Annotated in this window: 40 protein-coding genes and 1 pseudogene (1 of these 41 cut by a window edge); 24 read left to right on the forward strand and 17 right to left on the reverse strand. The window is 68.7% G+C overall.

The window, feature by feature from the left end; translation table 11 throughout:
- The 4 genes in view from HW130_RS18700 to HW130_RS18715 are tightly spaced (at most 37 nt apart) and all read left to right on the forward strand, a layout consistent with a single transcriptional unit that may run on beyond the window.
- On the forward strand, positions 1-257 hold the 3' portion of the coding sequence (locus HW130_RS18700) for a hypothetical protein (protein ID WP_177150754.1). It extends 73 nt beyond the left edge of the window; the window shows 257 of its 330 coding nt (coding positions 74-330); its start codon lies off the left edge, out of view; its stop codon occupies positions 255-257.
- Positions 254-637, forward strand: a complete 384-nt coding sequence (locus HW130_RS18705; RefSeq protein ID WP_177150755.1) for a hypothetical protein — start codon at positions 254-256, stop codon at positions 635-637. Before HW130_RS18700 ends, HW130_RS18705 begins: the two co-directional genes overlap by 4 nt.
- Entirely contained in the window at positions 634-996 is a 363-nt protein-coding gene (locus HW130_RS18710) for a hypothetical protein (RefSeq protein WP_177150756.1), read from the forward strand. Before HW130_RS18705 ends, HW130_RS18710 begins: the two co-directional genes overlap by 4 nt.
- A 37-nt stretch (positions 997-1,033) precedes the next feature.
- On the forward strand, positions 1,034-1,306 hold the full coding sequence (locus tag HW130_RS18715; RefSeq protein ID WP_177150757.1) for a hypothetical protein: 273 nt from the start codon (positions 1,034-1,036) through the stop codon (positions 1,304-1,306).
- Positions 1,307-1,327: 21 nt separating this feature from the next.
- On the opposite strand, the gene HW130_RS18720 is transcribed toward HW130_RS18715, so the two are convergent.
- Complete coding sequence (locus HW130_RS18720; RefSeq protein ID WP_177150758.1) at positions 1,328-2,269, reverse strand: SUMF1/EgtB/PvdO family nonheme iron enzyme; 942 nt, start codon at positions 2,267-2,269, stop codon at positions 1,328-1,330.
- Between the two features lie 63 nt (positions 2,270-2,332).
- Complete coding sequence (locus HW130_RS18725) at positions 2,333-3,106, reverse strand: aminotransferase class IV family protein (RefSeq protein ID WP_177150759.1); 774 nt, start codon at positions 3,104-3,106, stop codon at positions 2,333-2,335.
- A 243-nt stretch (positions 3,107-3,349) separates the two neighbouring features.
- On the opposite strand from HW130_RS18725, the gene HW130_RS18730 reads away from it, so the two are divergent.
- The 6 genes and pseudogenes from HW130_RS18730 (at position 3,350) to HW130_RS18755 (ending at position 9,508) form a co-directional block, all read left to right on the forward strand.
- Positions 3,350-4,600, forward strand: a complete 1,251-nt coding sequence (locus HW130_RS18730) for a methionine adenosyltransferase (RefSeq protein ID WP_177150760.1) — start codon at positions 3,350-3,352, stop codon at positions 4,598-4,600.
- Positions 4,600-5,523, forward strand: coding sequence for an aminoglycoside phosphotransferase family protein (locus HW130_RS18735; protein WP_177150761.1), 924 nt, complete (start codon positions 4,600-4,602; stop codon positions 5,521-5,523). Before HW130_RS18730 ends, HW130_RS18735 begins: the two co-directional genes overlap by 1 nt.
- Positions 5,520-6,002: pseudogene (locus HW130_RS18740) on the forward strand (histidine phosphatase family protein); the annotation flags it as partial. The gene HW130_RS18735 and the pseudogene HW130_RS18740, both read left to right, overlap by 4 nt.
- Positions 6,003-6,222: 220 nt before the next feature.
- Positions 6,223-7,515 (forward strand): serine--tRNA ligase, encoded by a 1,293-nt coding sequence (gene serS, locus HW130_RS18745; protein ID WP_177150763.1) that lies wholly within the window; start codon positions 6,223-6,225, stop codon positions 7,513-7,515.
- Positions 7,515-8,531 (forward strand): glycosyltransferase, encoded by a 1,017-nt coding sequence (locus HW130_RS36750; RefSeq protein WP_177150764.1) that lies wholly within the window; start codon positions 7,515-7,517, stop codon positions 8,529-8,531. The genes serS and HW130_RS36750 overlap by 1 nt, the downstream gene beginning before the upstream one ends.
- On the forward strand, positions 8,531-9,508 hold the full coding sequence (locus tag HW130_RS18755) for a hypothetical protein (RefSeq protein ID WP_256356163.1): 978 nt from the start codon (positions 8,531-8,533) through the stop codon (positions 9,506-9,508). The genes HW130_RS36750 and HW130_RS18755 overlap by 1 nt, the downstream gene beginning before the upstream one ends.
- Positions 9,509-9,565: 57 nt before the next feature.
- Here HW130_RS18755 and HW130_RS18760 read toward each other — a convergent pair whose 3' ends face one another.
- The 3 genes from HW130_RS18760 to ychF all read right to left on the reverse strand — a co-directional run bounded on the left by HW130_RS18760 (position 9,566) and on the right by ychF (position 15,053).
- The gene (locus HW130_RS18760) at positions 9,566-11,992 is read right to left on the reverse strand and encodes a DEAD/DEAH box helicase (protein WP_177150765.1); all 2,427 of its coding nucleotides are present in this window, start codon (positions 11,990-11,992) and stop codon (positions 9,566-9,568) included.
- Positions 11,993-12,039: 47 nt separating this feature from the next.
- Positions 12,040-13,656, reverse strand: a complete 1,617-nt coding sequence (locus HW130_RS18765) for a site-specific DNA-methyltransferase (RefSeq protein ID WP_177150766.1) — start codon at positions 13,654-13,656, stop codon at positions 12,040-12,042.
- 308 nt (positions 13,657-13,964) lie between these two features.
- Positions 13,965-15,053 carry a redox-regulated ATPase YchF gene (ychF, locus tag HW130_RS18770; RefSeq protein ID WP_177150767.1) on the reverse strand — a complete coding sequence of 363 codons (1,089 nt, stop codon included), beginning with the start codon at positions 15,051-15,053 and terminating at the stop codon, positions 13,965-13,967.
- 195 nt (positions 15,054-15,248) lie between these two features.
- Between ychF and HW130_RS18775 the strand changes: the two genes are divergently transcribed.
- Complete coding sequence (locus HW130_RS18775; protein ID WP_177150768.1) at positions 15,249-15,824, forward strand: DUF6542 domain-containing protein; 576 nt, start codon at positions 15,249-15,251, stop codon at positions 15,822-15,824.
- A 27-nt stretch (positions 15,825-15,851) separates the two neighbouring features.
- Here HW130_RS18775 and ppgK read toward each other — a convergent pair whose 3' ends face one another.
- Positions 15,852-16,592: a polyphosphate--glucose phosphotransferase gene (gene ppgK, locus HW130_RS18780; protein ID WP_177150769.1), complete on the reverse strand. Its 741-nt coding sequence runs from the start codon at positions 16,590-16,592 to the stop codon at positions 15,852-15,854.
- A gap of 60 nt (positions 16,593-16,652) precedes the next feature.
- Positions 16,653-17,645, reverse strand: coding sequence for a 4-hydroxy-3-methylbut-2-enyl diphosphate reductase (locus HW130_RS18785; protein WP_375256548.1), 993 nt, complete (start codon positions 17,643-17,645; stop codon positions 16,653-16,655).
- A 225-nt stretch (positions 17,646-17,870) separates the two neighbouring features.
- Between HW130_RS18785 and xseA the strand changes: the two genes are divergently transcribed.
- From xseA to HW130_RS18800, 3 genes are all read left to right on the forward strand, one after another.
- The gene (gene xseA / locus HW130_RS18790) at positions 17,871-19,079 is read left to right on the forward strand and encodes an exodeoxyribonuclease VII large subunit (protein ID WP_177150771.1); all 1,209 of its coding nucleotides are present in this window, start codon (positions 17,871-17,873) and stop codon (positions 19,077-19,079) included.
- A 51-nt stretch (positions 19,080-19,130) separates the two neighbouring features.
- Entirely contained in the window at positions 19,131-19,364 is a 234-nt protein-coding gene (locus HW130_RS18795; protein WP_177150772.1) for an exodeoxyribonuclease VII small subunit, read from the forward strand.
- Positions 19,365-19,509: 145 nt separating this feature from the next.
- Entirely contained in the window at positions 19,510-20,100 is a 591-nt protein-coding gene (locus HW130_RS18800; protein WP_177150773.1) for a malonic semialdehyde reductase, read from the forward strand.
- A 79-nt stretch (positions 20,101-20,179) separates the two neighbouring features.
- On the opposite strand, the gene HW130_RS18805 is transcribed toward HW130_RS18800, so the two are convergent.
- Positions 20,180-20,752, reverse strand: coding sequence for a DUF4245 domain-containing protein (locus HW130_RS18805; protein WP_177150810.1), 573 nt, complete (start codon positions 20,750-20,752; stop codon positions 20,180-20,182).
- A gap of 136 nt (positions 20,753-20,888) precedes the next feature.
- Between HW130_RS18805 and glpX the strand changes: the two genes are divergently transcribed.
- Positions 20,889-21,920 (forward strand): class II fructose-bisphosphatase, encoded by a 1,032-nt coding sequence (gene glpX / locus HW130_RS18810; RefSeq protein WP_177150774.1) that lies wholly within the window; start codon positions 20,889-20,891, stop codon positions 21,918-21,920.
- An 88-nt stretch (positions 21,921-22,008) separates the two neighbouring features.
- Here the strand turns inward: glpX and HW130_RS18815 are convergent, their stop codons facing one another.
- The gene (locus HW130_RS18815) at positions 22,009-22,362 is read right to left on the reverse strand and encodes a WhiB family transcriptional regulator (RefSeq protein ID WP_177150775.1); all 354 of its coding nucleotides are present in this window, start codon (positions 22,360-22,362) and stop codon (positions 22,009-22,011) included.
- A 151-nt stretch (positions 22,363-22,513) separates the two neighbouring features.
- Entirely contained in the window at positions 22,514-23,182 is a 669-nt protein-coding gene (locus HW130_RS18820) for a DUF1707 domain-containing protein (protein ID WP_177150776.1), read from the reverse strand.
- A gap of 295 nt (positions 23,183-23,477) precedes the next feature.
- Here HW130_RS18820 and HW130_RS18825 point away from each other — a divergent pair, with 295 nt between their 5' ends.
- On the forward strand, positions 23,478-25,154 hold the full coding sequence (locus tag HW130_RS18825) for a fumarate hydratase (RefSeq protein ID WP_177150777.1): 1,677 nt from the start codon (positions 23,478-23,480) through the stop codon (positions 25,152-25,154).
- Between the two features lie 574 nt (positions 25,155-25,728).
- On the opposite strand, the gene HW130_RS18830 is transcribed toward HW130_RS18825, so the two are convergent.
- Positions 25,729-27,261: a ricin-type beta-trefoil lectin domain protein gene (locus HW130_RS18830; protein WP_177150778.1), complete on the reverse strand. Its 1,533-nt coding sequence runs from the start codon at positions 27,259-27,261 to the stop codon at positions 25,729-25,731.
- A gap of 115 nt (positions 27,262-27,376) precedes the next feature.
- Here HW130_RS18830 and HW130_RS18835 point away from each other — a divergent pair, with 115 nt between their 5' ends.
- From HW130_RS18835 to HW130_RS18845, 3 genes are all read left to right on the forward strand, one after another.
- Positions 27,377-28,777 carry an aspartate ammonia-lyase gene (locus tag HW130_RS18835; RefSeq protein WP_177150779.1) on the forward strand — a complete coding sequence of 467 codons (1,401 nt, stop codon included), beginning with the start codon at positions 27,377-27,379 and terminating at the stop codon, positions 28,775-28,777.
- A 44-nt stretch (positions 28,778-28,821) separates the two neighbouring features.
- Complete coding sequence (locus HW130_RS18840; protein ID WP_177150780.1) at positions 28,822-29,502, forward strand: DUF402 domain-containing protein; 681 nt, start codon at positions 28,822-28,824, stop codon at positions 29,500-29,502.
- 424 nt (positions 29,503-29,926) lie between these two features.
- Positions 29,927-31,822 (forward strand): SpoIIE family protein phosphatase, encoded by a 1,896-nt coding sequence (locus tag HW130_RS18845; RefSeq protein ID WP_177150781.1) that lies wholly within the window; start codon positions 29,927-29,929, stop codon positions 31,820-31,822.
- Positions 31,823-31,891: 69 nt separating this feature from the next.
- On the opposite strand, the gene HW130_RS18850 is transcribed toward HW130_RS18845, so the two are convergent.
- Positions 31,892-34,120, reverse strand: a complete 2,229-nt coding sequence (locus HW130_RS18850; protein ID WP_177150782.1) for a transglycosylase domain-containing protein — start codon at positions 34,118-34,120, stop codon at positions 31,892-31,894.
- 251 nt (positions 34,121-34,371) lie between these two features.
- Here HW130_RS18850 and HW130_RS18855 point away from each other — a divergent pair, with 251 nt between their 5' ends.
- From HW130_RS18855 to HW130_RS18865, 3 genes are all read left to right on the forward strand, one after another.
- Positions 34,372-35,361: an SPFH domain-containing protein gene (locus HW130_RS18855; RefSeq protein ID WP_218183670.1), complete on the forward strand. Its 990-nt coding sequence runs from the start codon at positions 34,372-34,374 to the stop codon at positions 35,359-35,361.
- Positions 35,358-35,588 (forward strand): hypothetical protein, encoded by a 231-nt coding sequence (locus HW130_RS18860; protein ID WP_177150783.1) that lies wholly within the window; start codon positions 35,358-35,360, stop codon positions 35,586-35,588. Before HW130_RS18855 ends, HW130_RS18860 begins: the two co-directional genes overlap by 4 nt.
- A 113-nt stretch (positions 35,589-35,701) precedes the next feature.
- Positions 35,702-36,244 carry a PadR family transcriptional regulator gene (locus HW130_RS18865; RefSeq protein WP_177150784.1) on the forward strand — a complete coding sequence of 181 codons (543 nt, stop codon included), beginning with the start codon at positions 35,702-35,704 and terminating at the stop codon, positions 36,242-36,244.
- A 29-nt stretch (positions 36,245-36,273) separates the two neighbouring features.
- Here the strand turns inward: HW130_RS18865 and HW130_RS18870 are convergent, their stop codons facing one another.
- Positions 36,274-37,215 (reverse strand): LysR substrate-binding domain-containing protein, encoded by a 942-nt coding sequence (locus HW130_RS18870; RefSeq protein ID WP_177150785.1) that lies wholly within the window; start codon positions 37,213-37,215, stop codon positions 36,274-36,276.
- A 131-nt stretch (positions 37,216-37,346) separates the two neighbouring features.
- Between HW130_RS18870 and HW130_RS18875 the strand changes: the two genes are divergently transcribed.
- Positions 37,347-37,901: a peroxiredoxin gene (locus HW130_RS18875; protein WP_177150786.1), complete on the forward strand. Its 555-nt coding sequence runs from the start codon at positions 37,347-37,349 to the stop codon at positions 37,899-37,901.
- A 2-nt stretch (positions 37,902-37,903) separates the two neighbouring features.
- Positions 37,904-38,437 (forward strand): alkyl hydroperoxide reductase, encoded by a 534-nt coding sequence (locus tag HW130_RS18880; protein WP_177150787.1) that lies wholly within the window; start codon positions 37,904-37,906, stop codon positions 38,435-38,437.
- A gap of 99 nt (positions 38,438-38,536) precedes the next feature.
- On the opposite strand, the gene HW130_RS18885 is transcribed toward HW130_RS18880, so the two are convergent.
- From HW130_RS18885 to HW130_RS18900, 4 genes are all read right to left on the reverse strand, one after another.
- Positions 38,537-39,292, reverse strand: coding sequence for a hypothetical protein (locus HW130_RS18885; RefSeq protein ID WP_177150788.1), 756 nt, complete (start codon positions 39,290-39,292; stop codon positions 38,537-38,539).
- The gene (locus HW130_RS18890) at positions 39,289-40,692 is read right to left on the reverse strand and encodes an AI-2E family transporter (protein ID WP_177150789.1); all 1,404 of its coding nucleotides are present in this window, start codon (positions 40,690-40,692) and stop codon (positions 39,289-39,291) included. Before HW130_RS18890 ends, HW130_RS18885 begins: the two co-directional genes overlap by 4 nt.
- A gap of 185 nt (positions 40,693-40,877) precedes the next feature.
- A complete protein-coding gene (locus HW130_RS18895; RefSeq protein ID WP_177150790.1) occupies positions 40,878-41,570 on the reverse strand; it encodes a lytic transglycosylase domain-containing protein in 693 nt (230 codons plus the stop codon).
- 420 nt (positions 41,571-41,990) lie between these two features.
- Positions 41,991-43,313 carry a PhoH family protein gene (locus tag HW130_RS18900; RefSeq protein WP_177150791.1) on the reverse strand — a complete coding sequence of 441 codons (1,323 nt, stop codon included), beginning with the start codon at positions 43,311-43,313 and terminating at the stop codon, positions 41,991-41,993.
- Positions 43,314-44,299 lie beyond the last annotated feature (986 nt).

Below are 44,299 nucleotides of genomic sequence, written 5' to 3' on the forward strand. Positions count from 1 at the left end.
CCCGCCGGATCGCGGACGGCTACGAGGACACACTGACGATGGAGTACGACGACGCGAGGCAAGAGGCGCTGATCATCCTGGCGACCAAGCCCGCCATGGTGAACGAGTGCCTCTCCGACCCGGACCTCGGGCTCGGCGTCCTTTACCACCGTCTGGTCCTAGACCTTATCGACCGAGTGAAGACCGAGGCCAAGCATCGTATTCGCCACACCTCGTACGAGGCGGCATGCCGCACGGCCGAGAGGGGGCGCGTGTGAGCGGGTACGACCGGCGCCTGGTTGAGCACCTGCTGCCGGCGGTGTGGGACAGCGAGACGGCGTACGGCATCCGTAATCCCACGGCCCCGGACGCCGACATGCCGATAGGCACCGTCGACAAGAAATCCGCGGGCGTCCTGTTCGCCCACCTCGCCGACATCCGGCGGGGCTGGGTGACGGCCCCTCTTTCCCTGGCCGAACGCCGGGTGCTGTTCATGCGCTTCGCCCTCGACTGGGACGACCGCCGGATAGCAGCCCGCGAGGCGGTCACTGACCGGGCCGTCCGCTACCGGCTCGAACGAGGTGTCGGCAGGCTCGCCGCCCACCTCAACGGCACTGACTACATCGACAGTTACGACGACTTGGAGAACGCGGCGTGAGCGAACCAATTCCCGAGGGCACCTTGGAGTGGTGGGACGACGTGACCCGCACCTACTACGAGCGCCAGTCGGATGGTGCGGTCGCCTCTCGTCCGTACAACGATGCGGAGAACGCAGGACTCGGCGCGCGGCTGGTCCGCGAGACGCTGGTCTCGCAGGCCGTCGCATCGACGAATGCCAACAAGGACGACCTCAGGACGAACAATGCTTTCCTAGCCCTGAGCTCGCCGAATAACGTCGAGTTGATGGCACAGGTGCAGCTCCTGACGCGACAGAACTCCCGCCAGGCCCGCGCACTCAACGGCCTGATTCGCCTCGTCCTCAACCGGCTTGAATCCACGGCCGAGGTGATTACTTGACTGGCTGCTCGTTCTGCGCGGAAGTTAATCTGTAGCCATGTTCAAAATGACGTGGGCGCTGGTCGCCGAGCATGCGGACGAGTGGACTGGCAACGACTTCGGCGAGGCGGCTGCGGTCCTAAACCAGAGGGTCGGAGCGGCCGTTACAGCGAGCGGCATGAACCCCGACGCTCAGGCGCACTTTCGCGATAGCTTCCTCGCCCCCGTCCGCGACGGCATAGCCAGTGCCGGCAAGGCGGCAGTCGAGGCTGGGCGTGGCTGGGACACGGCTGCGGGTCCTCTGCTCGTCGTCCTGACTCCCGCTGCCTGAACGGAAGCGAGTACGTGGACGCTAATCACCCAGCAGTTGGTGTAAATCCTCCGCTGAGATGCCACATCGGAACCCTGTGTCGTCATCAAACATGTCCGCAGATGCGTCATTGAAGGCGGCAGGAGTGACCCGAGAGAAGGGGCTGGTCCAAGCTCCTGCCTTGAGCTCGTACCGGCCCGGCTCGGAGAGCGTCGAAGTCCACTCCCACGTATTGCCGCACATGTCATAGACACCGTAGGGGCTAACTCCACTGTGGTATCTGGTGACCGGGGTGGTCGAGCCGATACCGCTTTCACGAGTGTTGCACTTCGCCGGTGTCTGCTGACTGCCCCAGGGGTATATCTCGCCCCTGGGGCCTCGGGCCGTCTTCTCCCACTGCTGTGAACTCGGTAGTTCCTTGCCAGCCCACGATGCGTAGGCGGCTGCATCATGCCACGTGACGAACACTACGGGGTGATCGAGAATGCTCTCTGGGCACCTGCCCTTGGGCCAGTGCTGCGGAGTCGCGTGTCCTGTCGCTGCGACGAATCGCTCATAGTCCGAGTTCGTCACGGGGTAGAGGTCGATGTAGAAGGATGGGAGCCAGACAGGGCTATTCCCAGCTCCCGACAAGTACACGCCCGCGTCAATGAGCGCCATCTTCTTGCCGTCATGTGGGTGTCGGACCTGATGCTGCCTGGGGAGGGCCGATCCTTCCTGTGCCCGCTGGTCGGGCAACACCGAATCCAAAGAGCTGGTGAGTTTCACGAACCTTGCGTGGACCTCCGGCGAAGATGTTGCCAGGGCTGTGTCCAGGGCCGCTTGATTCACGGGGCGGATCTTGATCGTCTCGCCGCGGGCCTCCCACTTGGAGACCATGCGATCACTCACTCCGAGCTTCGCAGCGAACGCCTCGATGCTCATCCGCTGTGCCTCACGCAGCGCCCGGACTTCCAGCCCGGTCCACCTCTCAACTGTGGCCACCCGAGACTCCTTTGAGTGAATCAACGGAGCCCAGCGTAGTCACATGATCGTCAGTGCGTGCCGTTACAGCGGATCTGCCGGTACCTCCATGTACGCCTTGCGAAGAGTGTCAATGATTGGGTGGTCGTCGGTGAGGGTGGTTTCGTCGACTCCGCTGATCGCCCGGACCCCGATTGCCGAGTTGGTGGCGAAGACAGCCTGCATGCCTGCGATGTCCGCGAGCTGGACTCGCCGCTCGTCGTGCTCGTGTGTCGCCTTGAGGAGCTGCATCGTCACTCCTACGAGGATGTCCGCCTCTGGCCAGATCACCCGGTCTCCATCGAAGAAACCGATGTTCCAGGTGCCGCCCTCCGACACAAGCGACTGCTCGTCGACGAACAAGGCATCGTCGAACCCGTCGAGCTGGGCGGCTCGTCGATGTAGAAGCTGCCCGAACAGACCAACGCTCTTCACACTCGGCAGATCCCGGACGTACTTCCTGGTCTGCACCCGCATCGGTGACAGCGGGAGGTTCGCCGCCGGCCTCGTCGTGACCAGTACTTGTGGGTCCGCCTTGGCGCCGGGGTGGCCCATGTCGAAGTTCGGGTCGAAGACCGTTACCCGCACGACGCATGCACCCTCACTCGGGGCTACGCGCCGCGCCAGATCTTGCACGTGTTGCGGGTCCAGCTCGGCATCGAAGAGAGCCCGGCAGTCCCTCACGAGCCGTTCCAGGTGGAGCGACAGCCCACGCACGCGGCCTTCTTCGACGCGCATGGACGTGAAGTGTCCATACCCGGTGAGAGCCAGGGTCTTGAGCTGATCCACGGAGACTGGTTTGCCATTCAATTCAGCCATGCGGCCAGCATGTCACCGCCATCGCGGGAGCTGATGGCAAAGGCCCTGGTCGGGGCCTCAAGTTCGGTGAAAGTTCGGTGCCAGGGCAGTGGGAGGACGTTCCGATCCCGTCGTGCCCCAGGCGAATCTTGTCCTGTCGCCGCAGACCGCTAGCACCGCGCCGAGCAGCCACTTCCACTTCCCTGCCGGGCTCACTGACGCCTGCGCTGGGCAACCCTGCCGACCCTGAGATGGGAGTTCGCCATGCCCCGAACGAGCATGATCTTCGGCAAGAGCCGCCTGGTCATCGAGACCGGCACCCACGAACACGATGGGACAACCATCGTCGAGCGCAAGGGGCTCGGACACCCCGACACCCTTGCCGACCACCTGGCCGAACGACTGTCCCGGGCGTACAGCCGCTACACCGTGAAGCACTTCGGCGCCGTGCTGCACCACAACTTCGACAAGCTCGCCCTCCTGGGTGGGGCAAGCGAGGTCCGCTACGGCGGCGGCAAGATGACTGCCCCGGTCCGGGTTCTGGTCAACGGGCGAGCCGCGCCCGCCTGCGGCGGCGACAGCATCCCCGTCCTGGAGATCGTCGAGGCGGAGGTCCGGGAGTTCTTCGCTGAGCGCCTTCCGGAGGTCTCGGATCACCTCGACATCACTTTCAACATCACGAGCAATTCGAGCCCCGGTGCCGTGCTGACCGGCGATGCGGTCCCGGACAGGACCCGCTGGTTCAACCCGCGGTCCATCGACGACCTCCGCGAGCGCCGAGTCAGGCTCTCGAACGACACGTCGCTCGGTACGGGCTGGGCGCCGGAGAACCCCTTCGAGTCGTTCGTGCGCGAGCTGGTGGACCACCTCTCCGGACAGAGCGACTTCAGGCTTGCCCACGCCTGGTGCGGCTCGGACGTGAAGCTCATGGGCTACTGGGATGGAGAAGGCGCGGACATCGTGCTGTGCGTGCCGCAGAAGTCGCGCCACGTCAGCAGCCGGGCGGAGTACATCCGCAACACCGAGAGCGTCCTCGCCGAGTGCCACCGGCTCGCCGACATCCGCCTTCCCGGCGCCGAGGCCCGCTTCCGGCTCAACGCACGCGACATGCCCGAGAAGGACGAGCTCTACCTCACCTACACGGGAAGCTCAATCGAGTCGGGCGACGAGGGAGTCGTCGGCCGGGGCAACCGCGTCAACGGCCTCATCACCCCTCTGCGCCCGATGAATCTGGAAGGCGCCAACGGCAAGAACCCCGTGTATCACGTCGGCAAGCTCTACAACATCGCTGCGCAGCGCCTCGCGCACCGCCTGCATGAAGCGACCGATGGGCAGGCCGAGGTGCACCTCGTCAGCACCACGGGGCAGCGGCTCGACCAGCCCTGGCGCATCCTGGTTCGCCTCTCCTCCCACGATGTTGAGATCGACAAGGTCCAGGCGCTCGTTGCCGAGGCCCTTGAGGCGTTCCCGGCCCTGACGGACGAGCTCGTCTCGGACGGGATCGTGCTGAGCTGATGACGACGCACACGCTCGGAGAAGTGCCGCCGGGGTGCCGCCGGCGCCTTCTCGATCACTACGGCCCATCGGCGGAGGCGTGGCTTCGGGCCGCCCCGTGCCTCCTGGCCGAGGCGGCGGAGCGCTGGAAGCTCTCGTTGCAGGGCTATCACGATGCGGGACACGCCTCTGCCATCGCCCTGGCGACCGCCCTCGACGGGACTCCGTTGATCCTCAAGGCGTGGTACGAGTCGCTCCGCTACCGCCACGAGATCGCTGCACTGCACGTGTGGACTGGCGGTCCGATCGCGGACGTCATCGAGACGGCGGACGACCTGTCGGTGGCCTCCCTGGAGCTGGTGGGAGGCCAGCCCGGCGGCGCCGCTCGTCTCTCGCGTGAGAGACATATGGTGGCCGCTGCGATCCAGGGGCTTCACTCCCTCGGCCAGAAGAGACCGACGCCGGCTCTTCCCAGCCTTGCCCACTTCCACCAGGAGGTGGTTGTGCCCCGCATCCACCAGCGGGCACAGAGCCTCGATCTTGGGCCAATGGGGACGCTCGTGGAGGAGGCGTGCGAGGGGCTCTCCAGCCTGCGGGAAGACCCCACCCGGACCACGGTCCTTCATGCCGATCTGTACCGGGAGAACGTGATATTCGACGGAGGAGGGCATCCGCGCCTGATCGATCCGCACCCCTTGGTGGGAGACGCGGCATTCGACTGGGCCTTCTGGACGGTCTACTACGACCTTGAGGGGGGAGTGGCGGATCGGCTGGCCACTGCTTCTCGGATCTCCCGCATCCCCGTCCCAGAGATCACGCCGTGGTGCAGGGCCCTCGCGGTTGACGGCTTCCTCTACTACACGGAGATCCACGATCCCGCGAAGCCGAAGATCGCGAAGGTGTTGTCCTCGCTGATGGCCTCCAGCCCGGGGAGCGAGCGGTGACGACATTCATCCTCCGTCACGGGCAAACCGACTACAGCAAGCAGTACCTCGTCAACGGAGACCCAGCCCACGCCATCCGACTGACTGAAGAAGGCGTGCGATCATGCCGGAACGCGTGGTTCGTACTCCCACTCCACAGGGTGCGCACATGGCTGGCGAGCGAGTTTCCGCGCGCCCAGCAGACGGCTTCCCTGCTGATGGGAGTACCTGCGTCGAGGCTCGTGGTGGACGCTCGGCTCAACGAGCTGGACTACGGGAAGTTCGAAGGCGGCCCGTTCCTGGAGTACGCCTCGTGGCTCGATCATCATGGCGGGTCAAAGCGCCCGCCGGGTGCCCGAGAGGCCCAGCGAGAGGGCATCCGGAGGATGCTCTCTGGGGTACGCGCGGCCCTGGACTACCCGGGGCCTCGCGTCCTCGTCTGCCACGGCTTGCTGGTGTCGATCCTTCTCTGGCATCGAGACCGCTCCCCCGGCGAGGCTATGCCGCTGTTCTTCCCGGAAGCCCCATGCGTCGAGCCGCTCACCGTTTCCGACGAGGCGCTGGACGAGTGGGTCGGGACCCTGCTGGCTGATCTTGACGGAGAGAAGCCACAAGATCGAGGTGGGCGCGGTGACGCCGTGATATTGCGGGTCGATGGGGGTTCGGCAGTTGCTACCTTCGACCGTGTAGACCACTCGCCGGAGGAGAAGGAACCCCCTCATGCATGATGCCCGCGCCCTGATTGAAATGGGTGCCGAAGCGGTACGTCGCCTCGCTCGCCGCGGATACTCGCTGGACCTGTCCGCGCTGGAGAGCCTCCAGTCGCGGCGGAACCAGAACATCCGCTCGGCCGACGAGCTGCGGGCAGAGTCCAAGCGAGTGGCAAGCGAGGTCCAGCAGACGGCGAAGCAGGGCGGAGACATCTCCAAGCTGAAGGAGCGCGCCCGCGAGATCAAGGATCAGATCCGCGAGATCGAAGCCGATCAGGATAAGGTGCAGGACGAGCTTCGCAACCTCCTCCTCAGCATCCCGAACCTCCCTGACGATAGGGCTCCGGAGGGCGACTCCGAGGAGTTCGCGGTCGAGGTCCGCCGGGTGGGGACTCCGCCGGCCTTCTCCTTCGAGCCGAAGGATCACGTCGATCTCGGCGAGGCAACCGGCATCCTCGACTTCGCACGGGCGACGAAGCTCTCCGGCCCTCGCTTTGCCGTCTCGCGTGGAGCGGGCGCCGCGCTGGAGCGTGCGCTGGTAACGCTCTTCCTTGACATCCACACGCGTCGGCACGACTACGTCGAGCACTCGGTCCCGTTCCTGGTCACCCGCAAGACCATGACCGGCACGGGTCAGCTGCCGAAGTTCGAGGAGGACCTGTTCAAGACCGGCGTCGCCGATCGTGAGCTGTTCCTGATCCCGACCGCCGAGGTCCCGCTGACCAATCTCTACGCGGACGAGATCATCCCGTCGGCTGAGCTGCCGGTCGCGCTCACCGCCCAGACGCCGTGCTTCCGCTCGGAGGCCGGATCGTACGGCCGCGACACTCGGGGCCTCATCCGCCAGCACCAGTTCACCAAGGTCGAGATGGTGCGGATCTGCGACCCCGAGGATGCCGACACCGAGCTGGAGAAGATGCTTGGCCACGCCGAAGCCTGTCTGAAGGAGTTGGGCCTCGCGTACCGCGTGGTCACACTTGCGGCTGGCGACACCGGCTTCTCCGCCCAGCTCACCTACGACCTTGAGGTGTGGCTTCCCAGCCAGAACACCTACCGCGAGATTTCGTCTGTCTCGAACTTCGGCACCTTCCAGGCCCGCCGCGCGAACATCCGTACGCGTGGCGCGGACGGCAAACCCAAGCTGGTGGCCACGCTCAACGGCTCGGGTCTGCCCATCGGCCGCACTCTGGCCGCGCTGCTCGAACAGGGGCAGCAACAGGACGGCTCGATCGTCCTTCCCGAATCACTCGTCCCGTACCTCGGCTTCCGCCGAATCTCGGCGGACGGAACACCGGAGGCATAGTGCTCGTCGGCGTCTGCGACTTTCCTGGTAGCTACGCTTTCCCCCCTGCCGGATACGGCGGGATCGAACGATGGCTTTGGGCGGTCGCAGTAGGCGCCCGAGCCGCAGGCGCCGACGTACACCTCCTGGGCCCGGGATGGCTCCCGGATCTGGAACCCGAATGGGTTCGCAAGCCGGTCCGTCTTGAGGATGTTACTGCGGGCTCGCTGGCCGAGCGCGAGCTCAAAGCCGCTGGCTATGACCTCCTGATCGTCGGCCACGAGTATCCGTCGCTGCCTGCCTGGGTGCGAACCTGGAGCCAACTGGACTGCGACGTAGCCACGTTCCAGCACTCCCCAGTGTTCCAGCACACCGATTCCGCGTTCGACGGCAAACGGTCACGTCTCTACTGCTACTCGCCCGAGATGATCGAGCGATACGCAGACCACCAGCCGGTTCCGGAACTGGCTGTCCACCTGGGCCTCAATGAGGAGGAGCCGCCGGCCGCGAAGGGGCGAGACCTGGTGTGGCTCGGTCGCATAGACGCGGAGAAGGCCCCCCACCTCGCAGCGAGAGCCGCTCAGATACTCGGTCGCCGTATCCGCATCGTGGGCCCCGTCTTCGACGAGGACTACGTACGCAGCCACGAAGAGGTTTTCTCCGCGGACAACGTGGAGTGGGTCGGCGAACTCGGGGGCCCGGCCAAGACGGCCGCCATCCGTGGCGCCTCCGTGTTCGTCTACACCTACGAGCGCAACTATGTGGAAGCGGGCGCCGCCGTCTTCGGCGAGTCCCTCCGGGCGGGAACACCCATAGCCGCCCTTACGTGGCGGGAGGGAACCTGCGCCCAAGCCGCGCTCTGCGACCGCACGGGCGTAACGACAGTCGTCTCGCCGGACGCGGACGACGAGACGGCATCCCAGGCCCTCGCCGAGGCAATCGAATGTGCTATCGCACTGGACCACGCCGAGGTCCAAGCCGTTGGCCAACACCGCTTTGACCCGACACGGCACTTCGAGGCCATGGCGGCACGCTGATGCTGATCGGGTCGCCCGCACATCAGATAGCAACCGCGCTTCGACAAGTCCTCGGGCAAAGCTGGGACTTCACGATCGACGGCACAGATCTTGAGATCTGCCACCGCCATCGAGGCTCGCCTTATGCACCGCCTCGCCGATCACCGTCGTGGGCCGAACTCCTGACGACCTTGGAGGACGCCTTTGCCGCCCGCGGTGTTCCTCGCGACGCGTGCATCCCGCTTCGCTGGGGGCGTGAGACCGAGCTGGCTATCTCAGCAGTTCAAGCGCTCGACCCCCTACTCAAAGACGGTCGCCCTACGACCTACCGCAGCGGGTTTCTCCCGCAACCAGTAGTGCGATTCACTGGTGAGAGAGACGGAAAGGGGGATCTTCTCGACGGCTATCTGACTTCTTTCGTCAACGTCTCGCGCGTACAGCCGATCCAGAGCATCGACGAGTACGCGGCCGTCCTGGACGACTGGCTCTACGTCCTGTCACAACTCGGCTTCCACGCACGGCACATAAGCCTCTACGGTCAGCTCAAGGTCTGGTACCGCCGGCAGGTCGCCGGAGTGACCCTCATGTTCCGCCACCTGGATCTCACGCTCGGCGACATCGTACTTCTTTGGAACATTGAGCACCCTCAGCGCATGGCCGTCGACCTCGGCACGGGCCTTGAGCGCTTAGCCTGGGCCCGGACTCTCCAGAACTGGAATGAGCTGGTCTTCGGATCACTCGCCGGGGCGGCTCCCGATTCCACGTTGGACGCGCTCCGCACGGCGACTCTCCTGCTCGGCAACGGCATCACGCCTGCTGCACGGGGCGCGGGCGGGATTACGCGCCGGGTACTCAGCACGCTTACACCTGCATCAATGCGCTTGGGAGTCAGCGCCGCGGTCCGATCCTCACACCACTATTGGACGACCATCGCAGCGCTTCCCGTTCCTTGGCCCGCTATTGCCGCCACCATCGAGCAGGAGATCGCCCGTCGCTAAGGTGACTCGAAGGGCCCCCAGTCTGTCGGTTGGGGCCCTTCGCCGTGATCCGAGGGTCTACCCGCGTGCACCCGTGATCGTCAGCAGGGTGTCCCAGCTGTTCGCCTGGCTCAGGTGATCTTCAGTGGCGAACAGGTACTTCCATGTACCGAAGTCTCCACGATCGGTCACTTCCTTGGCCCAAGCCTCAGCGGCGGCCTTCTTTGCCAGGACCGACTCGCTAGACGCCTCTGCGTTGGACTTGCCCTCAACGAGCCACCGCACGCCGTCTTTGTCTATGGCAATGAAGTCCGGGAAGTACCGGGACCCGTTGTCGAGTTGGATGTACGTTCCGCTCTGCGACTCAAGCCGAAGCCACCAGTCGACCTTGGGACTGACATCCATCAGCCTGGCCAGCTTGACTTCGGTCGACAGTGCGTCGAAGTGAACGACCGGAAGAATCGAGCTGCCCCAGCCCGTATACCCCATGCCCCGAATCACCTTGTCGGTCATCTGCATCTGAGGCATGGTCTGCCCGGGCCATGGCTGGGCAGGCGGCGGGACTGTCACCTTCACGATCTCGTGTTCGACCTCCGCAAGCTTCTGCTTGAAACTGGAGACCACAAGCCTCTCCAGCTGGGTCAACGCAAGCTCCGCCCGAGCTTCCTCCCAAGGTGTGCTGTCCTCTGCGTCAACCTCGATCGCCGCTCCGAGGAACGTGTGCACGATCTTCTGCGCGGCCTCCACCTCGTCAGCCGTGAGCTTCAACTGCGGCAGATTGAGGATCTTCTCTTCGAGGTCTTCCCTGACCTTAGAGATCGGCCAACTGCGCTGAGTCGCGACAGCGGACTTCTGGTCCTCCGTCTGCACAGTCACGGTGCCGTCCAGCCCACGCGAAGCGTTGAGCGCCTTACGCTTCAGCTCCACCTCTATTTCGTGCTTGAACTGCTTCCCCTTCTCCGCAACAGCTTCGGGGCTGACGAAGGACAAGCTGTAGGTGTCCGGCTTCTCCAACAGGCGCTTGCTGGGGAACTTGATGACCGGCGCCCCCTCCGCAGGCTTCATGACCTGCTGGATCTCCTTCTTCTCCACCCCCGCTTCGGCGAGCCGGTGTTCCATGTCGGCCATACCGAGGTAGACAGCCTCGGACGTCTCGGTACCGAACCCGCCATCCCTGACAGGTGCCTCGGCGGTGAACGCCAACATGCCTTGCGTCTGGGATTCGTGGTAGGCGGGCAGGGGGCTTACGCCGCCAGACTTGACTGCGGCGCTCGTGCCAGCCCCTGAAGCACCACCGGGCTCCGACCGCTGCGGAAGGGTGTGTTCGAGAAGCGCTTCCTTCGAGTCCAGAAGCCTCCGGTACGACTCGTGAGCAATGATGTCAACGCAGTCGACCATCGAGAACCCGACTCGCTCACCGTAAGGAAGGCGAAGACCACGGCCGAGGATCTGCTCCGTAAGGGTCTGAGAGGCGAGGGCGCGTCGCGCGACGATCACGCTGATGTTCTTGACGTCCCACCCCTCCTTGAGCATGTTCACGGAGACCACGGCTCGCACCGGAGAGTCGGGGTCTTCGATGCCGGCAAGGGCTTCGAGTGCCTCATCCTTGCTGCCGGAGGTGATCTGCAACACCGCGCCCGGTTCGCCGATGAAGCCAGGACCAGCCAGGATGTCCGCGGTCTCGGTGGCTTCCTCGATGCTTTGACAGACCACGAAGAGGACGGGGTTAACCATGGGCCGCCCATTCCGCTCAGCCCACTCCCGAGTCGTCTCCTCCTTCACCTTGCGCAGGTGACAAGCGTCGGCAAGCTGAGTGCGAACGTCGTTATGCCCGTCTTCGCGATAGACGATGACGGGAATCTTGACGAGTTGGTCAGCGATCGCTTCAGCAAGGGAGTACTGGAAGACAACCCTGCCGGGAACCCTGCGGTCTGTCTCGTCAGGGGTAGCCGTCAGCCCCACGAGCGCGCGGGGCGTGAGGTCCCGAACTGCTTCATGGAACTTCTTGGCCTCATTCCGATACACATGGTGCTCGTCGGCGATGATGACCAAGTCATCCGCATCACGTAGGTGCTCATACAGGGCGGTCCCGATGAACTCATCGGTCAGGTGCGCCGCACGAGAGGTTTTCACGGTCGGCTTTGTCAGCAACTGAACATTGAAGATGAAGACTTTCAGGGCATCCGGGTCATGCAGGGCGTCACCGACACGACCACCAGCATAGTTGTCCGGATGGACGATGATTGGCTCATAGTTCGCCCCTGGGACAAACTTTGGGTGACCCGGTTCGAAGTTGGCGACCGTCTTCTTCTGGATCGTCTTGCCAGGGGTGACGATGAGAATGTTCCGCACACCCTGTTCAGCAAGGTAGTCAATCAAGGCCCGGCAGATGTACGTCTTGCCAACCCCAGTAGCCAGATCACAGACGATCTCCCGTCCGTCCCCGGACTGAATTTCTTCGACGGCCTTGGACACAGCGCGTCGGTTCGGGTCCCGGAGTTCCATACGAGTCGCCAGGTCCTCAATCGCCGCCTGGTCGTATGTGATCCAACTCAACGCAGCACACGTCCCTTCATGTCCAGCAGGTCCTGGGGAGCCTTCTTGATGCGCGAGCCAGGGCTGAGGTCGGCGAGAAGACCGGCCGCCTCACGAAGGTAGCTCTTGGCCACAATGAGGACTCGTTCGTCGTCGTCCAGACCGTCAACAATCGACTGGACCGTGCTCTCGGATACCAGGCCGTCGACAACTGCCAGGCGTTGCCGCCCCTTTCGCCCGGCGAACGGCGGCTCTGAACCCGGCTCCAATTCGCAGCCGGGGATCTGCGCACAGGCAGCTTCGGCGAAGGCGTCGCCAGCCACCCACGGAGCGAGGAGAATCCGGTTGCCCAAGCGCTCGTACATGGACGGAGCAACTTTCAGGTGCCGGAAACCGCCACCCTTCTCCCAGCCGACTTCCTTTGAAATGCCCCCTGGTTCTTCGCCATTCACGACAGCGTCGAGGCGGGGCCTGATGAATTTATCCACAGTTTCGGGTTCGCGCTCAACCAAGATCCAGCGCCTACCCATCTTGTGGGCCACTGCTGCGGTTGTTCCAGACCCGCCGAAACAGTCGAACACAACATCGCCAGGCTGACTGGCGATCTCAAGAACCTTCCGCAAAAGCGACTCCGGCTTGGGAGTCTTAAAGAGGGCAGATGTCGGCGTACCTCGAAAGAGCCGCTTCAGTTCGGCCTTCGCCTTACGGTTACTTCCAGTCTCTTCAATGTCAGCCCAGAGCGTTGACGGCGGGAGTCCACCTTGCTCCAACAGGTAGGTGCGACGACGAATCCCGCGACCGTCGGGCGTGAAACGAATCTCACCCGTGGCCATCTTTTCCTCCAGCGTTTCCCGGCTCCATCGCCAGCCATTCGGAGGGGAACTGATCACGTGACCCTGGGGTGACACAATGTCGTACTGAAGGTTCTTTCGCGGGTTCGGTGAACCAAGAGGATTTCCATCGAACCAAGGCCCACGCGGGTCATTATCTGGGTTCGAGTAGTGCCCGGACTGCTCTTCTCGTCGAGCAACCCTATTCGTCAGCCAGCCAGGGGACTTCCCATAAACGTGAATCATGTTGTGATCCACGGAAAAAGTCTTGGCGTCATTATTACTATTGTCCGTGGACCTCCAGATCACAGTGCCCGCAAAACACGAGCGTCCAAAGATCTCGTCCATTAGAACGCGCGCATAAGCCCCCTCACTGTCATCTAGGTGAAGCCAGATGCTTCCATCAGGAGCGAGCAGGTCCCGAATCAGTAGCAGGCGATCTCGCATCATTGTCAGCCAGACAGAGTGCTCAACCCCGTCGTTATAGTTGTCAAACGCCTGCCCTGTATTAAACGGAGGGTCGATATATGCCAACTTAACCTTGCCGCGATACTTGTCCGCGAACTCGGGAAGTCTCGTAAGTGCCCTGAGCGCGTCGCCGCTATCCCCCGAGATCAGCAGATTATCTTCGGCGCGCTTGAGATCGTCGTGGACCTCTCCCACAGTCGCGACATCGCGGAGGAGGCGCGTCTCTGTCACCCGAATGTCGTCCCGGTCGACCCACTCGTAGCCGCCATCCTGGGTGCTGATGAGCGACCTGTCCTTGTTGATCCAAGACAGGCTGAGACGCCCCGAGGTGCCCATGTCTCTTCCTCCAACTGTCGTGACTTTGGAAGCGTACCGGCGTGGACTGACAACGCGGGCCGCTCGGCGTGCAACGTGCGTCATCGACTGGTTCGTTGCCACCTAGGGCACCGCCGCACCACCCCTGCACCAGCGGCCCGAGAAGTCAGCACCAAGCCAGCACGGGTGGGATGCAGAGGGGTGATGAGAGGTGCTCTCAGGTCAGCACCAAGTCAGCACGGGAATGAAAAGGGGGCCGACCCCCGAAGGGACCAACCCCCTCCGACCTGCATGTTTGCTAGATCAGCGGACTGGTGGTATGCCGCCCGCTACACGTTGAAGCGGAACTCCACCACGTCGCCGTCCTGCATCACGTACTCCTTGCCCTCCATGCGCGCCTTGCCCTTCGCGCGGGCCTCCGCGACCGAGCCCGTCTCCACCAGGTCCGCGAAGGAGATGACCTCCGCCTTGATGAAGCCCTTCTGGAAGTCGGTGTGGATCACGCCGGCCGCCTCGGGGGCCGTCGCGCCCTTCTTGATCGTCCAGGCGCGGGATTCCTTGGGGCCGGCCGTGAGGTAGGTCTGCAGGCCAAGGGTGCGGAAGCCGACGTGGGCCAGGGTCGCCAGGCCCGGCTCCTCCTGGCCGACGGACTGGAGGAGCTCCAGGGCCTCGTCCTCGTCGAGCTCGGCGAGGTCCGCCTCCAGCTTGGCGTTCAGGAAGATCGCCTCGGCCGGGGCGACCAGGGCGCGCTGCTCCTCCTTGAAGGCGTCGTCCGTCAGCTCGTCCTCGTCGACGTTGAAGACGTAGAGGAACGGCTTCGTGGTGAGCAGGTGCAGGTCGTGCAGCAGCTCGGCCTTCTCGGAGCCCTGGAGGATGCCCTGCGAGAAGAGGGTGTCGCCCCGCTCCAGGATCTCCTTCGCGGCCTCGACGGCCGCGACCTTCGGCGCCACGTCCTTCTTGATGCGCGCTTCCTTGGCCAGCCGCGGCAGGACCTTCTCGATCGTCTGCAGGTCCGCGAGGATCAGCTCGGTGTTGATGGTCTCGATGTCGTCCTTCGGCGAGACCTTGCCGTCGACGTGCACGACGTTCTCGTCCCTGAAGGCGCGGATGACCTGGCAGATCGCGTCCGACTCGCGGATGTTCGCCAGGAACTTGTTGCCCAGGCCCTCGCCCTCGCTCGCACCGCGCACGATGCCCGCGATGTCGACGAAGTCGACCGTCGCCGGGAGGATCCGCTGCGAGGAGAAGATTTCGGCCAGCTTCGTGAGGCGGGCGTCCGGGACCCCGACGACGCCCACGTTCGGCTCGATCGTGGCGAACGGGTAGTTGGCCGCCAGCACGTCGTTCTTGGTCAGGGCGTTGAACAGGGTCGACTTGCCGACATTCGGCAGACCGACGATTCCGATCGTGAGCGACACGTTGGCGACTTCCTGAGTGGAGAGTGAGGACTGGCGGGGGGCCGTACGGCCCGGCATGGGCGGGCCGATCCACCAGTTTACGGGCGGGCCACGCCGGACAGCGACGGCCGCCGGGAGTCGAACGGAGGGCCAAGGTCGCCCAAAGGGCGTGTCTGGTACCTCCCTACCGGCTCCCGGCAACCTACGTTGGTCGATGTGGAGCAGCCCAGAACTCGTCGCCCCCAGCCCCGGCAGCGTCCGCAGGGCACCCTTCCCGCCCGGGGTGCGCTCGCCGACAGCACCGTCTACCCGGTGCCCACCCGGCCCCCGCGGCCGGTGCCGCCGGTCGTGCTCGCGCTGCGCCGGCTGCCGAATCCCCGGCTGACGGGTCTCGGCGCCGGGCTCTTCGGAGCCGCGGTGATGCTGGCGCTCGGAAGCCTGGACTGGCTGCTCCTGGACGGCTCGGCGGTGGCGTACGGGCTGCTGTTCCTGCCCGTGAGCGCGCTGACCGCGCTGTGGGTGCGCGAGGCCGACGTGGTGATGGCCCCGGTCATCGTGCCGATCGCCTTCGCCGTGGGGATCGTGCCGATCTCCGGTGGCGACGGCGGCTTCGGCGGGCAGACCATGGCGGTCGTCACCGCCCTCGCCGTGCACGCCGGCTGGCTGTACGGCGGGACGCTGATCGCCGGGCTGATCACCTGCGTGCGCAAGGTACGGATGATGGGGCGGCGACGGCGCCGGATCCGTCCCGGCGGGCCGGGGCAGCCGGGCGGGGCCGCCCGCCACGACTGACCCCCGGCGCCGACGGGCGGTGTCGCTTCAGCGCCCCGCAGCCGCCATCGCCGCCCCCACGATGCCCGCGTTGTTCTGCAGCTCCGCGGGGACGATCTCCGCCCGAACGCCCTCGATCAGCGGCAGGAACTTCTCCGCCTTGCGGCTCACCCCGCCGCCGATGACGAACAGCTCCGGCGAGAACAGCATCTCCACGTGCGCCAGGTACTTCTGGACCCGGCGCGCCCAGTGCGCCCAGCTCAGGGCCTCGTCCTCCTTGACCTTCGTGGAGGCGCGCTTCTCGGCGTCGTGCCCGTCCAGTTCGAGATGGCCGAGCTCGGTGTTCGGGACCAGGCGGCCGTCGACGAAGAGGGCGCTGCCGATGCCCGTACCGAACGTCAGCAGGATCACCGCGCCCTTGCGGCCGCGGCCCGCGCCGAACGTCATCTCCGCCACACCCGCCGCGTCCGCGTCGTTCAGCACGGTCACCGGCAGCCCGCCGAGGCGGTCGCCGAGGAGGCGTGCCGCGTCCTTGTCGACCCAGCCCTTGTCGACGTTGGCCGCGGTGCGGGTGACGCCGCCGGTGACGACGCCGGGGAACGTGATGCCGACCGGCCCGTCCCAGCCGAAGTGGGCGACCACCTCGGCGACGCCGTCCGCCACCGCGTCCGGTGTCGCGGGGTGCGGCGTCAGCACCTTGTGGCGCTCCGCGGCCAGGTCGCCCCGCTCCAGATCCACGGGAGCGCCCTTGATCCCGGAACCGCCGATGTCCACTCCGAAGACGTTCATGGACACCACGTTAAGGGCGCGAGCGGAGCGGGAGGAGCATGTCGGGGCGACGGCCGGCGGCTACTGGCCCGACAGCTCCGCCGCCTCCGCGCGCAGGTCGCGGCGCAGCTCCTTGGGGAGCGAGAACGTGATCGACTCCTCCGCGGCCTTGACGATCTCGACGTCCTCGAAGCCGCGCTTCGACAGCCACTCCAGGACGCCCTCGACGAGCACCTCGGGCACGGAGGCGCCGGAGGTGACGCCGACCGTGGAGACGCCCTCGAGCCACGCCTCGTCGATCTCCTCGGCGAAGTCGACCAGGTGCGCGTCACGGGCGCCGGCGCCGAGCGCCACCTCGACGAGCCGCACCGAGTTCGACGAGTTCTTGGAGCCGACGACGATGACGAGGTCGGCCTCGGCGCCCATCTGCTTGACCGCGGTCTGGCGGTTCTGCGTCGCGTAGCAGATGTCGTCGCTCGGCGGGGAGATCAGGCCGGGGAACTTCGTCTTCAGGGCGTCGACCGTCTCCATCGTCTCGTCGACCGAGAGCGTGGTCTGGGAGAGCCAGACGACCTTGTCGGGGTTGCGGACCTCGACGTTCGCCACGTCGTCGGGGCCGTCGACGAGCGTGATGTGGTCGGGCGCCTCGCCGGAGGTGCCGATGACCTCCTCGTGGCCCTCGTGGCCGATCAGGAGGATGTCGTAGTCCTCCTGGGCGAACCGCACGGCCTCCTTGTGGACCTTGGTGACCAGCGGGCAGGTCGCGTCGATGGTCGCGAGCTTCCGCTCGGCGGCCTCCTCGTGCACGATCGGCGCCACGCCGTGGGCGGAGAACATGACGATCGATCCCTCGGGGACCTCCGCCGTCTCGTCGACGAAGATCGCGCCCTTCTTCTCCAGGGTCTGCACGACGTACTTGTTGTGGACGATCTCGTGGCGGACGTAGACGGGCGCCCCGTACTGCTCCAGGGCCTTCTCCACGGCGATCACGGCACGGTCCACGCCCGCGCAGTAGCCGCGGGGAGCGGCGAGGAGGACGCGTCGGGCAGGCGGCGTAGCAGTCATGCGTCCCATCGTAAGGCCGCCCCCCACAGGCGGGTGATCGCCTGTGGACAGCACACCGAGGGACATCGGGGCCCTGACGGCGTTCGTCCCGCTGCACGCGAACGTGATCGGCACGGGATCACGCCGAACGGGCCGGGCAAGGGCACGGGCCGGGGCGCCGGGCAGGCCGCCTGCGGGCGAGGCGGCCGGTTCGGGTCACCGGAGTTGTCGTACCCGGCCGTTACGCTCGCCCGTATGGCTCTCAACACGTCCGCGGAAGCTCCCCTGCCCGTCGGCGAGGTGTCGCGGCTCATCGGGGGGTGGATCGACCGGCTCGGGGCGGTCTGGGTGGAGGGACAGATCACCCAGCTGTCGCGTCGGCCGGGCGCCGGGGTCGTCTTCCTGACCCTGCGCGATCCGTCGTACGACATCTCGGTGAGCGTCACCTGCTTCCGGCAGGTGTTCGACGCGGTCGCGGACGTGGTGTCCGAGGGCGCCCGGGTCGTGGTGCTCGCCAAGCCGGAGTGGTACGCGCCCCGGGGGCAGCTGTCGCTGCGGGCGTCGGAGATGAAGCCGGTCGGCATCGGTGAACTGCTCGCGCGGCTGGAGCAGTTGAAGCGCTCGCTGGGCGCCGAGGGGCTGTTCGCGCCGGACCGCAAGCGGGCGCTCCCGTTCCTGCCGCACCGGGTGGGGCTGGTGTGCGGGCGGGCGTCGGCGGCCGAGCGGGACGTCCTGGAGAACGCGCGCCGGCGCTGGCCGCACGTCCGCTTCGAGGTGCGCAACGTCGCGGTGCAGGGCGTGCACGCGGTGACCCAGGTCGTCCAGGCGGTGAAGGAGCTGGACGCGCTGGACGACGTGGACGTGATCATCGTGGCGCGCGGCGGCGGCAGCGTGGAGGACCTGCTGCCCTTCTCCGACGAGCAGCTGGTGCGCGCGGTGGCCGCGTGCACGACGCCCGTCGTGTCGGCCATCGGGCACGAGCCGGACTCGCCGCTGCTGGACCTGGTGGCCGACCTGCGGGCGTCCACGCCGACGGACGCCGCGAAGAAGGTCGTCCCGGACGTGGGCGAGGAGCTCCAGCGGGTGCGCCAGCTGCGGGAGCGCGCGCTGCGGACGGTCCAGGGTGTGCTGGACCGCGAGGAGCGCGGCCTGGCGCACTGTCTGGCCCGGCCCTGCATGGAGCATCCGCAGCGCATGGTCGACGAGCGCGAGGACGAGGTGGACGCGTTGCTGGCGCGCAGCCGGCGGGTGCTCGGCCACCTTCTGGACCGCGCGGACTCGGAGCTCGCGCACACCCGTGCGCGCGTGGTCTCGCTCTCCCCGGCGGCGACGATGGAGCGGGGCTACGCGGTGCTGCAGCGCGCCGACGGCGCGGTGGTGCGCTCGCCGGAGGACGTGAGCGCGGGCGAGGGACTGCGGGCGCGGGTCGCGCGGGGCGAGTTCGCGGTGCGGGTCGAGGAGTGAGCTCCGGCGGCCTCGGGAGTGCGTACGTTTCTCACACATAGGGTGGATGGCATGGCTGCCAAGACGGAAGAGGCCGCGCTCGGTTACGAGCAGGCGCGGGACGAGCTCATCGAGGTCGTGCGCCGCCTGGAAGCGGGCGGTACGACGCTCGAGGAGTCGCTCGCCCTGTGGGAGCGCGGCGAGGAGCTGGCGAAGGTGTGCCGTCACTGGCTGGAGGGCGCCCGGGCGCGCCTGGACGCGGCACTGGCGGAGTCCGAGCCGGGCGGGGACGACGGCGAGAGCTAGTCAGCAGCGGGGAGCCGGCCCGGCGGCGGACAGACGTCTGTGACTCGGCTCACGACGCTCGGACTTTTGTTGAAACTTGAACGTCATGCCTTGTACGGTGAATTCATTGGTTGACCCATGATCCGTTTCGGAAGGTATGCCCGTTATGTCGCTCGTTCTCGACCCCGCCGCCCAGGACCTCCTCTTCCGCGAGGCCCGCACCGCCAACACGTTCACCGACGAGCCGGTGACCGACGAGCAGGTCCAGGCGATCTACGACCTGGTCAAGTACGGACCGACCGCCTTCAACCAGACCCCGCTGCGCGTCGTGCTGGTCCGCTCCGCCGAGGCCCGTGAGCGTCTGGTCACGCACATGGCCGAGGGCAACCAGGCCAAGACCGCGGCCGCCCCGCTGGTCGCGATCCTGGCCGCCGACAACGAGTTCCACGAGGAGCTCCCGAGCCTGCTGCCGCACTTCCCGCAGGCCAAGGACCTCTTCTTCAGCGAGCGCCCGGCCCGCGAGTCGGCCGCCTCCCTCAACGCCGCGCTCCAGGCCGCGTACTTCATCGTCGGCGTCCGCGCCGCCGGTCTGGCCGCCGGCCCGATGACCGGCTACGACGCCGCGGGCATCCAGAAGGAGTTCCTGGACGACGACCACACCCCGCTGATGGTCGTCAACATCGGCAAGCCGGGTGAGGACGCCTGGTTCCCGCGCTCCCCGCGCCTGTCCTTCGAGGATGTCGTCACCACCGTCTGAGGCACCGCCGCACGGCACGCGAAAGGCCGCCGCACCCGACCGGGGGCGGCGGCCTTCGCCGTACGCATCGCAGTGGCGGCTACGGCTTCGTGGACGGGGCCGCCGGGGCCGTGGGCTGCGCGGCCCCCTTGGGCTCGCCCGGCCGGGGGCTGAGCGCGGCGGCCATCTCCGCCAGCCGCGCCGGCGTGGCCGTCCCCGTGACCACCGTCGTCGCGCCGCCGGCCGTCAGCACCAGGGCGTCGTACTTGGGCCCCTCCCACAGCTGCCAGGTCTCGCCGGCCACCTGCCGCGTCCTGTCGGTCCTGGCCGCCTCGTGGGTGACCTCACGCACGTACTTGTCGGCGGCCTTCGCGGTGGACTGCTCCACCGCCACGTACTGGTTGTCCGGGTCGAGGAAGCCGAGGTGCCAGGCGTGGGCGTCCGCGCGGTCGAAGGTGACCGACGTCGCCCGCCACTCCTTGCCCAGCCCCTCCGGCACGGCCACAGGGTAGGGTGCTGCCCGCTGCGCCGTCACCAGCTCGACGCGGTAGTCGACCGTCCTGATCGGGTCCGCGTGCTCGTCGTGCGGAACGAGCATGTAGATGCCCGCCACGACGACGCCGATCACCGCCATGGACTGGAACATGCCACGGATCGTCTGCTTGCCTCGCATACCTGCCACGCCCCCCATGGTCGCATCATGGTGTTGTGCTCATACGTGGGCCCCTCTGCTCAATTTGTCGATGTACCGATAGAGTCGCAGCACCCTCCCTATTCCCGGCCGTCGCCGTACAGAAAGGTGCGCTCCGATGACCGAGCATCATCTGCCGTCCGAGCTCGAGGTCTCCCCCGAGGCCCCCGACCGCAACCTCGCCCTGGAGCTGGTGCGGGTCACCGAGGCCGCCGCCATGGCCGCCGGCCGCTGGGTAGGCCGCGGCGACAAGATCGGTGCCGACGGCGCGGCGGTCAACGCCATGCGAACCCTCGTCTCCACCGTCTCGATGAACGGCGTCGTCGTCATCGGCGAGGGCGAGAAGGACGAAGCGCCCATGCTCTACAACGGCGAGCGGATCGGCGACGGCACCGGCGCCGAGGTCGACATCGCCGTCGACCCGATCGACGGCACCACGCTCAACGCCAAGGGCATGCCGAACGCCATCGCCGTCCTGGCCGCCGCCGATCGCGGCACCATGTTCGACCCGTCCGCGGTCTTCTACATGGACAAGCTGGTGACCGGCCCCGAGGCTGCCGACTTCGTCGACATCAACGCCCCCGTCTCGGTCAACATCCGCCGGGTCGCCAAGGCCAAGAGGATGTCCCCCGAGGACGTCACCGTCGTGATCCTGGACCGCCCCCGCCACGAGGGCATCGTCAAGGAGATCCGCGAGACCGGCGCCCGAATCAAGTTCATCTCGGACGGCGACGTCGCCGGTTCGATCATGGCCGTCCGCGAGGGCACGGGCGTGGACATGCTGCTCGGCATCGGCGGTACGCCCGAGGGCATCATCTCGGCCTGCGCCATCAAGTGCCTCGGAGGAGTCATCCAGGGCAAGCTGTGGCCCAAGGACGACGCGGAGCGCCAGAAGGCGATCGACGCCGGGCACGACCTGGACCGGGTGCTGTCCACGAACGACCTGGTCAGCGGCGAAAACGTGTTCTTCGTCGCCACCGGCATCACGGACGGCGAGCTGCTGCGCGGCGTCCGCTACCGCTCGGAGACCGCGACCACGTCGTCGCTGGTGATGCGCTCGAAGTCCGGCACGATCCGCCAGATCGACTCCACGCACCGGCTCTCGAAGCTGCGCGCGTACAGCAAGATCGACTTCGACCGCGCGAAGTAGCGGCCGCGGACGTGTGACATACGGGAAGGGGCGCCCCTCGAGCGGGGGCGCCCCTTCCCGTATGTCGCGTGCGGCCGCTTCCGTGCGCTCAGGCCGCCGAGGGGGACTTCTTCAGCTCCACCTCACGCCTGCGGCGCCGGGCCAGCACCACGCGGCGCTCGGCCGCCGTGAGGCCGCCCCACACCCCGTACGGCTCGGGCTGGAGAAGGGCGTGCTCGCGGCACTCGACCATCACGGGGCAGCGGGCGCAGACCCGCTTGGCAGCCTCTTCGCGCGACAGGCGCGCGGCCGTCGGTTCCTTCGAGGGGGCGAAGAAGAGCCCGGCCTCGTCGCGGCGGCACACCGCCTCCGCGTGCCAGGGACCGGCCTGATCCTCCCGAGCAGGGATGCGCTGAGGCGGAACGGCGGCTACCTGCAAGGACTGATGCGGCAGTTGCAGCACGGTCTACTCCTGACGACGGATTCGCGAGCGAGAGACGATGCAGCAGTCCCTACCCGCTGTGCGCACTCCTAAGCACTGAGTGGCACTGAGTTCCGACGCACGGAATTGCGTATCGGCGCGCGCGGCGGAAATGCTCCGGTGCAGGCGGCCGTCAGCCGAGGTGTTTGCGCAGGCGGTCGTGGAGGTCGGAGATTCGGCGGCCCCGCTTGGGCTTGGCCTCGACATTGCCGAAAACCGCGTAGCCGTTGACGACGACCACCGGTGCCTCGGGGTCGGCGGCCTCCAGCGTGACGACCTCGAAGTTGCCGAAGAAGCCGGTGCCGCTGCCGCGCAGCGTGATGTTCTCGGGAACGCGGACCTCCACGTTGCCGAAAATCGACGTCGCGTTGATCACGGTGAGGCGCTGCCCGAACAGGGCCTCGGTGAGGTCGATCTCGACGCTGCCGCAGAGGGAGAACGCGTTGGTCCGGCGGCCGACGCGCCAGCGCCCCTTGCGGGTGGAGCTGGAGAAGACGGCGACCAGGTTCTCGGCGGGGCCGGTGGGCTCGTCGGTCTCCGGCGCGTACGGAGCGGCGCCGGTGCGCCGGCCCGTCGCGGGCAAGTCCGCGACGAGCGGCTCCAGTTCACCGAGGGTCTTGGCGCGGTAGACGGCGTCAATGCGCTCGGAGTGCTCCTCGGCGTCCAGCCGGCCTTCGGCCAGGGCGTCCCTGAGGATGTCCGCGATCCGGTCGCGGTCGGCGTCCGAGGCGCGGAGAGCATGGTCGGCGCGGCGGGTCTCCACGGGCACGGCCGGCTTCTGGGGCTGCTTCTCGAGGTCCACGTCATCAGCCTAGCGAAACGCGATAGATCGCGACCAGGGTCGGCATGTACGGAACCGGCCGCAATCGGCCGATTCCCCGCCTGGGTCCGCGCGCCGGCGCCGCGGCCCAAGGCGCGCCCGGCCGACGGGCCGGGGAAACCCGCCACGGGCAGAAACCGCCAACGCCCCCGCCTTGATCAGCCACACCCCGCTGCATCCCGGAAGTGAGCCTTACCTCACACAATCGGGGCAGCGGGGGCGTTCTACGCTGGAGGGCGCTGCCAATGGAGGCCAGCCGCTGTCTGTGAAGTGAGGAATGGGCGAAATGCCGGAGTTCGCGTATACGGATCTGCTCCCCCTGGGAGAGGACACCACCCCGTACCGGCTGGTGACCTCCGAGGGTGTCTCCACCTTCGAGGCCGACGGGCGCACGTTCCTCAAGGTCCAGCCCGAGGCGCTGCGCAAGCTCGCGGCCGAGGCCGTCCACGACATCCAGCACTACCTGCGCCCCGCCCACCTCGCGCAGCTGCGGCGCATCATCGACGACCCCGAGGCGTCGTCGAACGACAAGTTCGTCGCCCTGGACCTGCTGAAGAACGCGAACATCGCGGCCGCCGGCGTGCTCCCCATGTGCCAGGACACCGGCACCGCGATCGTCATGGGCAAGCGCGGCCAGAACGTGCTGACCGAGGGCGGGGACGAGGAAGCCCTCTCGCGCGGCATCTACGACGCGTACACCAAGCTCAACCTGCGCTACTCGCAGATGGCTCCGCTCACCATGTGGGAGGAGAAGAACACCGGCTCGAACCTGCCCGCGCAGATCGAGCTGTACGCGACCGACGGCGGCGCGTACAAGTTCCTCTTCATGGCCAAGGGCGGCGGCAGCGCCAACAAGTCCTTCCTCTACCAGGAGACGAAGGCCGTGCTCAACGAGGCGAGCATGATGAAGTTCCTGGAGGAGAAGATCCGTTCGCTCGGCACGGCCGCCTGCCCGCCGTACCACCTGGCGATCGTCGTCGGCGGCACCAGCGCGGAGTTCGCGCTGAAGACCGCCAAGTACGCCTCCGCGCACTACCTCGACGAGCTGCCGTCCGAGGGGTCGGAGCTCGGCCACGGCTTCCGCGACGAGGAGCTGGAGAAGAAGGTCTTCGAGCTCACCCAGAAGATCGGCATCGGCGCCCAGTTCGGCGGCAAGTACTTCTGTCACGACGTGCGCGTGGTGCGTCTGCCGCGGCACGGAGCCTCGCTGCCCGTCGCGATCGCCGTCTCCTGCTCGGCCGACCGCCAGGCCGTCGCGAAGATCACGGCCGAGGGCGTCTTCCTGGAACAGCTGGAGACCGACCCGGCGCGCTTCCTGCCGGACACGACACAGGAGCAGCTCGCCGACGAGGGCGACGTCGTGCGCATCGACCTCAACCGTCCGATGGACGAGATGCTGGCCGAGCTGACGAAGTACCCGGTCAAGACGCGCCTGTCGCTGACCGGTCCGCTGGTCGTCGCCCGTGACATCGCGCACGCGAAGATCAAGGAGCGGCTCGACGCGGGTGAGGAGATGCCTCAGTACCTGAAGGACCACCCGGTGTACTACGCCGGTCCCGCCAAGACTCCCGAGGGCTACGCCTCCGGTTCCTTCGGCCCGACGACGGCGGGCCGGATGGACTCCTACGTCGAGCAGTTCCAGGCGGCCGGCGGCTCGAAGATCATGCTGGCCAAGGGGAACCGGTCCAAGCAGGTCACCGACGCGTGCGGCACGCACGGCGGCTTCTACCTCGGCTCGATCGGCGGCCCGGCCGCGCGCCTCGCGCAGGACTGCATCAAGAAGGTCGAGGTCGTCGAGTACGAGGAGCTCGGCATGGAGGCGGTGTGGAAGATCGAGGTGGAGGACTTCCCGGCGTTCATCGTGGTCGACGACAAGGGCAACGACTTCTTCCAGGATCCGGCGCCGGCGCCGACGTTCACGTCGATTCCGGTGCGGGGGCCGGGGCAGGCGTAGCTTTTCCCCACCCCGCCCCTTCCCGTAACCGGGGGCAGGCCCCCAGACCCCCGTGGCCCCTGCGCCCTGGCGGACGCGGGCCTCAGGACCTCCGCCCCGGGCCCCGTACCGCGCTTCCCGCGGTGTCCTCGAACTCCCCCTACGGCCGGCGGCCGTGGGGCCGGCGCTTGAGGCGCGGGGGCTCCGGGGGCGGAGCCCCCGGTTGCCGGCGCAGAGGCCCGGGACGGAGCCCCCGGCTGCGCGCAGCGCAGGTACGCCGGGGGGCTCCGGGGCGGAGCCCATTGCCGCCCCAGAGGCCCGGGCAGGGCGGCGCCCCGGTTCCCCGAAACGCGGAGGCCTGGGACGGCGGAAACTCCCAGTCGCCCGGCAGAGTCCCGGGACAAAGCCCCGGTTCCGCCAAGCGCGAAGGCCCGGAGGCGGAGACCCCACTTGCTTCGCAGCGCAGGGGCCACGGGGCGAAACTCCCATTCCCGCAGCCCACAGGCCCGAGACGAAACTCCGGTGCCGCGAAGCGCGGGGCCCCGAGCGCAGGAATCCCGGGCCGGAGCCCCACTCGCGCGCAGCGCAGCGGGGGCTACGCGAAGCGTTGGTCCGGGCCGTCGTCGCACGGGTGCAGCGCCGCCCTCGAACCCGACGACGGCAGCGTCACGCACAACGACTGCGCCGCCGACGGGCGGATCGTCCCCGACGTGCGGACGAACTGCTGGTTCGCGCCCCCGTGGCAGTCCCACACGGTCAGCTCCGTGCCCGGCCGGTACGCGCCGTCCGGGACGTCCACGCACCGGTCCTGGGTCAGTTCCGTGTGCAGGGAGCGGCGCGCCGGGTCGTACCACCAGCCCTGGTTGCGGCCGCCGTGGCAGTCCCAGGCCAGCAGGGCCGTGCCGTTGCGGGTGACCGCCCCCGACACGTCCAGGCACGGCCCGGACGCCGCCTTCAGCGGGCGGTACGCGTCGTCCCACGCCAGCGGGTGCAGCACCGGCCTGCCCGTGGACGCCGCGTCCGCGCAGCTCGCCTCCCGCGCGTTCGAGGCGTAGAGCTGCGTCAGGCACGACGCGAAGGCCGCGTGGCCGCGGGCGTTCGGGTGGAAGGACTGGCGGACCGAGTTCGCGTCCGGCGGGAAGGGGTTGGAGACGTCCACGTACAGCCCCCGCGCCCACGGGTCCTGGTAGCAGACCTCGTGGCCGTGGAAGAGGCGGGAGTTGTCCAGGTACACCGCGCCCGTGCTGCGCGCGGCCGCGCGCATGCCGCGTTCGAAGGCGGGGACGGCGCGGTTGCGGCCCCACACCGTGTCGGAGTCGTGGCCCATCCCTCCACAGGCCAGCTTGCCCGGGAATTGCGGGTTGTCGCGGAAGTCGGGCCCGATCGGGCTCGGGTAGCCCATCACGACGAGCTTGTAGTCGCCGTCCGCGTACCCGGCGTCCCTCATGACGGTCCGCAGATCGCGCACGGTCTGTTCGACCTTGGGGACGAGGCCGTCGACCCGGGCCTGCCAGCCGGGTGCGTACTTCGGCTCGCACGGGCCCTGGAGGGTCATGTACCGCACGACGCAGTCGGTCATCACGGGGCCGAACTGGAGGTCGTCGTTGGCGCCCGCGACCAGCACCACCATCTTGATGCGGGTGTTGCGCGCCTTGATGGCCAGGTTGTCGCTCTGGACGAGTTCGTCGGCGTACTGCTTCGATCCGCCGATGCGGATGTTGCCGGTGGACGCGCCGGAACAGGAGACGTTGTACGTCAGGTCCGCCGCGATGCCCGTGCGGTGGATCGCGGCGTCGGGCGAGCGGTGGCACCAGTTGTGGGGGCCGTTCGTGCCGGGCTCGTAGGTGCCGACGCCCTCGCCGGAGATCTCGCTGTCGCCCAGTGAGATCAGGCCGGTCTTGCGCTGTGCGAGCGGACGTTCCTCCGGGCTGCCGTAGAGTGCGGTCGCCTCGGCCGCGCGGACGGCTTCGAGTTCGGGCGGCAGCGGTGCCGCCGCCGGCGACGACACAGCCGGGCTGCCGGCCGCGGCGGGGGCGGTGAGCGTCGTCCCGCCCAGGACGGTGGCGAGTACCGCGGCGGTGGCCACGGTACGAGTCAGGGTGCGAACTCTTCGGCCTGTTCCCTTCATTGCGCCTCCCGGAGTTGTGGTTACTCGGGGTATTTACTGGCGGGTAGCGCAGTTGGGAATAGGCGGAACAAGACAACTGCTCAACTTTTCGAGACGTTCGGGAGGAAGGACAGCGATGAGCGACGCCGACGCGGACGGGTTCCGGATCGAGCACGACTCGATGGGTGAGGTGCGGGTGCCCGCGCACGCAAAGTGGCGGGCCCAGACCCAGCGTGCCGTGGAGAACTTCCCGGTGTCCGGTCAGCGCCTGGAGCGCGCGCACATCGCGGCCCTGGCCCGTATCAAGGCGGCCGCGGCGCAGGTCAACGCCCAACTGGGCGTGCTGGACGAGGACATCGCGCGGGCCATCGCCGAGGCGGCGACCGAGGTCGCCGACGGCCGGTGGGACGACCACTTCCCGGTCGATGTGTTCCAGACCGGCTCCGGCACGTCGTCCAACATGAACGCCAACGAGGTGCTGGCGACGCTCGCCACCGAGCGGCTGGGGCGCGATGTGCACCCCAACGACCATGTGAACGCCTCCCAGTCGTCGAACGACGTCTTCCCCTCCTCCATCCACATCGCGGCGACGGCGGCGGTCACGGGCGACCTGATCCCGGCCCTGGAGTATCTGGCGACGTCGCTGGAGCGCAAGGCGACGGAGTTCGCGGCGGTCGTGAAGTCCGGCCGTACGCACCTGATGGACGCGACGCCGGTGACGCTCGGCCAGGAGTTCGGCGGCTACGCGGCCCAGGTCAGGTACGGCGTCGAGCGCCTGAAGGCGTCCCTGCCGCGGCTGGCCGAACTGCCGCTGGGCGGCACGGCCGTGGGCACCGGCATCAACACCCCGCCCGGCTTCCCGGCCGCGGTCATCGGGGAGGTCGCGCGCACGACCGGGCTGCCGCTGACCGAGGCCCGCGACCACTTCGAGGCGCAGGGCGCGCGCGACGGCCTGGTGGAGACGTCCGGTCAGCTCCGCACGATCGCCGTGTCGCTGACCAAGATCTCCAACGACCTGCGCTGGATGGCGTCCGGGCCGCGCACGGGGCTCGCCGAGATCGCCCTGCCCGACCTCCAGCCCGGTTCGTCGATCATGCCGGGCAAGGTCAACCCGGTGATCCCGGAGGCCGTTCTGATGGTGGCCGCCCAGGTGACCGGCAACGACGCCACGGTCGCCGCCGCGGGCGCCGCGGGGAACTTCGAGCTCAACGTGATGCTGCCGGTCATGGCCAAGAACCTGCTGGAGTCGGTCAGACTGCTCGCCAACGCCTCCCGGCTGCTCGCGGACCGCACGGTCGACGGCATCACGGCGAACGTCGAGCGGGCGCGCGAGTACGCGGAGTCCTCCCCCTCCGTCGTCACCCCGCTCAACAAGTACATCGGCTACGAGGAGGCCGCGAAGGTCGCCAAGAAGTCGCTCGCCGAACGCAAGACGATCCGGGAGGTCGTCCTGGAGTCCGGCTACGTGGAGCGCGGCGCCCTGACCGTCGAGCAGTTGGACGAGGCACTGGACGTGCTGCGTATGACGCACCCGTGACCTGTGTCGCAGTAACGGGGGTGCCTACCTCCTAAGATCTGCTCATGACAGGCACGGAACGCATCGCACGCTGGGCGCCCGGGGACCAGATCCTCTGGCGCTACCGCGGCCATGCCCCGGATCTGGACGGCTGCGGCGTGCACATCTGCCGGCCGGTGACGGTCGTCCAGGACACCGAGGAACTGCTCGCGGTCTGGATGGCGCCGGGGACGGAGTGCGTGAAGCCGGTCCTGGTGGACGGCACCCCCGTCCACCAGGAGCCGCTCGCGACCCGCTACACGGCCCCGCGCACGCTCACCCGGGGCCGCTGGTTCGGCTCGGGGGTCCTGAAGCTCGCCCGCCCCGGCGACCCGTGGTCGGTCTGGCTGTTCTGGGAGACGGGCTGGCGGTTCAGGAGCTGGTACGTCAACCTCGAGGAGCCGCGCACGCGTTGGTCGGGCGGGGTGGACTCCGAGGACCATTTCCTCGACATCTCCGTGTACCCGGACCGCAGTTGGCTGTGGCGCGACGAGGACGAGTTCGCGCAGGCGCAGCGGGTCGGGCTGATGGACGCCCGGAAGGCGGCGCGGGTGCGCGCGGCGGGCCGGGCGGCCGTGGAGTCGATCCGGGCCTGGGAGGCTCCCTTCTCCGCGGGCTGGGAGCACTGGCGGCCCGATCCGTCCTGGCCGGTTCCCCAACTGCCCGCCGACTGGGCCCGTACTCCGGCCCGGCGGCTGGCCTCCTGACCGGGGCCAGACGGACGGCGGCGCGCCCGGGAAGGCCGACACTGAGCGAAGCTGGCCGAAACTTTGCGTTTCGCCGACCACTCCGCCCCGATCTCTCCGTTCCTGTCACCTCGCCGGTGACATCCAGGTGTCCGATTCGGAACAGTGAACGCGCTCCGGCGTATACGACCTCGTGAGACTCTTGATGCGCCCCCTGGGGGCAACCGTAGGATCGTCGTCCGCGAGGCTGCGCCGTACGAGGGAGAGCTGAGCGCAGACCGAGGACCGCACGTCAGCACGAGTCACCACGAGTCAGTACGAGTCATACAGGGGGTAGAGCCGTGCCGGATGCCCGCCACCCTGTCGACGCCGCCTCCAGAGCGGGTATACCGCCCCACGAGGCGGTTGCATCGCACAACCGGCCCGGACGGACGGAATCCCACGCGTGACGGAGCATCCCACCTCCCACGAAGGCCGGCAGCCCCTGGTTGCCCGGTCCCAGGAACGCACCCGGCCGCGGGCCGAGGCGGCCGGGGCCGCAGCCGTGCCTTCCGGACCGCCGCCGAAGCCGCAGCCCCAGACGCACTCCGTGCAGCCCCAGGTCGCCCACGCCCAGGACATCGCCGGCACCGCGCGCCGCGAGGGCGACCGGCTGCGCTTCGTGGGGGCCGCGACCCGGCGGATCGCGCGCGGGATCGACCTGGACGAGATCGTGCTCGGCCTGTGCCGGGCGACCGTGCCGACGTTCTCCGACGCGATCCTGGTCTACCTGCGCGACCCGCTGCCCGTGGGCGACGAGCGGCCCGTGTCGCCGTTCGTGCTCCGGCTGCGTCGCAGCGACCGGCTGCGTTTGAACACCCATGACGTCGACCAGGGCACCGGCCTCGCCATACCGCTGCTGGACCCGGGGGCCGACCTCGCGCCCGCCGCCGAGCTGTGCGAGGTGCGCTCTGGCGGCGCCCTGTCCGAGGTGCTGCGCGGAGTGCGGCCGGTCTTCGGCGACTCCGCGGCGGCCCGCGCAGCGCTGCCCGAACTCCTCGGCGACGGGCGCAGCGTGCCGAGCGGCCATCGGGCGATACTCGCCCCGCTCCGCGGCCGTCGCCGCGTGATCGGTGCCGCCGTCTTCCTGCGCCGACCCGACCGTCCGGCCTTCGAGCCGAACGACCTGCTGGTCGCGGCCCAACTCGCCACGCACACCGCACTCGGCATCGACAAAGCCGTGCTCTACGGGCGCGAGGCGTACATCGCCGACGAGTTGCAGCGCACGATGCTGCCCGACTCGCTGCCCCAGCCGACCGGCGTGAAGCTCGCCTCGCGCTACCTGCCGGCCGCCGAGACGGCCCGCGTCGGCGGCGACTGGTACGACGCGATCCCGCTGCCCGGCAGCCGGGTCGCGCTGGTCGTGGGCGACGTCATGGGCCACTCGATGAAGTCCGCGGCGATCATGGGTCAGCTGCGCACCACCGCGCAGACGCTCGCCGGCCTCGACCTGCCGCCGCAGGAGGTGCTGCACCACCTCGACGAGCAGGCCCAGCGGCTCGGCGCCGACCGGATGGCGACATGCCTGTACGCGGTCTACGACCCGGTCTCGCACCGCATCACCATCGCCAACGCCGGACACCCGCCGCCCATCCTGCTGCACCTGGGCGGGCGTGCCGAGGTGCTGCGAGTGCCGCCCGGCGCGCCGATCGGCGTCGGCGGCGTGGACTTCGAGGCGGTGGAGCTCGACGCCCCCGCCGGCGCGACGCTGCTGCTGTACACCGACGGTCTCGTCGAGTCGCGGCTGCGCGACGTCTGGACGGGCATCGAGCAGCTGCGCGAGCGCCTGGCCGACACCGCCCAGCTGACCGGCCCCGACCACTCGCCTCCGCTGGAGGCGCTGTGCGACGACGTGCTCGACATGCTGGGTCCCGGCGACCGGGACGACGACATCGCGCTGCTGGCGGCTCGTTTCGACGGGATCGCGCCCAGTGACGTCGCGTACTGGTTCCTGGAGCCGGAGGACGCGGCGCCGAGCCGCGCCCGCCGCCTGGCACGGCGTGCGCTCGCCCGCTGGGGCCTGGAGGAGCTGTCCGACTCGGTGGAGCTGCTGGTCAGCGAGGTGGTGACCAATGCCGTGCGGTACGCGGAGCGTCCCGTCACGCTGCGGCTGCTGCGCACGGACGTGCTGCGCTGCGAGGTCGGCGACGACTCCCCGCAGCTGCCGAGGCAGCGCAGGGCCCGGGACACCGACGAGGGCGGCCGGGGCCTGTTCCTGGTGAACCGCATGGCGAGGCGGTGGGGGGCGACCCGGCTGTCGACCGGCAAGGTCGTCTGGTTCGAGCTGCCCGCCCGGCCCTGACTGTTCGTATACGGCTGCGCCCCGGGATCCGGCCGGATCCCGGGGCGCAGCCGTATACGACCGTGGTCGTCAGTCGTTCGGCCTCAGCTGGTCGTTGCTTCCTTCGCCGGTGCCGTCACCGGGCTCGACCGGCGGCGTGAACGTCGTGCCGTCCGTCGGGTCCGGATCCAACGTCTCGGACTGGGTCGGCGTCGGGTCCGGATCCAACGTCTCGGACTGGGTCGGCGTCGGGTCCGGGTCCTCGGTCTCGGACTGGGTCGGCGTCGGGTCCGGGTCCTCGGTCTCGCTCTGCGTCGGCGTCGGGTCCGGATCCGGTACCGCGATCTCCGCCAGGTCCAGGTCGAACCGCGCGTCCGAGCCGCCGCCGAGCGCGCCCAGCGTGTAGTCGGCCCAGATCCTGGCCGGGAAGCCGCCGCCGCTGGCGCGGCCGGAGTTCGCGGTGCCGGTCAGCGACACCTGGCCGCCGCCGTCCTTGGGCGACTCACCGAACAGGGCGACCACGGTGACGAGTTCGGGCGTGTAGCCGGCGAACCACGCCGAGCGGTTGTTCTCCGAGGTACCGGTCTTGCCGGCCGCCTGGTAGGCGCTGCTGGCGGCCGCCTGGCCGGAGCCGTTCCTGACCACACCGGTCAGGCCGGCGGTCACGGTGTCGGCCGTCTCGCGGCTGACCACCCGGTCGCCGATCGGATCGGGCAGGTCGACCTGGCGGTCCTTGTGCTCGGCCTTGGCGACGATCGTGGGCGTGACCTTGCGGCCGTGGTTGTCGAGGGTGGCGTACACCCCGGCCATGTCCCACGTGGAAGCGCCCATGGTGCCGAGCGAGATCGCCGGCCGCAGCGGGAAGTTCTTGTCCGGCACGCCCAGGTCGAGCGCCGTCTCCTTCACATTGTCGAGTCCGACGTCCACGGCCATCTGCGCGAAGGCGGAGTTGATCGACCTGTTCAGCGAGGTCTGGACGGTGACCGGGCCGTGGCTGCGGCCGAGGTCGTTCTGCGGGGCGAACGGGGTGTCGCTGCCGACGACCGGTCGCCTGCTCGTGCCGTCGTAGACGGTGTTGAGGCCGATGGGGACGCCGTCCTGGGTCTTCGAGCCGTTCTCCAGCGCGGAGGCGAAGACGACCGGCTTGAAGGTGGAGGCGGGCTGGTAGTCGGAGCGGGTGGCGTTCGACAGCCAGTGCTGCGTGGCGTCCACACCGCCGTAGAGCGCGAGGACCTTGCCCGTCTCGGGGTCGACCGAGGTCGCACCGGCCTGCACGGTGGCGTCGACCTTGTTGCCGTTGCGGTCCAGTTCGTCCTCGAGCTGCTCCTTGACGGCCTTCTCCAGCTGCTTCTGCTTCTTGGAGTCGACGTTCAGGGTGATCGTCCAGCCGCCGGCGTCGAGGTCCTCCTCGTCGAGCCCCTGGCGGGCCAGCTCCTTCTTGGCGGCGTCGACGAGGTAACCGGCCTGGCCGGCCATGCCGGGTGCGGCCTTGGGCGCCTTGGGGACGGGGAACTTCAGACCCGCGCGCTCACCCGCGTCCAGCCAGCCCTCCTCGACCATGTTGTCCAGGACGTAGTTCCAGCGCTCGGTCACCAGCTTCTTGCCGGTGTCCGAGGCCATCGCCCAGTCGTACTGATTGGGCGCCTGGAGGAGGGCTGCGAGGTAAGCGCCCTGAGCCACGGTCAGCTTGTCGGCGTCGACGCCGTAGTACGCCTGGGACGCGGCCTGGATGCCATAGGCCCCTCGGCCGTAGAAGCTGGTGTTGATGTAGCCGGCGAGGATCTCGCGCTTGCCCTTCTCCCGGTCCACCTTGAGGGAGATCACCAGCTCCTTGAGCTTGCGGGTGACCGTCTGATCCTGGTTCAGGTAGTAGTTCTTCACGTACTGCTGCGTGATCGTGGAACCACCCTGCTTGCCCTGCCCCGTGAGGGTGTTCTTCACGCCGCGGAGGGTGCCCTTGAGGTCGACGCCCGAGTCCTCGAAGAAGGTCTTGTTCTCGGCGGCGACGAAGGTGTACTGGACGTCCCGGGGGATCTCGTCCAGGCCGACGATCTCCCGGTTGACCTCGCCGGTACGGGCCAGGATCTTGCCGTCGCTGTACTTGTAGACGTTGCTCTGCATCTTGGCCTGGGCGTTCGCCTCGGGCACCGGGACCATCAGGTAGATCACGAAGAACGCGCCCATGGCCACCAGGCAGATGCCGAAGAAGGTGCCCAGCAGCTTCCTCCAGGTGAAGAAGCGGCGTATGCCCGTGGGTCTCGCCCTCCCGGCCCGGCGCGCACCGCGCTGCCGAGCCTGTCGCTCTTCCGCTCGGCCCATCGCTTCGTCGCTCCGCTTCTTCGGTCGTCGGTCGCCGGTCCCCGCCCGTGCCCGCACAAGGAGGCGGGGGCGGGAATCAGCTCAGAAAGGTAACACCGGACGGACGGACAAAGAGGAACCGATCCGCCCTTTTCCTGACGTGAGAATGAGCACCCCCGTCCGTAGGAACCGACTCATGAGAGGCGTGCAGGGTTGCCTGCGTGCGTTAAAGTGATATCACTTTGCTAGACCATGGGAACGGGGAGTGGATCATGTCCGGAACGAGTGGGGCGAGGCCGCAGGAGACGCCGGCGACGAGCGGAGGACCGTCCGGGGCGGCGGAGCGCGCCGGGGCCGAGGTACCGCGGATACCGGCGCCGCGGGTGCGCGAGTTCCCCGCACACAGCATCGGCGGCGGCCTCGCGCTGCTGCTGGGACTGCTCGGGCTCGCCGCGGGCGTGGCCCTGATCGTCGCCGGGGCGGCGTACACGTCGGGCGGGACGAAGGCACTGCTGATCGTGGGGGGCGTCCTGGTCGGACTCGCCGCCTTCCTCGGGATGTGCGGACTGAACACGGTCGCACCCGGCGAGGCGCGGGTGGTCCAGCTGTTCGGCCGCTACCGGGGCACGATCCGCACGGACGGCCTGCGCTGGGTCAACCCGTTCACGTCGCGGGAGAAGATCTCGACCAGGGTGCGCAACCACGAGACCGCGGTCCTGAAGGTCAACGACGCGTACGGCAACCCGATCGAGCTCGCGGCCGTCGTGGTGTGGAAGGTCGAGGACACCGCGCAGGCGATGTTCGAGGTGGACGACTTCCTGGAGTTCGTCTCGACGCAGACGGAGGCGGCCGTGCGGCACATCGCGATCGAGTACCCGTACGACGCCCACGACGAGGAGGGCCTGTCGCTGCGCGGCAACGCCGAGGAGATCACCGAGAAGCTCGCGGTCGAACTGCACGCGCGGGTGGAGGCGGCGGGTGTCCACATCATCGAGTCCCGCTTCACCCACCTCGCGTACGCTCCGGAGATCGCCTCCGCGATGCTGCAGCGCCAGCAGGCGGGTGCGGTGGTGGCGGCGCGGCGTCAGATCGTGGACGGCGCGGTGGGCATGGTCGAGGCGGCCCTGTCCCGGCTCACCGAACAGGACATCGTGGAACTGGACTCGGAGCGCAAGGCGGCGATGGTGTCGAACCTGATGGTGGTGCTGTGCGGCGACCGCGCGGCGCAGCCGGTCCTCAACACGGGCACGCTCTACCAGTGACGCCGCCGCCTCCGCCCGAGCGCAAGCAGGTACTGCTGCGGCTCGACCCCGCGGTGTACGAGGCGCTGGCCCGCTGGGCCGGCGACGAGTTGCGCAGCACGAACGCGCAGATCGAGTTCGTGCTGCGCCGCGCGCTGGCGGAGGCGGGCCGCCTCCCGGGCGGCCTCGGCCCGATGGCCCGCCGCGGCCGCCCCCGGAAGACGGCGGAGCCCCCGGGCGAGGGGTAGGGCGGGGTGGAACGGGCCCTCCTACGCCCTGCGGGCGTGGGAGGACCTCCAGCGTCTACGGCTGCGCGGCGGCCCACCCGCCCCCGCTATACACCCCGTGTACTGTGCCGCCCATGTCCATCGGCCACACCCTCCTCGCCCTCCTCGAATCCGGTCCCCGCCACGGGTACGACCTCAAGCACGCCTTCGACGAGCGGTTCGGGCAGGACCGGCCGCTGCACTACGGGCAGGTGTACTCCACCATGTCGCGGCTGCTGCGGAACGGGCTCGTCGAGGTCGACGCCATCGAGGCGGGCGGCGGACCCGAGCGCAAGCGGTACGCGATCACCGACGCGGGGACCGCGGATGTGTCCGAGTGGCTCGCGCGGCCCGAGAAGCCCGAGCCGTATCTGCAGTCGACCCTCTACACGAAGGTCGTCCTCGCGCTCCTCACCGGCCGCGACGCCGCCGGGCTGCTCGACGCCCAGCGCGCCGAGCACCTGCGGCTGACGCGTGAGGTCACCGAGCGCAAGCGCCACGCCGACATCGCCGGCCAACTGATCTGCGACCACGCGCTGTTCCACGTCGAGGCCGATCTACGCTGGATCGAACTCACCGGCACCCGGCTCGACCAGCTCGCCGCGGCGGTCAACAGCGGTCACAGGTTTACAGTTTGAGCCGTTCCGGCGGCGGGCGGGACCCGGGATCAGGTCACGACGCGCACCGGCAGCTCGGCCAGCGCTCCTCTGAGCGCCTCGGCCAGTTCCTCGAACTCCTCGCTCCGCGCCGTGCCCGACCGCATCGCCAGGGCGATCCGGCGCGACGGGGCCGGGTCCGCGAAGCGGCCCGCCCGCAGGCCGCCGCGGGACGTCTCCACGTCGACGGCGGTGTGCGGGAGCAGCGTCACCCCGAGGCCGCCCGCCACGAGCTGCACCAGGGTCGACAGCCCGGCCGCCGTCGTGGTGACCGCGGCGCCCTCCGTGCGGCCTGCCTCGCGGCAGATGTCGAGCGCCTGGTCGCGCAGGCAGTGGCCCTCGTCCAGGAGCAGCAGATGGAGGTCGCGCAACGCCTCCCGGGGGATGTCCGACCGGTCGGCCAGCTCGTGGTCACGGGGGGTGACGAGCACGAAGTCCTCGTCGAACAGGGGGAGTTCGGTGACGCCCGGGACCCCCAGCGGCACCGCGAGCAGCAGCAGGTCCAGACGCCCCGCCGCCAGGCCGTCCAGCAGGGACGACGTCTGTTCCTCGTGGACCTGCAGGTCCAGTTCCGGGTAGCGCTGGTGCACAAGGCGCAGGACCGCCGGCAGCAGATAGGGCGCGACCGTGGGGATCACCCCGAGCCGGAGCACACCCGTGAACGGGGCGCGGACCGCCTCGGCCTCCTCCATCAGCTCGCCGACCGCGTCGAGCACGGCCTTGGCGCGCACCGCGACGCGCTCGCCGGCCGGGGAGAGCAGTACCTTGCGCGTCGTGCGCTCCAGGAGCTGGACACCGAGTGCCTCCTCCAGGGCCGAGACGGCCCCGGAGAGCGCGGGCTGACTCATCCCGATCGCCGCCGCGGCGTCCCGGAAGTGCAGATGCTCCGCCACGGCAGCGAAGGCGCGCAGTTGCGCGATGCTCGGCTGTTTGACCCTGTTCACCGTGCCCACTGATAAGCACCTCCGATCGTTATGACCGAGTCTAGCTATTTCCGCGATCAATGCTCTCTGTGCCACTATCAAGATCCGTCCAACCCCCTGGAAGACCCCAAAAGGGACCTTCCTCCATGCAAGGAGAGCGCGTGCTCACTGTCGGTGACCACTTCCCCACGTTCGAGCTGACCGCCTGCGTCTCGCTGGAGAGCGGCAAGGAGTTCGAGACCATCACCCACAAGTCCTACGAGGGCAAGTGGAAGGTCGTCTTCGCGTGGCCGAAGGACTTCACCTTCGTCTGCCCGACCGAGATCGCCGCGTTCGGCAAGCTGAACGACGAGTTCGCCGACCGTGACGCCCAGATCCTCGGCTTCTCCGGCGACTCCGAGTTCGTCCACCACGCCTGGCGCAAGGACCACGCGGACCTGCGTGACCTGCCCTTCCCGATGATGGCCGACTCCAAGCACGAGCTGATGCGCGACCTCGGCATCGAGGGCGAGGACGGCTTCGCGCAGCGTGCCGTCTTCATCGTCGACCCGAACAACGAGATCCAGTTCACCATGGTGACCGCCGGCTCCGTCGGCCGTAACCCCAAGGAGGTCCTGCGGGTGCTGGACGCCCTGCAGACCGACGAGCTGTGCCCGTGCAACTGGACCAAGGGCGAGAACACCCTCGACCCGGTCGCGCTCCTGGCCGGTGAGTGACCATGGCACTCGATGAACTCAAGTCCGCCATACCGGACTTCGCCAAGGACCTGAAGCTGAACCTCGGTTCGGTCATCGGCAACAGCGAGCTTCCGCAGCAGCAGCTGTGGGGCACCGTGCTGGCCTGCGCGATCGCGTCGCGTTCGCCCAAGGTGCTGAGCGAGCTGGAGCCGGAGGCCAAGGCGAACCTCTCCCCCGAGGCGTACACGGCCGCCAAGTCCGCCGCCGCGATCATGGCGATGAACAACGTCTTCTACCGGACCCGGCACCTGCTGTCGGACCCCGAGTACGGGACGCTGCGCGCCGGTCTGCGGATGAACGTCATCGGCAACCCCGGTGTGGAGAAGGTCGACTTCGAGCTGTGGTCGCTCGCCGTCTCCGCCATCAACGGCTGCGGCCAGTGCCTCGACTCCCACGAGCAGGTGCTGCGCAAGGCCGGCGTGGACCGCGAGACGGTCCAGGAAGCGGTCAAGATCGCCGCGGTGATCCAGGCCGTCGGCACGACGCTGGACGCCGAAGCCGTCCTGGCCGGCTGACCGCGCCCGAATGCGGCGAAGGGCCCTGCCGAACCATCCGGTTCGGCAGGGCCCTTCGTACGCCCCGCTCCCCCGCACCAGCGGCCTGCGGCTCTCGGCTCAGCTCCTGAGCGTGGCCATCAGCTCCTGCATGTCCTGCACCAGAAGCCCTTCCAGCTCGGTCACGTCCGTGGCCGGGTCCCCGCTCTCCGGGTCCCAGTCACCGGTCACCGCGATGCTGAGCTCCGCCTGCCCGTCCAGCACGTCGAGCGTGATCGTCGAGCCGCCCTCGCCCCGCGCGACATGGGCCCGCTCGCCGATGCCTGTGATCACGGCGGCCTCGGTCTCGGTGCCCCATGCCTTCTGCCGGGCGAGGACCGCGCCGTCGAACTCGGGTCCCGGGTCGGTCCTCTTGTGCAGGGTGTAGCTGATGTAGACGCTGGGCAGCGAGATCATCTCGTTGCCCTCCTCGTCGACCTCGGGCTTGTACCCGGTGGGCTTCAGCTCGACCGAGCACTGGGCGTCGTCCATGGTCGCGTGCTCGAACTGCGTCGGCATCCCCTCGCCCTCGCGCTTGCCGAGCGCCGCCTGCAGGTTCTTCAGCCGTGCCGCCTTGCACAGATTGTCCGTGGCCCGGTACCCGCCGAGGTCCGGGTCCTGGCCCCCGAACGCGTACAGCCCGCCCGCCCACACCGCTGACGCGGCGACCGCGCCGCCGAGCGCCCACAGCCACGCCCGGCGCGGCCCGCGCGGGCCGGGAGAGGTCACGGCGTCGTCCGTGACGCCTCCGCCGTCCGTTCCGGGAGCGGACACCGCGCCGAGGGTCTGCGGCGCGGCGAACGACTCCTCCCCCACCAGTTCCGGCTCGGAGATCACTGCTGCTCCTCGGTTTCGTCGGGGCGCTGCTCGGACGGCTGCTCGGACGGCTGCGCGGGTGCGGCGGGCGGGGTCGTGGGCGGGGTCGTGGGCGGGGTGGTGGGGGCGGGACCCGCCGCGGGCGCCGCGTCCAGGGACGTCGAACCGTGCGGCGGCGGGGAGTGCCGCAGTGTCTGCTCCTTGCCGTACGCCCGCAGGTAGCCGACGACCGTGTTGGTGACCGCGACCAGGGGCACGGCGACCACCGCGCCGCCGATGCCGGCGGTCAGGCCGCCCGCGGCGACGGACAGGACGACCGCCAGCGGATGCACGCGCACCGCACGGCCGAGGATGAAGGGCTGGAGCACGTGGCCCTCGATCTGCTGCACGGCGAGGACCACGAGGAGCACCATCAGCGCCGTGAACACGCCCTGGGTGACGAGCCCGACCACGACCGCGAGGGCGCCCGAGACGACCGCGCCGACGAGCGGGATGAAGGCGAAGAGGAAGATGAACACGGCCAGCGGCACAGCCAGCGGGACCTCGAGGAACCAGAGGCCGAGACCGATGAAGATCGCGTCGATCAGAGCGACCAGGACCGTGCCGCGCACATACGCGGTGAGCGTGCGCCACGCGCGGGGCCCGGCGCCCGCCACCCCCGGACGGGCCTGCGCCGGGACGAGTTTGAGCGTCCACTCCCAGATGCGCTTGCCGTCGTAGAGCAGGAAGAGCGTCGAGAACATCGCCAGCAGTATCCCGGTCAGGACCTCGACCATCACGGTCACGCCCTGGAGACCGGCGGAGGTGATCTCCTCGGTGTTGGTACCGATCGTGTCGCTGAGGTTCTGCGCGATGTCGTTGATCTGGCTCTCGGTGACATGGAACGGGCTGTCCAGGAGCCAGCGTTTGAGCTCGTCGATACCGTCGCGGACGCGGTCGGAGACGTTGTCGAGGTTGTCCATGACCTGCCAGACCACGAACCAGCCCACGAGCCCCATGACGACGAAGCCGAGGATGGCGGTGACGGCCGTGGCGAACCCGTGCGGCAGACCCAGCTTCCGCAGCCTGCCGACGGTGGGCTGGAGCATGGCGGTGACGAGCAGCGCGGCGACGAAGGCGAGCACCACGAGCTGTACGGCGCTGATGGCACGCATCAGCACCCAGAGCGTGCCGGCGAGGACGAGCAGCCGCCAGCCTGCCTCGGCCGCGACGCGGATGCCCCAGGGGATCGCGGCGACCGGATCGGGCCGCGCCGCGACGGCGGGCGCGTACGCGGGCGGTGGCGGGACGCTGTCCGGCGCCGGCACGACGGCCGGCAGGTCGTCGTCCGCCACGGCCTCCTTGCGGCGCTCGTCCAGGCGCTCTCCGATCCGGGTGAGCTCGGCGCCCACGCGGCCGAACCACCCTGGAACCTTCGACATGATGCTCCCTCTTGTCCCCGCCACTCTCTCCCCTGCGCCCTGAGAGCGCGGGCGGTGCCCCCCACCTGCGCCTGGGGACGCGGGCGGTGCCGCCGACCCGGGAGTAACGGACACCGACCGTACACGCACGAAGCCCCTCACCGTAGGACGGTGAGGGGCTCCCTGAAGTTGAGCGCCTGGCGAATCTAGTACCAGTGGTTCGCCTGCCAGAAGGACCACGCGCCGCACGGGCTGCCGTAGCGTCCGTCCATGTAGCTCAGGCCCCACTTGATCTGGGTGGCCGGGTTCGTCTGCCAGTCGGCGCCGGCCGACGACATCTTGGAGCCCGGGAGCGCCTGGACGAGGCCGTACGCACCCGAAGAGGGGTTGGACGCACGGTAGTTCCAGCTCGACTCGTGGTCCACGATGTTGCTGAAGCACTGGAACTGGTCGGCGGGGACCATCTGGCGTGCCATCGCCTGGACCTCGGCGACCGTGTACGAGGCCTGCGCGGAGAAGCTGGACGCCGAGCGGACCGCGTCGCGGTTGGCGCGCGCCTCCGCCTCCTCGCGCTCGCGCTCCGCCTGCTCGTCCGCCGCCGCCTTCTTGGCCTCGGCGGTCTTGGCAGCCTGGATGCGGGCCGATTCCTCGGCGGACTTCTTGGCGGCCGCGTCAGCGGCAGCGGCCTGTGCTTCGGCCTGCTGCGTCAGGGACGAGACCTGCACCTGGGCCTGCTCGCCCATGGGAATGTCCGCGAGGAGCGTCGTGTCGGCTGCCGTCGCCTCGAGGTTGTCCCCCGACGGCTGGGTGTTGCCCGACGCGACGCCGACGACGGCTCCGACGGTGGTGACCGCAGTTGCCGAGGCGACTGCGAATCCCCGGACCGAGATCCGGCTCACACGTTGTCCTTCCAGCATCGCCCGCATAGGTGACCTCGCGAGCGCAATCGTGCCCCTGGCGCTGGCCTCCCCACTGCTTGGGTCACGGGAGGCGCGGGCCCGGCGGGCAACTCCTCTGCGGAGATGCCTCGTGGTACTCGCGGGCGGCATGCGGCGGCATGTCTTGAGTTGTGTGTTGCTGTGCACCACGAAAGGTGCGGATGTGCCGCATGCGGGGCCTGACGGAAGCAAGACTCTGCCGGAAGCCGACGCCGCAAGGCAATTCTTCGTTGCGTGTGAAAGCTCACACCCTGTTTGCACCAGGGGTTTTGAAGGAAACGCCGGACAGCACGACGCCGCCCGGCTACGCTCTTGCGCTTCGCCGGGCGGCGTCAACTGGCTTGTCCCTTTTGCCGGACAGGCCCCCAGGGATGTGGCCCGCTAAATGTGTCCGTCCTCCAGCATTTCGGTCACGAGCGCCGCGATCTGCGAGCGCTCGGAGCGGTTGAGGGTGACGTGGGCGAAGAGCGGATGCCCCTTCAGTTTCTCGACGACGGCGACGACTCCGTCGTACCGGCCGACGCGCAGATTGTCCCGCTGCGCCACGTCATGGGTGAGGACGACCCGGGAATTCGCCCCGACCCGGGACAGAACGGTCAGCAGGACGTTCCGCTCCAACGACTGGGCCTCGTCGACGATGACGAACGCGTCGTGCAGCGAGCGGCCCCGGATGTGCGTGAGCGGCAGCACCTCCAGCATGCCGCGGCCGAGCACCTCCTCGATCACCTCGCGTCCCGCCACGGCCGAGAGCGTGTCGAACACCGCCTGCGCCCACGGGCTCATCTTCTCGGCCTCGGTACCCGGCAGATACCCGAGCTCCTGGCCGCCCACCGCGTACAGCGGCCGGAAGACCATCACCTTCTGGTGCTGCCTGCGCTCCAGGACGGCTTCCAGGCCGGCGCACAGCGCGAGCGCCGACTTGCCGGTGCCGGCACGCCCGCCCAGCGAGACGATGCCGACCTCCTGGTCGAGGAGGAGGTCGAGCGCGATGCGCTGCTCGGCGCTGCGGCCGTGGATGCCGAACGCCTCCCGGTCCCCGCGCACCAGCCGGACGTTGCCCTCGGCGGTGACGCGGCCGAGGGCCTTGCCGCGCTCGGACTGCAGCACGAGACCGGTGTGGACCGGCAGCTCGGCCGCTTCGGGGACGTACAGCGTCTCCTCCCCGTACAGCAGGTCCACCTGCTCGGCGGACAGGGGCAGCTCCGCCATGCCGGTCCAGCCGGTGTCGGTGATGGCCAGCTCCGCGCGGTACTCCTCGGCGAGCAGACCGACGGAGGACGCCTTGATGCGCAGCGGCAGGTCCTTGGAGACGACCGTGACGTCGTACCCCTCGGCCTGGAGGTTGCGCGCCACGGCGAGGATGCGGGAGTCGTTGTCCCCCAGCCGGAAGCCGGCCGGAAGCACGCCGGGATCCTGGTGGTTGAGCTCCACGCGCAGCGAGCCGCCGAGGTCGCCGATCGGCAGGGGTGCGTCGAGACGGCCGTACCGGATGCGGAAGTCGTCCAGCAGGCGCAGGGCCTGACGGGCGAAGTAACCGAGCTCCGGATGGTGCCTCTTGGCCTCCAGCTCCGTGATCACCACGATCGGCAGTACGACCTCGTGCTCGTCGAAGCGGCTCATGGCGTGCGGGTCGGCCAGCAGGACGCTGGTGTCGAGAACGTAGGTGCGCCGGTCGGGCATGCGGCGCTTTGTGCTGTTCACCACGGAAGGACGTACCCCCTCGGACGAGGTCGGGGTGCGACGGCGTCGCGGACCATTGCGTCTTCCGCCGAAGCGGACGACGGGCCGGGCCGGCCTGCTGCACGGGCCGAGCGCCGGCCCTCCGCGTGGTCCGCACCAAAGGTGCAGTCCTTCGTGTGCAAAGGGCCTCCCGGGTGAGCGGTGTCGGCCGCTCACTGAGATACGACGTTCGTGGATCGGACGTCGACCTGGAGGGGGTATTCCCTCGAACGCGTGCGGCCATGCCAGGGCATATGTCGTCGCGGCGGTGAACACCCGGTGACACGCCCTGTGCCGGCTGGTCCGGGGCGGCTGCCCCCGGACCCCCGCGCCTCGAACGCCGACGTGGCTGTTCTGCGCGATGCACCCGTTCGGGCTCCGTCTCCTGACCCCGTGCACGCCCCGGACCACGCCTCAAACGCCGCCGAGGCCGCTTGTGCGCAACGCGCCCGTTCGGGCTGCGCCCCGGACGACGCCTCAAAAACGCCGACGGGGCTGCCTGTGCGCAATCCACCCGTTCGGGCACCACCGCAGCCCCCGCGCCCCAAACGCCGACGGGGCCGCTGTGCGACGCGCCCCTTGGAGCCGCACCCCACGTCCCCGCCTCACACACCGGCGAGGCCATCTGTGCGCAACCCACCCGTTCGGCCCCCACGCCCCGTGCCCCCGAACGCCGACAGTGGGGTCCGATACAGCCCTCTGACGTGGCTCCCACGGCCGCCAGGCCGTAGGGAGAGTTAGAGGACGCCGCGCGAAGCGCGGTACGGGGCCCGGGGCGGAGCCCCGAAGCATGCGCCCGCCAGGGCGCAGGGCGACGGGGGTCTGGGGCCTCCCCCAGTTACGGGAAGGGGCGGGGTGGGGGAAGCGCGCCCGCCAAAGCCCGGCCCGCGGCCGCGACACAGGCCGGCCCCGTCGGCGATCGAGGCGGGGGCTCGGGGCCGGAGCCGGCAGTAGCGGGAGAGGCGGCGAGG

Source organism: Streptomyces sp. PKU-EA00015 (assembly GCF_013387495.1).
Classification (GTDB): Bacteria; Actinomycetota; Actinomycetes; order Streptomycetales; family Streptomycetaceae; genus Streptomyces.

What these genes read in the sequence shown, in the direction of transcription:
- HW130_RS18715 (WP_177150757.1), top strand. Translation starts at nt 1,034, where the DNA reads ATGTTCAAAATGACGTGGGCGCTGGTCGCCGAGCATGCGGACGAGTGG.
- HW130_RS18725 (WP_177150759.1), bottom strand. Translation starts at nt 3,106, where the DNA reads ATGGCTGAATTGAATGGCAAACCAGTCTCCGTGGATCAGCTCAAGACC.
- HW130_RS18730 (WP_177150760.1), top strand. Translation starts at nt 3,350, where the DNA reads ATGCCCCGAACGAGCATGATCTTCGGCAAGAGCCGCCTGGTCATCGAG.
- HW130_RS18735 (WP_177150761.1), top strand. Translation starts at nt 4,600, where the DNA reads ATGACGACGCACACGCTCGGAGAAGTGCCGCCGGGGTGCCGCCGGCGC.
- serS (WP_177150763.1), top strand. Translation starts at nt 6,223, where the DNA reads ATGCATGATGCCCGCGCCCTGATTGAAATGGGTGCCGAAGCGGTACGT.
- HW130_RS18755 (WP_256356163.1), top strand. Translation starts at nt 8,531, where the DNA reads ATGCTGATCGGGTCGCCCGCACATCAGATAGCAACCGCGCTTCGACAA.
- HW130_RS18760 (WP_177150765.1), bottom strand. Translation starts at nt 11,992, where the DNA reads ATGGAACTCCGGGACCCGAACCGACGCGCTGTGTCCAAGGCCGTCGAA.
- HW130_RS18765 (WP_177150766.1), bottom strand. Translation starts at nt 13,656, where the DNA reads ATGGGCACCTCGGGGCGTCTCAGCCTGTCTTGGATCAACAAGGACAGG.
- ppgK (WP_177150769.1), bottom strand. Translation starts at nt 16,592, where the DNA reads ATGAACGTCTTCGGAGTGGACATCGGCGGTTCCGGGATCAAGGGCGCT.
- HW130_RS18785 (WP_375256548.1), bottom strand. Translation starts at nt 17,645, where the DNA reads ATGGGACGCATGACTGCTACGCCGCCTGCCCGACGCGTCCTCCTCGCC.
- xseA (WP_177150771.1), top strand. Translation starts at nt 17,871, where the DNA reads ATGGCTCTCAACACGTCCGCGGAAGCTCCCCTGCCCGTCGGCGAGGTG.
- HW130_RS18795 (WP_177150772.1), top strand. Translation starts at nt 19,131, where the DNA reads ATGGCTGCCAAGACGGAAGAGGCCGCGCTCGGTTACGAGCAGGCGCGG.
- HW130_RS18800 (WP_177150773.1), top strand. Translation starts at nt 19,510, where the DNA reads ATGTCGCTCGTTCTCGACCCCGCCGCCCAGGACCTCCTCTTCCGCGAG.
- HW130_RS18805 (WP_177150810.1), bottom strand. Translation starts at nt 20,752, where the DNA reads ATGCGAGGCAAGCAGACGATCCGTGGCATGTTCCAGTCCATGGCGGTG.
- glpX (WP_177150774.1), top strand. Translation starts at nt 20,889, where the DNA reads ATGACCGAGCATCATCTGCCGTCCGAGCTCGAGGTCTCCCCCGAGGCC.
- HW130_RS18825 (WP_177150777.1), top strand. Translation starts at nt 23,478, where the DNA reads ATGGGCGAAATGCCGGAGTTCGCGTATACGGATCTGCTCCCCCTGGGA.
- HW130_RS18830 (WP_177150778.1), bottom strand. Translation starts at nt 27,261, where the DNA reads ATGAAGGGAACAGGCCGAAGAGTTCGCACCCTGACTCGTACCGTGGCC.
- HW130_RS18835 (WP_177150779.1), top strand. Translation starts at nt 27,377, where the DNA reads ATGAGCGACGCCGACGCGGACGGGTTCCGGATCGAGCACGACTCGATG.
- HW130_RS18840 (WP_177150780.1), top strand. Translation starts at nt 28,822, where the DNA reads ATGACAGGCACGGAACGCATCGCACGCTGGGCGCCCGGGGACCAGATC.
- HW130_RS18850 (WP_177150782.1), bottom strand. Translation starts at nt 34,120, where the DNA reads ATGGGCCGAGCGGAAGAGCGACAGGCTCGGCAGCGCGGTGCGCGCCGG.
- HW130_RS18855 (WP_218183670.1), top strand. Translation starts at nt 34,372, where the DNA reads ATGTCCGGAACGAGTGGGGCGAGGCCGCAGGAGACGCCGGCGACGAGC.
- HW130_RS18865 (WP_177150784.1), top strand. Translation starts at nt 35,702, where the DNA reads ATGTCCATCGGCCACACCCTCCTCGCCCTCCTCGAATCCGGTCCCCGC.
- HW130_RS18880 (WP_177150787.1), top strand. Translation starts at nt 37,904, where the DNA reads ATGGCACTCGATGAACTCAAGTCCGCCATACCGGACTTCGCCAAGGAC.
- HW130_RS18890 (WP_177150789.1), bottom strand. Translation starts at nt 40,692, where the DNA reads ATGTCGAAGGTTCCAGGGTGGTTCGGCCGCGTGGGCGCCGAGCTCACC.